At 47.8% G+C, this 57,671-nt stretch carries 44 protein-coding genes (1 of these 44 running past the window's edge); 11 read left to right on the forward strand and 33 right to left on the reverse strand.

What is annotated here, in order from left to right:
* Positions 1 to 195 precede the first annotated feature (195 nt).
* Positions 196 to 1,047 (forward strand): hypothetical protein, encoded by an 852-nt coding sequence (locus BGX12_RS01145; protein WP_109734266.1) that lies wholly within the window; start codon positions 196 to 198, stop codon positions 1,045 to 1,047.
* Between the two features lie 189 nt (positions 1,048 to 1,236).
* Here BGX12_RS01145 and BGX12_RS15415 read toward each other — a convergent pair whose 3' ends face one another.
* Positions 1,237 to 1,470 carry a hypothetical protein gene (locus BGX12_RS15415; protein WP_158278130.1) on the reverse strand — a complete coding sequence of 78 codons (234 nt, stop codon included), beginning with the start codon at positions 1,468 to 1,470 and terminating at the stop codon, positions 1,237 to 1,239.
* Between the two features lie 36 nt (positions 1,471 to 1,506).
* Here BGX12_RS15415 and BGX12_RS01150 point away from each other — a divergent pair, with 36 nt between their 5' ends.
* Genes BGX12_RS01150 through BGX12_RS01160 form a run of 3 tightly spaced genes read left to right on the forward strand, consistent with a single transcriptional unit; the run spans position 1,507 to position 3,391 of the window.
* The gene (locus BGX12_RS01150; protein ID WP_158278131.1) at positions 1,507 to 2,163 is read left to right on the forward strand and encodes an energy transducer TonB; all 657 of its coding nucleotides are present in this window, start codon (positions 1,507 to 1,509) and stop codon (positions 2,161 to 2,163) included.
* Positions 2,164 to 2,177: 14 nt separating this feature from the next.
* Positions 2,178 to 2,738 (forward strand): flavodoxin family protein, encoded by a 561-nt coding sequence (locus tag BGX12_RS01155; protein ID WP_109734268.1) that lies wholly within the window; start codon positions 2,178 to 2,180, stop codon positions 2,736 to 2,738.
* Between the two features lie 2 nt (positions 2,739 to 2,740).
* Positions 2,741 to 3,391: an HAD-IA family hydrolase gene (locus BGX12_RS01160; protein WP_109734269.1), complete on the forward strand. Its 651-nt coding sequence runs from the start codon at positions 2,741 to 2,743 to the stop codon at positions 3,389 to 3,391.
* Between the two features lie 17 nt (positions 3,392 to 3,408).
* On the opposite strand, the gene BGX12_RS01165 is transcribed toward BGX12_RS01160, so the two are convergent.
* Entirely contained in the window at positions 3,409 to 4,068 is a 660-nt protein-coding gene (locus BGX12_RS01165; RefSeq protein ID WP_109734270.1) for a hypothetical protein, read from the reverse strand.
* A gap of 59 nt (positions 4,069 to 4,127) precedes the next feature.
* On the opposite strand from BGX12_RS01165, the gene BGX12_RS01170 reads away from it, so the two are divergent.
* The gene (locus BGX12_RS01170) at positions 4,128 to 4,523 is read left to right on the forward strand and encodes a hypothetical protein (protein WP_109734271.1); all 396 of its coding nucleotides are present in this window, start codon (positions 4,128 to 4,130) and stop codon (positions 4,521 to 4,523) included.
* Between the two features lie 121 nt (positions 4,524 to 4,644).
* On the opposite strand, the gene guaB is transcribed toward BGX12_RS01170, so the two are convergent.
* From guaB to htpG, 5 genes are all read right to left on the reverse strand, one after another.
* A complete protein-coding gene (gene guaB / locus BGX12_RS01175) occupies positions 4,645 to 6,099 on the reverse strand; it encodes an IMP dehydrogenase (protein ID WP_109734272.1) in 1,455 nt (484 codons plus the stop codon).
* Positions 6,100 to 6,140: 41 nt separating this feature from the next.
* The gene (gene pth, locus BGX12_RS01180; protein WP_109734273.1) at positions 6,141 to 6,692 is read right to left on the reverse strand and encodes an aminoacyl-tRNA hydrolase; all 552 of its coding nucleotides are present in this window, start codon (positions 6,690 to 6,692) and stop codon (positions 6,141 to 6,143) included.
* A gap of 28 nt (positions 6,693 to 6,720) precedes the next feature.
* Positions 6,721 to 7,266, reverse strand: coding sequence for a redoxin domain-containing protein (locus BGX12_RS01185; RefSeq protein ID WP_109734274.1), 546 nt, complete (start codon positions 7,264 to 7,266; stop codon positions 6,721 to 6,723).
* Positions 7,263 to 8,285, reverse strand: coding sequence for an LPP20 family lipoprotein (locus BGX12_RS01190; protein ID WP_109734275.1), 1,023 nt, complete (start codon positions 8,283 to 8,285; stop codon positions 7,263 to 7,265). The genes BGX12_RS01185 and BGX12_RS01190 overlap by 4 nt, the downstream gene beginning before the upstream one ends.
* Positions 8,286 to 8,508: 223 nt before the next feature.
* Positions 8,509 to 10,392, reverse strand: coding sequence for a molecular chaperone HtpG (gene htpG, locus BGX12_RS01195; protein ID WP_109734276.1), 1,884 nt, complete (start codon positions 10,390 to 10,392; stop codon positions 8,509 to 8,511).
* A gap of 513 nt (positions 10,393 to 10,905) precedes the next feature.
* Between htpG and BGX12_RS01200 the strand changes: the two genes are divergently transcribed.
* Both BGX12_RS01200 and BGX12_RS01205 read left to right on the forward strand, forming a co-directional pair.
* The gene (locus BGX12_RS01200; protein ID WP_109734277.1) at positions 10,906 to 11,736 is read left to right on the forward strand and encodes a TIGR02147 family protein; all 831 of its coding nucleotides are present in this window, start codon (positions 10,906 to 10,908) and stop codon (positions 11,734 to 11,736) included.
* On the forward strand, positions 11,736 to 13,277 hold the full coding sequence (locus tag BGX12_RS01205; RefSeq protein ID WP_109734278.1) for a carboxypeptidase-like regulatory domain-containing protein: 1,542 nt from the start codon (positions 11,736 to 11,738) through the stop codon (positions 13,275 to 13,277). Before BGX12_RS01200 ends, BGX12_RS01205 begins: the two co-directional genes overlap by 1 nt.
* Before the next feature lie 37 nt (positions 13,278 to 13,314).
* On the opposite strand, the gene BGX12_RS01210 is transcribed toward BGX12_RS01205, so the two are convergent.
* Positions 13,315 to 14,166 carry an undecaprenyl-diphosphate phosphatase gene (locus BGX12_RS01210; protein WP_109734279.1) on the reverse strand — a complete coding sequence of 284 codons (852 nt, stop codon included), beginning with the start codon at positions 14,164 to 14,166 and terminating at the stop codon, positions 13,315 to 13,317.
* A 34-nt stretch (positions 14,167 to 14,200) separates the two neighbouring features.
* Here BGX12_RS01210 and BGX12_RS01215 point away from each other — a divergent pair, with 34 nt between their 5' ends.
* The gene (locus BGX12_RS01215; protein ID WP_109734280.1) at positions 14,201 to 14,929 is read left to right on the forward strand and encodes a DUF2334 domain-containing protein; all 729 of its coding nucleotides are present in this window, start codon (positions 14,201 to 14,203) and stop codon (positions 14,927 to 14,929) included.
* An 84-nt stretch (positions 14,930 to 15,013) separates the two neighbouring features.
* Here the strand turns inward: BGX12_RS01215 and BGX12_RS01220 are convergent, their stop codons facing one another.
* The 8 genes from BGX12_RS01220 to BGX12_RS01255 all read right to left on the reverse strand — a co-directional run bounded on the left by BGX12_RS01220 (position 15,014) and on the right by BGX12_RS01255 (position 29,065).
* On the reverse strand, positions 15,014 to 16,594 hold the full coding sequence (locus BGX12_RS01220) for a glycoside hydrolase family 11 protein (RefSeq protein ID WP_109734281.1): 1,581 nt from the start codon (positions 16,592 to 16,594) through the stop codon (positions 15,014 to 15,016).
* A gap of 295 nt (positions 16,595 to 16,889) precedes the next feature.
* Entirely contained in the window at positions 16,890 to 18,641 is a 1,752-nt protein-coding gene (locus BGX12_RS01225) for a glycoside hydrolase family 11 protein (protein WP_109734282.1), read from the reverse strand.
* 314 nt (positions 18,642 to 18,955) lie between these two features.
* Positions 18,956 to 21,661 (reverse strand): DNA gyrase subunit A, encoded by a 2,706-nt coding sequence (gene gyrA / locus BGX12_RS01230; RefSeq protein WP_109734283.1) that lies wholly within the window; start codon positions 21,659 to 21,661, stop codon positions 18,956 to 18,958.
* Between the two features lie 60 nt (positions 21,662 to 21,721).
* The gene (gene surE, locus BGX12_RS01235) at positions 21,722 to 22,609 is read right to left on the reverse strand and encodes a 5'/3'-nucleotidase SurE (protein ID WP_109734284.1); all 888 of its coding nucleotides are present in this window, start codon (positions 22,607 to 22,609) and stop codon (positions 21,722 to 21,724) included.
* Between the two features lie 269 nt (positions 22,610 to 22,878).
* Positions 22,879 to 25,005 (reverse strand): FISUMP domain-containing protein, encoded by a 2,127-nt coding sequence (locus BGX12_RS01240; RefSeq protein ID WP_109734285.1) that lies wholly within the window; start codon positions 25,003 to 25,005, stop codon positions 22,879 to 22,881.
* Between the two features lie 31 nt (positions 25,006 to 25,036).
* Positions 25,037 to 26,593 (reverse strand): FISUMP domain-containing protein, encoded by a 1,557-nt coding sequence (locus BGX12_RS01245; protein ID WP_109734286.1) that lies wholly within the window; start codon positions 26,591 to 26,593, stop codon positions 25,037 to 25,039.
* A 195-nt stretch (positions 26,594 to 26,788) separates the two neighbouring features.
* Positions 26,789 to 27,544 carry a TrmH family RNA methyltransferase gene (locus BGX12_RS01250; RefSeq protein WP_109734287.1) on the reverse strand — a complete coding sequence of 252 codons (756 nt, stop codon included), beginning with the start codon at positions 27,542 to 27,544 and terminating at the stop codon, positions 26,789 to 26,791.
* A gap of 249 nt (positions 27,545 to 27,793) precedes the next feature.
* Positions 27,794 to 29,065 (reverse strand): PD40 domain-containing protein, encoded by a 1,272-nt coding sequence (locus BGX12_RS01255; RefSeq protein WP_109734288.1) that lies wholly within the window; start codon positions 29,063 to 29,065, stop codon positions 27,794 to 27,796.
* Between the two features lie 211 nt (positions 29,066 to 29,276).
* Here BGX12_RS01255 and BGX12_RS01260 point away from each other — a divergent pair, with 211 nt between their 5' ends.
* Complete coding sequence (locus BGX12_RS01260; protein ID WP_158278132.1) at positions 29,277 to 30,683, forward strand: glycoside hydrolase family 5 protein; 1,407 nt, start codon at positions 29,277 to 29,279, stop codon at positions 30,681 to 30,683.
* On the opposite strand, the gene BGX12_RS01265 is transcribed toward BGX12_RS01260, so the two are convergent.
* The 11 genes from BGX12_RS01265 to BGX12_RS01315 form a co-directional block, all read right to left on the reverse strand.
* Positions 30,643 to 32,022 (reverse strand): glycosyl hydrolase family 8, encoded by a 1,380-nt coding sequence (locus BGX12_RS01265; RefSeq protein ID WP_109734290.1) that lies wholly within the window; start codon positions 32,020 to 32,022, stop codon positions 30,643 to 30,645. The two genes, BGX12_RS01260 and BGX12_RS01265, sit on opposite strands and share 41 nt — an antisense overlap.
* 147 nt (positions 32,023 to 32,169) lie before the next feature.
* Positions 32,170 to 33,726 carry a hypothetical protein gene (locus BGX12_RS01270; protein ID WP_199220718.1) on the reverse strand — a complete coding sequence of 519 codons (1,557 nt, stop codon included), beginning with the start codon at positions 33,724 to 33,726 and terminating at the stop codon, positions 32,170 to 32,172.
* A gap of 4 nt (positions 33,727 to 33,730) precedes the next feature.
* Positions 33,731 to 36,388 (reverse strand): TIGR02171 family protein, encoded by a 2,658-nt coding sequence (locus BGX12_RS01275; RefSeq protein ID WP_109734291.1) that lies wholly within the window; start codon positions 36,386 to 36,388, stop codon positions 33,731 to 33,733.
* Between the two features lie 2 nt (positions 36,389 to 36,390).
* Positions 36,391 to 39,162, reverse strand: coding sequence for a TIGR02171 family protein (locus BGX12_RS01280; RefSeq protein ID WP_146196212.1), 2,772 nt, complete (start codon positions 39,160 to 39,162; stop codon positions 36,391 to 36,393).
* Complete coding sequence (locus tag BGX12_RS01285) at positions 39,162 to 41,945, reverse strand: TIGR02171 family protein (protein WP_109734293.1); 2,784 nt, start codon at positions 41,943 to 41,945, stop codon at positions 39,162 to 39,164. Before BGX12_RS01285 ends, BGX12_RS01280 begins: the two co-directional genes overlap by 1 nt.
* Positions 41,942 to 44,710, reverse strand: a complete 2,769-nt coding sequence (locus tag BGX12_RS01290; protein WP_109734294.1) for a TIGR02171 family protein — start codon at positions 44,708 to 44,710, stop codon at positions 41,942 to 41,944. The genes BGX12_RS01285 and BGX12_RS01290 overlap by 4 nt, the downstream gene beginning before the upstream one ends.
* Positions 44,711 to 44,729: 19 nt before the next feature.
* Positions 44,730 to 45,455 carry a transglutaminase family protein gene (locus BGX12_RS01295; protein ID WP_109734295.1) on the reverse strand — a complete coding sequence of 242 codons (726 nt, stop codon included), beginning with the start codon at positions 45,453 to 45,455 and terminating at the stop codon, positions 44,730 to 44,732.
* Positions 45,456 to 45,463: 8 nt separating this feature from the next.
* Positions 45,464 to 47,482, reverse strand: coding sequence for a hypothetical protein (locus BGX12_RS01300; protein WP_233246202.1), 2,019 nt, complete (start codon positions 47,480 to 47,482; stop codon positions 45,464 to 45,466).
* 36 nt (positions 47,483 to 47,518) lie between these two features.
* Positions 47,519 to 48,340, reverse strand: coding sequence for a hypothetical protein (locus tag BGX12_RS01305; protein ID WP_146196213.1), 822 nt, complete (start codon positions 48,338 to 48,340; stop codon positions 47,519 to 47,521).
* Between the two features lie 16 nt (positions 48,341 to 48,356).
* Complete coding sequence (locus tag BGX12_RS01310) at positions 48,357 to 49,151, reverse strand: hypothetical protein (protein WP_109734297.1); 795 nt, start codon at positions 49,149 to 49,151, stop codon at positions 48,357 to 48,359.
* Positions 49,135 to 49,980 carry a TIGR02147 family protein gene (locus BGX12_RS01315; RefSeq protein WP_370245159.1) on the reverse strand — a complete coding sequence of 282 codons (846 nt, stop codon included), beginning with the start codon at positions 49,978 to 49,980 and terminating at the stop codon, positions 49,135 to 49,137. Before BGX12_RS01315 ends, BGX12_RS01310 begins: the two co-directional genes overlap by 17 nt.
* A gap of 217 nt (positions 49,981 to 50,197) precedes the next feature.
* On the opposite strand from BGX12_RS01315, the gene BGX12_RS01320 reads away from it, so the two are divergent.
* Together BGX12_RS01320 and rdgB are read left to right on the forward strand one after the other, a co-directional pair.
* Positions 50,198 to 50,389 (forward strand): TM2 domain-containing protein, encoded by a 192-nt coding sequence (locus tag BGX12_RS01320; protein ID WP_109734298.1) that lies wholly within the window; start codon positions 50,198 to 50,200, stop codon positions 50,387 to 50,389.
* Between the two features lie 13 nt (positions 50,390 to 50,402).
* Positions 50,403 to 51,035: an RdgB/HAM1 family non-canonical purine NTP pyrophosphatase gene (rdgB, locus tag BGX12_RS01325; protein ID WP_109734299.1), complete on the forward strand. Its 633-nt coding sequence runs from the start codon at positions 50,403 to 50,405 to the stop codon at positions 51,033 to 51,035.
* A gap of 170 nt (positions 51,036 to 51,205) precedes the next feature.
* On the opposite strand, the gene BGX12_RS01330 is transcribed toward rdgB, so the two are convergent.
* The 6 genes from BGX12_RS01330 to BGX12_RS01355 form a co-directional block, all read right to left on the reverse strand.
* A complete protein-coding gene (locus tag BGX12_RS01330) occupies positions 51,206 to 53,662 on the reverse strand; it encodes a putative LPS assembly protein LptD (protein WP_233246203.1) in 2,457 nt (818 codons plus the stop codon).
* A gap of 138 nt (positions 53,663 to 53,800) precedes the next feature.
* Positions 53,801 to 54,604, reverse strand: a complete 804-nt coding sequence (locus BGX12_RS01335) for a PDZ domain-containing protein (protein WP_109734300.1) — start codon at positions 54,602 to 54,604, stop codon at positions 53,801 to 53,803.
* Between the two features lie 86 nt (positions 54,605 to 54,690).
* On the reverse strand, positions 54,691 to 55,803 hold the full coding sequence (locus tag BGX12_RS01340; protein WP_233246204.1) for a hypothetical protein: 1,113 nt from the start codon (positions 55,801 to 55,803) through the stop codon (positions 54,691 to 54,693).
* Positions 55,804 to 55,878: 75 nt separating this feature from the next.
* Positions 55,879 to 56,688, reverse strand: coding sequence for a metal ABC transporter permease (locus BGX12_RS01345; protein ID WP_109734301.1), 810 nt, complete (start codon positions 56,686 to 56,688; stop codon positions 55,879 to 55,881).
* 16 nt (positions 56,689 to 56,704) lie between these two features.
* A complete protein-coding gene (locus tag BGX12_RS01350; protein WP_109734302.1) occupies positions 56,705 to 57,385 on the reverse strand; it encodes a pyrimidine 5'-nucleotidase in 681 nt (226 codons plus the stop codon).
* Between the two features lie 7 nt (positions 57,386 to 57,392).
* Positions 57,393 to 57,671 carry the end of a deoxyguanosinetriphosphate triphosphohydrolase gene (locus BGX12_RS01355; RefSeq protein ID WP_109734303.1) on the reverse strand. Its footprint extends 1,029 nt past the window's final position, so 279 of the gene's 1,308 nt are visible here — the last part of the coding sequence; its start codon lies beyond the right edge, outside the window; the stop codon is at positions 57,393 to 57,395.

Genomic DNA, 57,671 nt, shown 5'->3' on the forward strand with positions numbered 1-57,671 from the left:
ATTAAATTTTAGAAAATAGCCCATTTTTTGTTTAATTTAGGCGAAAGTCAACAAAAAAGGGTGGCGAAGCCACCCACACATGTTGATGAAGAGCCTTTTTTTATGGGTAATTAGATCAGGCCCCTGAAAAACAGAACCAAAAAACACCACCAATTTACCCATAACAACATTCAAAACATTTGATTTATAGGTAAAATGCAACACCCTTACGCCATTATGTTCAATATCAAAGAAAATTTAGACGCAATCAACAAGCAAATCACCAAACTTTTGCAGCACCTTCCCAAAGTAAAACCCACGTCCGGGACATTGAGAGTAGCCCACAACAAAGGTTGCCCGCAGTTTTACCACATGATCCAGAAAGGAGACACCAACGGGACATACATTCCAAAATCAGATGCGGAACTCATTACGTCCTTAGCGCAAAAAGACTATAACGAAAAGTGTCAGCGCATCCTCAAAAAAATGCAGAAGCAAATCAATGCATTTTTAAGGAAATTTCATCCAGAGGAATTCTCTGCGCTACATACGAAACTTGGGGTTCGTCGCGATTTCATTACCCCGCTGATTTTAACAGACGACGAATTCGCAGCGCAATGGCAGGCCATCCCTTACACAGGAAAATCTATTTCAAGCGATGTGCCGCAACTCATCACCTCACGGGGAGAACATGTGCGATCAAAATCCGAATGTATCATTGCAGATACGCTAACTCGCCTAGGCATTCCTTATCGCTACGAGGCTCCGCTCAAAATCGCCATCAGCGATAATCCAGATTCCAAAAGCAAGCGCAGCTCACTAAAACACGCCGTCACTTTCCATCCGGACTTCACCTGCCTAAACAAGCGCACCCGCCAGGAATACGTCTGGGAACATTTCGGCATGATGGACAAACCAGACTACGCCCACAATGCGGTGGAAAAAGAACGTATATATGCAAGTGCGGGTTTTATCCCAGGCATAAATTTCATCGCCACCACCGAGACAACGGAACTTCCGTTGAACAGCAAACATGTTGAGCAACTAGCAAAAAAGCTTCTTCTATAAGGAGTCTCTCTCCTATTCAAGCGAACCTTTCAAATCTTCAAATCATAAAGTTCAATAAAATGTTTATTTCTAATTTTGTATATATACCTTATGCGCCGTTTGATTTTCACAATTTTTTTTGCATTTGCAGTAGCGCTCTACGCCCAGAAGGACAAAAGCCAAGCTGTTCTAAATGACAATTTAAATTGTCTACTGTTTGAAGACTGCAAAAACGCCAGTTCCGATTTGCAAGAAGCGCATAAACGCAAAGCCTTCTGCAAAGAAAATACGGTCCGCCTCAACATGCTTATTCTTGACGACTACTTCGTTGTAAGCCAGCAGGAAAATGGCAAACTCTATCCCGACACCATCGTAACGAAAATCTATTCCGCAGACGCCATCCGCGAACTTCCCCAGTGGGTCCGAGTTTACGGCGTAAAGCAAGCCTCTCCCGATTCGATTCTTAGCATTCTGAAAGGTATGTACCAGCAAAACAAAGGCAAATCGGATCGGGAAGAACTTCTTATCTCCTACCCGCTTCAGGACAAAAGCATCTACGAATACAAAAATTTTATCAGCGCCATTAAGAAAATCGGTTACACCAAAATTCGCCTTGTAGGATTCAACAATGAATTTGATGCAGAAGTCTATAAAAAGCTTCAACTTCAAAAGTATAGCGAAAAGCAAATTGAATCCTGGGAAAGTTCAAGAAATGAATGCAACAAAGATTGGCTGAGGATTGTCGAAAACAAACTCATGTATGGAAAGCGATTAAACTATCAAACCATTAGCGATCCCATCATAGAACCAGGTCATAGATCATTTGCAGGAGTCAAAGACATTCTTGTCAAACAGCAAAGAAAGCTCGTCGCAATTCAAAAGAAATTCAAGAATAAACTATCCCAACTTAAGGATGTGAAAACTCCAGAACATCCCGATGCAGATGCGCAAATAAAAGTCACCCTTAAATTTATCATCGCTCCCGAAGGAAACATTTCCAAGATGGAGATTATTTCTTCAAATTCCCAGAACGAAGAATTTGACCAGTGTGTTTTCGACGAAGTTTCTAAATGGATTTTTGAAAAAGCGGAGCACCCCACAACATTGACTGTTCCCTTCAAATTTGACAAGGACTAAAGAGGGCTTAAGCAATGAGCAAAGTTTTAATTCTCGTAGGTAGTCCTCGCGTTCACGGCAACACGGAACTTCTGGCAAATGCTTTTGCGGAAGGAGTCCATCAGCAGCTTGATGAAGCAGGCAGGCCCCGTCACGAAGTGGAAATTCTAAATGTGGCGCGTATGAATATCGCCCACTGCACCGGTTGCAACACCTGCTTTACCCGTGAAGGCAACGCCTGCGCTCGCCGCGACGACATGGACAAAGTATATGCAGCCCTTGCCCAGGCAGAAGTTCTTGTGATTGCCTCGCCGGTTTATTTCTACGGAATCAGTTCCCAGATGGCAGCCTGTATCGACCGCCTGCACACGCCTCTGCGAAACACATTCCACATCCACAAGGCCTGCCTGCTGTTGTGCGGAGCGGCGGGACTTCCCAACATTTTTGACGCCATCACCACCCAGTACGAAATGGCCCTGAAATTTTTTAATATTCAGGACTGCGGTCGCGTCCTGGTGCGAAACGTCAAGGACAAGGGAGACATTCTGAATACAGATGCACTTGAGTCCGCAAGAAAACTAGGCGCAAGTATTTAAATATGAAGTTCACGAATTACATCTTTGACTTAGGCGGTGTCATTCTAGACATCAACATGCAGAATGCGCTGGATGGTTTTAAAAATCTTGGAGTTCCCGAAGAGGAACTGCGGTTCGACGAAGGTCCCACAGCAAAGATAATGCAGGAATACCAGCTGGGGCGCCTGACCACCGAGGATTTCTGCGACGCCATTATTGCAAGAAGCATTGCCTCGACGAAACCAACCCGCCAGCAGATTGTCGACTCCTGGAATTCCATTTGTCTGAACATACCCCAGCGAAAGATTGATGCCCTACGTGTTTTAAAAACACAAGCTAATGTATTCCTGCTGAGTAATACCAACGAACTTCACTGGAAATATTGTCTGGATCATTGGTTTAATGTTGGCAAGGGAGTCTACGGTCCCAATAACTTGAACGACTGTTTCCATCACGTTTTCCTCAGTCAGGAAATGCACCTGGAAAAGCCCGATCCGGAAATTTTCATTCGTACATTCCAGAAAATATTTACCTTAACGACCAGCGACCTTCCTAATGCGGAAAACACCGTTTTTCTAGACGACAACAAGGCGAATATTTACGCAGCAGCATCCTGCGGTATCAGCACAATCCACGTCACCCCCGAGTACAACTGGGTCACAAATTTAATCTAGACATTCCCGATTTATTTTTACCACCGGACAACTGGGGTGAAGGCAACAATATCACCAATCAAAGCACGAGTTGCATAATCCCAGTCGCTACCAGTTACCTCAATCGATCTCAGGGAGGCCTTACCTTCCTTTACACCATAAGCAAGAATCTTCCCGGTCTTTGCATCATAGAATGCATACCTGGCTTTAGCCTTAAAGAAATTATATGCAGAGACACCACTATACGGAGTAGTCTGCATAGCCATAGAAGCCTGATTGCCCTGAACAGTCATGTATTCCTCTGATTCACAACCAAACCAGATATTACTCAGCACAAGATAAACATCGGCTCCATTCATACTTGCATAAGCGGGAGCTTCAAAATCCTTTTCCCCCAGCTTTACAATCTGAACGGACAAAGCGCTTGCATCCACAAGTTCTATGGATGTCTTGACTTTTTTTCTAGACTCCTCATCCATCTTTTCGGTTACAACATTTTCAAACCACTTGCCGAGATTATCCTTATATTCAGGCAAGCCATCCGTCAATTGTTGTGGATTACTGATTGTTGGATTCACATACACAACCTTCACACTTGTAGGTTGTTCAGTCCAGGAAGAATCCTTGAAATAAGTGGGAGCAGCACAGCCCCAGAGCAATAAAGAAATTGCAATTACAGAAATAATTGACTTAAGCATTCTAACCTCCCAAATGTAATGCGATTCCAAATCTAACAATAAAAGACTAAATTTGCCTTGTGAAATTCGAGAAAGACTCTCTCTACATCTGGGTAGGCGGCAGTTGCGACTACGGCCATAAGGAGCGTGCCGGCGGTGGAGCCTACATCGCTCAGCAATACGATACCGAATCAAAAAATAGTGACGACGGTAAAATCGTGGACACCTTTACCTGTGCAGAATTCAACACTACAGAATTCAAGATGATCTTTACCGCCATGGATCATGCGGTCCAGAAATTCTCAAATCAAAGAATCGTCTTTCTGTCCAACGTCCAGTACATTATGAACTATGAAAAACGAGACCTTGTGGACTTGAAGGTTCTCCCCTACCACAGGTTCGAACAACAAAAAGAAGTTCACGACATGGCAAGCAACGCCATGCGGGAACTGCGCAACAAAAAGCAACAACAATAATTTCAAAAAAAATCCCGCGGCAGCGATTACTGCAGCGGGATTTTTCATAAAGCGGAGCCTCTCACATCCCTACGTTTGGGAAAGGAGGATCTTAAGGGGGGCGGAGCCTCCCTTTGTCTCATTACTCAGAACGGTAGTTCGGAGCTTCCTTGGTGATGGTCACATCGTGAGGATGAGATTCGCGGAGACCTGCACCAGTGATGCGGACGAAGGTAGCCTTGTCGTAGAGTTCCTTCAGGTTTGCAGCACCTGCGTAACCCATGGCAGAGTGGATACCACCGATGATCTGGTAAATGGTGTCGCGGAGCGGTCCCTTGTAAGGAACGCGGCCTTCGATGCCTTCCGGAACGAACTTGCGGGGTTCCTTGATGCCACCCTGGAAGTAACGATCTGCAGAACCTGCAGCCATGGCGCCCAGAGAGCCCATACCGCGATAGCTCTTGAAGGTACGGCCATCAGCCAGGATGACTTCGCCCGGAGCTTCTTCGGTACCAGCGAACATGGAACCGATCATCACAGCGTGACCGCCAGCAGCCAAAGCCTTGACGATGTCGCCAGAGAACTTGAGACCACCGTCAGCGATAATCTTGACGCCAGCCTTGCGAGCAGCCTTGCCGCATTCAACAACTGCGGAGAACTGCGGATAGCCAACACCAGCAACGATACGAGTGGTGCAGATAGAGCCAGGACCAATACCTACCTTGACGATGTTAGCACCGCACTTGGCGAGCTCAGTAACAGCTTCCGGAGTGCAAACGTTACCACCGCAGATGGTGAGCTTCGGATACTTCTTACGAACAGTCTTCACCATGTTGCGAACACCGATGTGGTGACCGTGAGCGGTGTCGATGACCAACAGGTCAACGCCTGCCTCAACGAGGGCAGCGACGCGTTCCAAGGTATTGGCAGAGGTACCAACAGCAGCACCCACCAGCAACTGGCCATTCTTGTCCAGGCTTGCGGAGGGATTGTTTTCGCGCTTCAAAATGTCGGTCATGGTAACGAGGCCCTTCAGGTTGCCAGCATTGTCCACGAGAGGAAGCTTTTCAATACGATTTTCAGCCAGGATTTCCTTAGCCTTGGCAAGACTGATCTTGGGAGAAGCGGTGACCGGGTTCTTGGTCATCACCTTTTCAATCTTCACATTGAAGTCAGAGATGGTGCGGAGGTCGCGGCTAGTGAGCATGCCCACCAGCTTGCCATTCTTAAGAATGGGGAATCCGCTAATCTTGTGCATAGCACGCATTTCAAATGCAGCGGAAACCGGCTGGTCTGCTTCCAGGGTAACCGGATTGCTAACGATACCGGACTGCCAGCGCTTGACCTTGCGAACTTCTTCAGCCTGTTCTTCGACGGACATATTCTTGTGGATAATGCCGAGACCGCCCTGAAGTGCAATGGAGATAGCGAGAGGAGCTGTGGTAACGGTATCCATAGCAGCGCTGATCACCGGAATGTTGAGCTTAATGTTCGGGGCAAGCTGAGTGCTCACGTCTGTCTGAGACGGCAAAACGGAGGATGCTGCGGGAACGAGTAGAACGTCGTCAAACGTTAAAGCTTCAGGCAAAATTTTCATAAATGAACCTCATTCTATTTTGCAAAGGAAATATAGAAAATTTATTTTCCGTTGTATCGTTCCATGCATTTTTCCATACCGAACTTAAAGTAGCATTCCACCAGGGGTTTTACCTTTTCAAGAGCTTCGTCAAAAGCAGGGCGGTCTTCTGGAGGGAACTTAGCCAACACCCAGTTGGAAAGGTCAAACTTGGGCGGGCACTTGCCCACCCCGAAACGAATTCTCGGGAACTTGTCGCCAATCTTTTCGATAATGTTACGGAGACCGTTCTGACCGCCATGGCTACCATTGGCTCGACAACGGATACGGCCCACGTCAAGATTAATATCATCGCTAAAAACAAGAATTTGTTCGGGCTTGATCTTGTACCAGGTCATGAGAGCCTGGACTGATTCACCAGACAAATTCATATAGGTCTGTGGTTTGGCAAGCAGACATTCCTGACCACCAATGACGACTTTCTGGGTCAAGGCCTTGTGTTCTGATTTCCAGTCATCGGAATTAGCCAGTTTTTCTACAGCCATGAAACCAGCATTATGATGCGTATTGGAATACTGTGTTCCGGGATTACCAAGACCGACAATCAAATACATATAAACCTTCTTTTAAAAATCCTTATAATCATTGCCACAGGACGTCCGGCCAATCGGACCCTTCCTGTCCCAAAAGTTTCAGAGGTTTCATTTTTTCGTCCACCACCAGCGTCTTAGGAAGTGCAATTTCACCAGACTTTTCCACAAGTCCAAATCCTTCTGTCATTACCTTGAACGGATCGATAACCAACTTAAACGTTCCTGCGTCAATGCTATTTATCCAGGAGCGAATTTTTCTCTCTTCAAGTTCACGGACTCCGACATTCACTAGGATTACGTTAACGTTATGCTCCTTCAGTTTCGCCTTGGATTGGGCAAGTCGTTTAATCCCGATCTTACAGGGATTACACCAAGTAGCAAAAAACACAAGGGCCGTTCGTTCCGCCTTCGCCGCCTCCCTGGCAAGGAAAACCTTGGTAAAGGGAGAACTCATATCGTTGATCTCACGGACTGCAAACCACGGTAATGAATCCGCAATGGCACTAGGCAGTTTCAGTTCAACAGAGGGAACATCCTCCGCTCCAAAGGAAAATGCGGCAAAAGCCAGGGTCAAAATACAAAACAGTTTTCTCATTTAACGTCCCACTGGTCAAGGACCTTTGCCCACAAAACAAACCATTCACCATCAGCAATGTTCTGAACAAGACGACCAACAGCCTCATCCTTACCATACTTACCGGTCCCCTTAACCATCGTTTTCTGGACAAAATAACCCTCACCAGAGCAGGAAGTTCCAGTCAGAGTAAGCATTGTAGAACAAGTTGTTCCGAAACTTCCATCCTTGCAATCAGGTTCAGTCGTATTTACAGAAAGAAGAACTCCTCCCTGACATACACCGGCAACCACATGATACTTCTGGGAAATACGGGCAAACACCGACACAGCCTTTTCATCCTGACTGGAGGCATTGTAATAGAAGGCATAGCGGGACTTGAACTGACGATACCTTTCCATCAAGGAGGCGTAAGCTTCTTCCCCACGATTTTCATGAGGATAGCTAAAACTTTCCAGGACATTCTTATTTCCCTGCAGGCGGGTATACACATCCTGAGTGTTCTTAAACGCCTCCATCTTTTTCAAGGGATGTTCCGTTCCATCATATTCAGCAACCTTTAAAAGGACAGAATCCTGAAGCAAATTGAATCTCTGGACGAAAGGGCTCATAGCATCTTCTATGGACATACAAGTCACTACGCCAACCTCGCCTTCGCTTTCCTGAAATCCAACCACCCGAGCATCCTGGGCATTCTCTAATCGGGAAAACACCTTGGAATCAATTACGTAACTGGAGCTGACAGACTCCGTTCCATTTCCGTCTTCCGTTTGAACACGCTTTAGATTGGAACTGGACTCCACTGTAGACTGAATGCGATTTGCAATCTGTCTCTGTGCGGACAGCAAGGCCTCGTCACGAGAAGGTCCAAAACCTTCCCCGCGAATGTATCCCCGATCATCGGGACAGACGAAACTATTTAAGGAAATTTTCTTTACAGGCGATTGAGCAACTGCAGGTTCGACATCCGAATTACTCCCTGCGCAAGCGGAGAGCATGACCATCGTAGATAGCAGAAAGAATTCCTTAACAAAATTCATGTATCAAAAACCTTTTTTACAGAGCATCTGAAACAAAAATAGAACTTTTAAACGAAAGCATATATTTTTTTGGTTCAAAATCACAGCACTTGTAAAATTCTTCAAGTAACAAGCGCTTGTATTAAAAACAAAAATCCTGCGAGTTCATCGCAGAATTTTTGCATAAGGAAGTTTCGTCACAGGATCCTTCGAAGCCATTCGGCTTCTCAGGATGACGTCCAACTTACTTGGCAGCGGCAGTCAGCAGTTTTGTAATGGCGCTGACGTATTCTGCCGGGTTGGGCAGCGGACTACCTTCGGCAAGCAGAGCCTGACCGTAGAGAGCCTTGGGCCAATCACCCAGATCTTCCTTGGCTTCAGCCTTAGCCTTCAGCATTTCGCAGATGGGGTGCGTGGGGTTGATTTCCAGGATACGCTTGGACTTGGGCACGTTGGCCTGGCCCATGGCCTTCATCATGCGTTCCATCTGGGCGCTCATGGCATCGTCGCTGGTGACGAGGCAGCAGGGGCTGTCCTTCAGACGGCTAGACACGCGGACTTCCTTGATGTCTTCGTCCAGAACCTTCTGGAGGTTTTCGCAAAGACCCTTGAAGAGACCCTTGTTTTCTTCTTCAGCCTTCTTTTCTTCGACCGTCTTTTCGAAGTCAACGTCACCGCGGGAGATGTCGTGGAACTTCTTGTCGCCGAATTCGGTGAGAGAAGACATCATGAATTCGTCGATGCCGTCGCTCATGAGAAGCACCTCGTAGCCCTTGGCCTTGAAGGCTTCCAACATGGGGTTGGACTTCACGGCGTTCTTGTCGCCAATGAGGTAGTAGATTTCCTTCTGGCCTTCGGGCATGCGGTCCACGTATTCCTGGAGGCTAACAAGCTTGCCTTCTTCAGTCTTGGTGCTTTCGAAGCGGATCAGCTTCTTCAATTCATCAAGATGTTCCCAGTTCATGTAGAAACCTTCCTTGAGAACCATGCCCAGTTCCTTCCACCAGGCATTGTACTTGTCCACGTCCTTGGACATGTTCTGCAAGGCTTCCAAAGTCTTCTTGATGACATGCTTACGGATGTTGGTCACGATCTTGTTGGACTGCAGAATTTCGCGGCTTACGTTCAGCGGCAAGTCTTCAGATTCCACCACACCGCGGACAAAGCGGAGCCAAGGCGGAAGCAGGTCCTTGCAGTCGTCCATGATGAAGGTCTTCTTCACATAGAGCTTCAGGCCGTGCAATGCGTCGTTCTGCCAAATGTTGTAGGGTGCCTTGGAAGGAATGTACACCAGATTCCAGAATTCCAGGGAACCTTCGGCGTGGCTGTGGCTCCAGCAAGCAGGTTCGCCACCGTCGTGGCAAATGACGTTGTAGAATTCCTTGTATTCTTCTTCCTTCACGTCCTTTTCGGACTGGCGCCAGAGAGCGGTCTTGTCGTTCAGTTTTTCTTCGTCCTTGACTTCCAATTCGCCCTTGTCGTTCTTGGTGGGCTCCGGATGGAAGTAAATACCGTAGTTTACGAAACCGCTGTACTTCTTGATGATATCCTTGATGCGCCATTCGCTGGTGAAGTCTTCGGCATCTTCGTCGTCCTTCAGGTACAGGGTAATCTTGGTACCCACTTCGTTGCGGGGGCATTCGGAAATTTCGAATTCGCCGGTGCCTTCGGAAGCCCACAGGTAGCCCTGGGTTTCGCCAGCCTTGAGGGTCAGGACTTCAACCTTCTTTGCCACCATGAAGATGGAGTAGAAACCCACACCGAACTGACCGATAAGATCGACACTAGCCTTGTCAGCATCCTTCAGGTTCTTGATGAAATTCTTGGTGCCGGAACGGGCGATGGTACCCAGGCAGTTGATCAAGTCTTCCTTGTTCATGCCGATACCGTTATCGGTAATGGTCAGCTTCTTCTGATCCTTGTTCACATCGATGTCGATGCGGAGCTGGGTGCCCTGGGGCAGCAAATCTGCGTTAGAGAGAGAAAGGAAACGACGCTTGTCCAATGCGTCAGCAGCATTGGAAACCAATTCGCGGAGGAAGATTTCCTTGTTGCTATAAAGAGAGTTGATCATGAGGTTCAGCATGTCGCGAACTTCGGTCTGGAACTCCATTTTTTCTGTTGCCATTTTTTATCTCCTGTTAGGTCGCGCTTCGCGCTTTCAGCACGCTTCGCTTTGAGGTATGAGGTCGTTCCCCCTACGGGGTCACTTTGAGGAGTGAGGCAAGAGGAACGCCTTTCTGTTCATTTTTATACAATTTCGCGGTCGTTAACGTTTCACTTTGAAACAAACAACAGCCTTTCTTTTGTTTTCGTTGGTATAAATGCAAGAACCGTGCCAATTAGGGGTAAAATTAAAGAAGAAGGTCATTTGCAAATTGCTAATGATAAATGCACCGCCCCTCCTTTTTCAGGCTTCGATTCCGAAATATATTTCACATAGGAAGGAAGACAAATCTTTACAGGGGCAAAGGGAACGTTTGGGTGCGATGTAGAGAATACTCCTGTTTGCAAGTTCCCATATCTGTAAAGAAGTCGGGTCCGGAGTGTACCCGGCTACATTGGGTGGCTAATTTTGCCCTTTAGCCACCCAATTTCTTTTTAAAGAGATATATTATCCGAGAGTCTATTTGGTGAAACTATGAATTCGATATTTGAATTTTCGGACTACCGTGATTACCTGAAGCTCTATTACGAGGAAAAGAAAAAAGAACATCCTTTTTTCTCTTATCAGATGTTCGGCAAGAAACTGGATATCTCGCCAAGTTCCCTTTTTTGCGTTCTAGAAAAGAAATTGCACCTTCCCGTAAGGTGCGCCCCTGCGGCCAAAAAATGCCTAGGCCTTACAGGACGGGCATCCCAGTATTTCGACCTACTGCTGGCAGCCTCCCGAACCAAAAGAATAAAGGAAAAAGAGCGGCTCATGGCCGAAGCCTTCCAGCTTAAGGACATCCAGCGTCGAACTCTGGAAAACGACGAACTTTCCTATTTAAGGCAATGGTGGACAGTAGTCATCCGTTCCTTCCTGCAAATCAACCAGGGAAAAGTGGACGCCGAAAACATCGCCAAACACCTCCGGCCCCAAGTATCCACTGATCAAGTAAAGGACAGCCTCACCTTACTTAAGAACCTCGGTTTCATCCGCAAGGCTGCCCACGGCCGCGTCAAGCTGGCAGACGCTCACTTGACCGTTAGTGCAGGAACCGAAAAAACAAAGGCCATTCGCGAATTCCAGGCGCAAGTGATGAGTCTAGCGAAGGCATCCCTTGAAGAAGTTCCACCCAAGGAAAGAGATATTTCTACATTGACCATGGCCATCGATGAAGATTGCATCGAGGACATCAAAGGCATGCTTCAAGAATTTCGCAGACAGATCCAAATACGTATTGACGAATGTCCCACGCCCACCCGCGTGGTTCAGTTGAACATGGCTATGTTCCCTGTCACCCAGGAATTTAAGGGGGAAGACTAATGAAACATCTCTATGCATTATGCCTTTTCCTGTCCGTTGCATTCTGGGGGTGTTCCAACCAAGACACCGCCGGAGGAAACTCCACGGAAACAGAGAATGCCATTGCCTTCCTGGTGAAAGATGTCAAGGGTATCTCCTTAGGCCAGGTCGCCTATAAGGTTCTACCTAGCGAATTTAGGGCAGACACCCTACAGAGACTTTCTGCAAAGGATTATCTGTATTCCGGCGAAAGCGACTCCATGGGCAATATCTTCCTTGAAAACCACCAAGCCGGAGATTTCATCATCGAGATCCAGAAGGATTCTCTACTAAGCGCATTTGCCTATGACATCCAGAATTCTGAAGAACGTCTCGAAAGTGATATCGCTAACGAAATCATCCTGCAAAAACCAGGCCGCGTAACAGGTCACGTAACCTTGCCTAAGGACGTTTCCCATGCCTGGGTGTTCATTGAAGGTACAGACCGAGTTGTCAAAACAGATTCCACGGGACGTTTCTTTATGGAAAATGTTCCCTCCGGAGAAAACCTGGAATTCCAGGCACTCACCTCAGGAACAATGCAACATCTGGGAAGTCTCGCTTCTCGGGTAAGACCTGGCGATACAACCATCGTGAACGTAACAACCATCGATTCCCAAACCGTGATGGAACTGAAGTTGAAAGACTACATTTCCTTCTGGATGCGTCCCCTACAAAGTCCAATGGTATTGACCCTCCGACTGGATTCCAGCGATCTGGATTTCGCACAAGTCAAGAACAACGGCAGGAACCTGATCTTGACAGAAGACGAAATCAGCTCCGTCACCCCCATGCAGGTCACCTATTGGGATTCCACCAACGGACGAGGCATCCTGCAGGTTAGAGTCTCAACCTTAGCCGACACCTCAAAAATTTTAAAACTCATTGAAGTAGAAAACAATCCATCTCAGGTTTCCACTGACGTATGGGAAGACGTTTCCGATTCCCTATACTACGCCCTGAACACGCTTACCTTGGGGACCTTTGAATACGACACACGTCAAAACGCCTTGCCCAGCCCGATCCCGGTAAATTTCTGGTACCAGGCCGCCAGCATCGGCGGCACCATATCCCCCGCCACGGACGACATCCTGGCCTACCCCATTGAACAGGCTGATAGCGGCCGCCCAGGAAGAGCAGCACACTTCAGCTACACAGGAAACGATCCCGAATACGCCGTCATCGGAACTACCCTTTCCAACGGCACCAGAAGCCTAGCCCAATTAGACTCCCTGGAAATATGGATTCGAGGTGACGGGGATTACTCCATAGCTCTAGAAGACCTTTCTGATTCTGCATCCGTCGGAATCAAGGCCCTGTATAAAGGAACCTGCACATCCAACTGGTCTAGGATCGCTATTCGCCCCCAGGATTTCCTGCCTGCAGATTCCACCTTTGGAAACTATGGCTGGGACTTCGTGAAGTACAGAATTTCCACTTTCTCCGTCTTTGCGAGAAACGGTCACGACATCTGGATCGACGACATCCGTCTCTATGGAGTCAACAGAGACGACTTGAAATAAAACACATTAAAAAAAGACCGCCGAGGCGGTCTTTTTTTTACTTAATAAAAATCAGTCCCAGAATACCTGCAACCCACAGGTAGTAGCTGAAGTAATGGAACTTGCCCTTCTGAACAAAGGCCATGAGCCACTTCAGGGCGATAATGCCGAAGATGAAGGCGACGACCATGCCCACCAGAAGTTCAGGAGTAAAGCCCGAAGCGTCGGCACAGGCCAATGCCTTTTCGGGCTTTTCGATGGCGTAGCGAGCAACGGTTTCGGGGTCCTGGCACTTGATCCACTTGATGCAATCCAGGAGGGCGGCGCCACCTACGGCGGGAATACTCATGAGGAAGCTGAATTCGCCGGCGTACTTGCGGTTCACACCCAGGAAAATCATGCCGCTGATGGTAGAACCGCTACGGCTGATACCCGGGATGCAGGCGATACCCTGCACGACGCCTGTGACCAGAGCGCGCCACCAGTTCATCTTGACGCCTTCGTTATCCGGATGCTTGCTGCCGGTCTTGCCCCACTGGGAGACGAACAGCAAGGTGGCGGTAAAGAGCATGGCGCAGCAAACGGCCTTGGGATTTTCGAAGAGGCTTTCCAGCGGCTTCTTGAAACCGATGCCGATAATAGCCGTAGGGATGGAGGCCAGCACGATGTAGCCCGCTTCTTTCAGCTGGACGGGATCGCGACGGATGCAGCCCACAATCATGTCCACCAATTTCTTGCGGAACACGACGAAGATGGAAAGGAGAGTTCCTGCGTGAAGCATGATGTCAAAGAACATGCCCGCTTCCTTCATGTTCAGAAGCTTTTCGCCCAGAACGAGATGGCCGGAACTGGAAATGGGGAGAAATTCTGCCAGGCCCTGCAACAGGCCTAAAATGATAGATTCAATCATGTCCTTAAATATAGAATTTTTTATCTTAACTTGTATGAGCCACAAGTACCTACTCTGCTTTCATGATTATAGCATCTGGAACTATAAGGAAGTCACTCCTATTCTTCACGAGCTGAAAGATATAGCGGGTGCACCTTTCAGCATCCTTGTCATTCCCGATGTTCGTGGAGCCTCCGAATCCCAAATCCAGGATTTTCGTAAAGTACTTCTGGATTTGCATCAGGAAGGCTTTGAACTGGCTCTCCACGGTTTCCTGCACAAGGCCGATATGAGCCTCGCCCGTAGCTATCTCGGTCATTTTCAGCTGAAGATGACCAACAACGAAGCGGAATTCGCAGGTTTAAACAAAACTACATCCCGCAGCCTTCTCAACAAGAGCGTAAAAGCCTGGAACGATCTGATCAACCAAGGCGAATTCCTTGGGAAACGAATTCATCCAGCAGCATTCGTGCCGCCCACCTGGTACGGAAACCCCTATCTCTCCGGACAGGCCCGTAAATCCAACCTTCAGTTCGAATCCCGTTTTACACTGGAACCGATCATCGGTAACACCATCGCGTCTCCCGTAGTAAGCTTCGCAGGCATTCCTCGTTCCATGGAAAAGTGGGCAATTCTATTCGGCAAGTTCATGCTGAAACAGCCTTTTGGACGTCCCCGCATCGCGCTCCACCCCTGCGATTTCCCTAGACTCAAGGATGAAATCGTCCAGTTGATCCAGCAGGCAAGACTATCCAGCAAAATATCCTACTACCGCGATCTTTAATCGTTACGTGATTATAAAAAAATCCTGCAGCCGATTGACTGCAGGATTCTTCTTGATGTTTTTAGGAGTTGTTATTCAAGAAAATTACTTGACTACAGAAACCTTCTGGAAGCGGTTGCCCTGACGGATCATGTAGACACCAGCCTTCTGGAACTTAGCCATGAGAGCGTCCTGGAGAGAAGCGCCGTTCACGACATCCACACGGCCCATGAACTTGCCCTGCATATCGAACACCTGGAAGGTCTTACCGGAGGTAGCGAACTGAACGTTAGAGATCAGAGCATCCTTGCTGTCGGAAGAAGCTACAGGCTGAGACGCGGAGGAGTTCGGCTGCGGCTGAACACTTGCGGAAGATTCCGGTGCCGGAGTTGCACCCTGCTTGGAGAACTTTACAAAGTCAACGTTGGTGTTGTCGTTGTTGATGGTGATGCGAACAGTCTGCTTGCCTGCAGCAAGAGTAATCTTGCCAGTAGCATCTTCATAGGCATCCCAGTCATCTGTAGTACCATTGAAGCTAAGCTTTGCAGAGGCAGAGCCGACCTTCACAGTAATAGAACCCTTGCCAGAACCGTTGGACACAGAAGCAGTAACATCGTATTCACCAGCTTCCTTAACGTCAACGGTGTATTCCAGCCATTCTTCAGCAGCGGTATAACCGATTACACGACCAGTGCCACTCTTCACAACGTCAACAGAGGAATAATCTTCACCGCGGTAGTCATGGTCGCCATTTTCACCAGAAGCGCCCTGGACGCCGGAGTATGTTACGCCATAGTTACCGTTATCAAAGTCTTCTGCTTCGATGGTGCCCGGAATGGACATTGCCTTGAATGCAGAACGTTCAATTTCCTTAGGCGGTTCAGACGGCTGACCGTTATCGCTCATGTCGAAGTAGGTGTAGTTCACGGAACCAGTTGCGTTACCACCAGCTTCGTTCATCAGCATCACTTCGGTAACCTTACCGAACTTCAGAGTAGTGCTTCCACCGCCCTTGGAACCGCTAAGCTGAGCAGTCTGACCCTTGAAAAGTTCGTCCCACTTGTTGAAGTGAGCGGAAATATCAATGTGACCGCACTGACGAGGAGACTGACGAACGCTAAAGATCTGCAGGAAGGTAGAGGTACCGGTCTTGGAAGGTTCCTGCTGACGAAGGTAAGCATGGATGGTATAGGTAGCGCCATCCACAGTGATTTCACCACGCTTTGCGCCGATATACTGTTCGCTGGGCTTGCTATACCAGTCATCAACGATGTAGTATTCCACCTGGGGATTTACGGTCCAGCCGTAAACACCAATGTAGCCATACTGAGCGGAACCACTCTTGGTGTACTTATAGTCAACAGTATAGTGCTTAGTAGTATGATCAACACCCGGGCCGTTATCACCATAGCGGTAACCCACGCGAGCCAGGTAGTCCTGGTTGTTGGACCAGGTAGCTTCGAAAGTACCGTTATCGTAGTACTTCATGGAGTTGGAGCCACCACCAGACCACTGTTCGAAACCCCACGGGGTGCCAGAAATAGAACCAGTCTGATTGCCGTTCACGTTGTGGGCATTGCCCCTGGGCTTTGCCATTTCATCCTTACAAGCATCTGCTGCAAAGGATGTTGCAGCCATGCCGAATGCAAGCACAATACTTGCCTTAGCGAGAGAGGAAAAACTCATATCACTACTCCTTGAATATTCCTTTTTTGTTTATCCCTTTTCCTACATCAAAAATTAAGTTCAGCCATTCCAAACCGGAATATCCAAGAAGGACAAAGCGTTGTTACACATTACAACGCATAAAAGTTTACAATCCCCCTTGTCTCATTCAAAAGTGCAAACAAGCAATTTTCCAACCAACATTTTGGCATCAAGAAATTTGTTTGTACAAAAAAATTGCATCTGTATATAAAAAAAACGCCCCGCTTTTATGCGAGGCGTTTTCCATCGATAGAAAATTCAAACCAGTCGATTTTTACTTGACGCGAGCGGAGAACATGCGACCGTTTTCCTGCTTCAGCATATAGACGCCAGCCTTGTTGAACTGAGCCTTAAGAGCATCGTTCAAGGAAGTACCGTTGGCAAGTTCAATTGCGCCAAGGAAGCGGCCCTGCATATCGAACACCTGGAAAGTCTTACCGTAGTTGAAGAACTGAACATTGGAGATCAGAGCATCAGTGCTTTCGGAAGAATTCGGCTGGCTTGCAGAAGAATTCGGAGTAATTTCGGAACCCGGTTCAGCAGTGGTGAAGACCAGCTTGACGTCACTAATCTTGACTGCACCTGTAGCCTGTCCCAAATTGAAGGCAAACTGAGCGGCATCATCAGAAGCTTCTTCCATAGCAAAGATATATGTGTATTCCTTTTCCGTGGTGGTGATGTCAAACACCTTAGTGGCGTATGCACCCCAGGGGTCTACGGATTGCTGGAAAGAAACTTCGATCTCGCGAGCTACGTCAGCGCTAGCCTTAAAGGACAACTTGTACTTCATGCCCTTATCAAGAGCCACATTGTACTGAACAAGCTGCGGCATATAAGTTTCTTTACCAATAGTGGTAACGTCAACCGTAGCCGTGCCGCCAGCAACAGAAGTCTTTGCTGCAGAGCCACCCCAGTTTGTACCCTGCCCCAGGAACCAAGAAGATGCACCGTTACTTGTAGAAATCACACTGCTGCTAGGGAAATTACCATCCTTGAGAAGGTTCACTGTGGTTTCGCCAACCAATTCAAACTTGGCAACTACAGACTTTTCCTTGTCCATGGTTACAGTAATGGTTTCGTCAGAGCCGGTTGCACCACCTTCCCAACCCACAAACTTCCAGCCTTCGTTGGCTTTGGCGGTGAGCTGTACAGTTGATTTGGGAGCGTAATAATTTGCGCTAGGGCTCTTTGTCACAGTACCTGCAGCAGCCGGAGATGCAGTTACATTGAGGGCAAGTTCATCGGCACTGCCACCGATTTTCAGCAGGTTCTTCTTAACTTTAGCATAACCCTTTGCAGTACCCGTATTTCCAGTGTAGGATTCAATTTTCATGGAAGCAACTTCATACAGCTTACCCATCTTCATACCAGCTTTAGCCCATTCGCTGAAGTGCTTGGAAATAGAAATGGTACCCTTGGTACGATGCTGGCTCGTATTCGACGGGATGGACCAATACTGCTTAAAGGTGCTGGTACCCGAAAGAGAAGGCTGATTAATACGGTCGGTAGTATAGAAATCGTAGCTAATACCATCGATAACGGCAGAACCCCACTTTTTACCGCCCTGGGTAGGATTGTAGCTTCCGCGATCCTGGACAATGTAGTATTCAATTTCATTGCTGAAGCCACTGGGTTCGTCCCCTCTGTCGTAATAGCCCCAGCCATAGACACTGACATACTTCACGTTGTCGGTGGAGCTCCATTCCACATCAAATTCGGAGGTAATATTACCCACATTCTGTACGGTAACAGAGGAGTTAGATCCCCAACGTTTTCCGGTACGGGCTAACATGTTGATAGTACCCTGCCATTCAACTTCGAAAGCACCACCATTTTCAGCGCTTACGTTAAGCTTCATTGTTGCGGAACCGGCACCATTCTGGCTCCAGAGTTCGTAATCATAGCCACCGGCGCTACCCATTTTCTGGGATGTGCCATTGGAGCAGGTAACGGTCTGTCCCCAGGAAATGGAAGACGAAATTGCGGCCATGGCAAAGGCTGTTGTTAAAACTTTTTTGATACTCATGCTTATCCTTCTGAGTGGGGGGGGTTATTTGTTCTTTCTTCTAATTTATACTATTCTACATGGGTTGTTAAGCACGACTGAATCAATTCCGTTGTCGCTCTTTACAACACATACAACGGTCTGCACCCCCGTAAAATGGAGAAAAAAACGCAAGTCTGTATATACTTGTTAACGTTCTTCACCAAAATCGGCCCATGTTAACCAATTATTTTACAAAAAAAATATATCGCATAAAAAATCCGCCCTCGTTTTTTACGAGAGCGGATCTTAATTCGTTCCGTATTCTAGACACGATTTAGAACAAACTATTCAGCCTATTCGTTGTCGCCACCTTCGGAAGAAAGACCAATCTGCTGTTCTGTTTCGCTGGACTTTTCAACAGAATCGTCATCCACTTCAACGCCTTCCACATGATCGAAGGTTTCCTTGGCTTCAGCGGAATCGTGTTCGATGTCTTCGACACTAGGCAGTGCAGTTGCATCCTGGACAGTGTCGCCATCGTTCAGGCGGATGCACTTCACGCCAATGGCGCTGCGGTTGGTCAAGCGGATGGTTTCAGCTTCGATACGGATGACCTGACCTTCCTTACTGGTAATGATCAAGTCGTAGTCGTCAGCAACGCTTTCCACGAATACTGCCGGACCAGTCTTTTCCATACCGTCGGCGCTGAGGTTACGGACACCCTTGCTGCCACGCTTGGTCACGCGGTAGGAACTGGGCAGAGAACGCTTACCAAAACCCTTTTCGGTAATGGTCACGATCTTGTTGCCTTCCTTCAGCCAAATGAGGGAGATGACTTCGTCACCTTCGGCCAAGGTAATGCCCTTCACGCCGTGAGTGCCGCGGCCCATGCTACGCATGCAGCTAATGGGGAACGTTACTGCCTGACCCATCTTGGTGGCAATCATCAAGAGGTCCTTGGCGATAGGCTGATCGGCAGTTTCGTCGGAATCTTCAGATTCTGCGGCAGTCTGAGATTCAGCAGCCTGGACTTCTGCAGATTCGTCATTTTCATCGCCGGCCTGAGAAGCATTGAATTCTTCAGCAGACATGCCCACCAGCTGGACCTTCACCAATTCATCGTCTTCGTCCAGGCTGATTGCGTTGACACCAGCCTTACGGGGGCGGCTAAACAGAGTAAGGTCCATCTTGTTCACGATACCCTTCTTGGTGGCGAACACCAGGCAGAAGTAACCGCCGAACTTACGGACGGGAACGATAGCCTGAACCTTTTCACCTTCGGTAAGGCCAATGAAGTTGATGATGGGGCGACCCTTGCTATTGCGGTTGCCTTCGGGCAGGCGGTAAACCTTGGTCCAGTAGGCACGGCCCTTGTTGGTGAATACCAGCAGGTAGCTGTGGGTACTTGCGGTAAAGATCTGATCCACATCATCGTCGTCCTTGAGGCCGGTGCCCACAACACCCTTACCACCGCGGGTCTGAGCCTTGAAGGTATCGATGGGAAGACGCTTGATGTAGCCTTCCTTACTCAAGGTAATGACCTGTTCTTCTTCAGCAATCAGGTCTTCGTAATCATAATCGTCTACAGCATCTTCAATGGAAGTACGGCGTTCGTCACCGAACTTTGCAACCACTGCATCCAGCTTTTCAAGGACAATTGCCAGACGGCGTTCGCGCTTTGCCAGGATGTCCTTCAAGTCGGCAACGAGTGCAACCAGTTCGTTGTATTCGTTTTCCAACTTTTCCAAGTTCAGACCAGTGAGCTGTGCAAGGCGCATGTCCACGATAGCCTGGGACTGAATTTCATCCAGGTTAAAGCGTTCCTGCAAGCCCTTCTTAGCCAGTTCCGTAGTAGCGCTAGACTTGATGATCTGCACCACTTCATCGATATTCTGGGTTGCAATGCGCAAACCCTCGATGATGTGGAGACGAGCTTCAGCCTTGTTCAAGTCGAACTGGGTAGCACGGGTGATCACATCCAGACGGTGATCAATGTAAATCTGGATCAGGTCCTTCAGAGTGAGAACCTTGGGCAGGCCATTGACCAGTGCCAGGTTGTAAATGCTGAAGGTAGTCTGCATCTGGGTGTTCTTGAACAGGTTGTTCAGCACCACTTCTGCAACGGCATCCTTACGCAGTTCAATAACCACGCGGATACCTTCACGGTTAGATTCGTCGCGAATGTCGGTAATGCCGTCGATACGCTTTTCACGAACCAGTTCGCCAATCTTTTTACAAAGTTCGGCCTTGTTCACCATGTAGGGAATTTCGGACACGATGATACGGGGCTTACCGCGGCCATCCACATCAATTTCCGTACGGGCACGAACACGGGCACGGCCATGACCAGTCAGATAAGCATCGCGGATACCAGCACGGCCACAGATTACGCCACCAGTGGGGAAATCCGGACCAGAAACATAACCCAGCAAGTCTTCGCCGGAAATATCCGGATTTTCAGCCACAGCGTGGATTGCGTTTGCAATTTCACGAAGGTTATGGGGAGCCATGGAGGTCGCCATACCCACAGCAATACCAGTGGTACCATTCACCAGCATGTTGGGAATGGCGGAGGGCAACACCTTCGGTTCTTCCAAGGATTCGTCATAGTTGGGGCCCATGTCCACGGTATCTTTTTCAAGATCTTCCAGCATGAGCATGCCAAGGTTGTTCATCTTGGCTTCAGTATAACGCATTGCAGCAGCGCCATCACCATCGATAGAGCCGAAGTTACCCTGACCGAAAACCAGCGGATAGCGCAGGGAGAATTCCTGGGCCATACGGACCAAGGTTTCGTATACGGCGGAGTCACCATGGGGATGATACTTACCGATGACATCACCCACGATACGGGCGGACTTCACGGTGGGCTTATTGGGAACCACACCCAGCTTGTGCATACTGTACATCACGCGACGATGCACCGGCTTGAAGCCATCACGGGCATCGGGCAATGCACGAGCAACAATCACGCTCATGGAGTAGCGAAGGTAGCAATCCTGCATGTCCTTTTCGATCAGGGACTTGAACTGCTTGCCTGGGAGCATTTCTTCTGACATTACTTATCCTTTTTTAGTAGGAAGTAGGAAGTAGGAAGTAGACAGTTTATAATCAATTGTCTACAGGCCACCTCCCACTAACTTTTCATTTATCATCTCTTTTATTTTTTTCAAACTTTCATCATCGGTCTGGTCGATGTGATGGGGGGTGATGGTGGCGTAACCCTGGTTCAACAGATAGTCGTCACTATCCACAGGGGATTCATTCCATAATTTATCGCCATCCAACAGCCACAGCTTGTCGCCGCTACCGTCATCTGCATCTACGAGGCTATAGTGATCCGTAAACATCTCGTGAGCCATCTTCGTAGACTTGTAGCCCTTGAACTTGTCCTCGGAAACCTTGGGGAAGTTCACATTCCAGAAGGTGGCAGGAGCAATACGTTCAAAAAGGCGATCCTTGACCACACGTACCGCAAAGTCCACGGCAGTCTGGAGCAGGTCTCCCCCACAACCGCGGAGGGAAAGAGCAATGCCAGGGACGCCCCACAAGGCCGCCTCACGAGCTCCAGCTACAGTGCCCGAATACAGGGAGGACACGCCGGCATTTTCGCCCACATTGACGCCCGAGAAACAGACGTCAAACTCCCCTGCCGCAGAACTTACACCGGCACAGCCCTCAGGTTCGCTTTCAAGGCCGAACTTGGCAAAATGACCCAGCCCGAACTTGGCGCAATCTGCAGGAGTGCCGGACACGGAATAGAATTCATAAGGCCAGGCTTTTGTACCGTCGGTAGCCACGGGGGTGGTTTCATCCACGGGCACCTGTTTAACGCACAAACCTCGGCGCACGGTAAAGGCCTGAGAAACCCCGCTCTGCTCCGTTTCGGGGGCAAAAACGAACACATCAGCCACCTTGGACAAGGCAGCCGCAAGAGCGCGCAGATTGCCGCTCTTAAACCCATCGTCGTTTACGATGAGAACTCGTGTTCTAGGGGTATTTTGCATGCTTTTACAAAGATAGAAAAAAGCGGTTCTGCCACTTCAAAAAATGGTAAAAAAAGCGCCCCATTTCGGGGTGTTTTTAGGGGTAAAATCATCAATAAATTTCCTGTTATTCTTTGCGGCAAGGCATGTTGTGTTAGTTTTGTGCAACGGGTTTGCACCAGCGTGTAATTTAGGACCAGTCAAATGACAAAAGATGACATTTAAAGAAAATAGTGTAAAAAAGCCCAGGTTCTTGAACCTGGGCTTTTCTCTTTATTGTTTCAACACAATCAGCGATTCTTTACGCAGCGGACAGATCGCTTATATTTTTTTCCACTTGTGTATTTTGCAATTGATTTGTTGTTGTATACAATTTCGTAATAGGCACCAACGGTATCGTTGACTTCTTCGGCTAGCCAGAATTGAGCAGAGGTGCCGACGTCATCGTACGAATTTCCGTATGAATAGCCTGCAGGGAGGGCCGAGAAGCCGTAGGGATTTTTGGGGAAGTAGATATCCTTCCACAAGTTGCTTGCTTTCAGTTTTTCGCCAATGGTAAAGGCATCGTTGACGGTTTGGATGAGTGCGTTCCAGTCGTCTTTGGTGGAAACATGCCATCCATCGGGGCAAATTCCCTGTTCGGTTCCTTTCAGTGTGGCGACGTCCCATTCATAAAGTAGACCATAGATTTCGCAATTGCTGTCAACGTCATTGGGGCAAACGGAGCCGAAGTAACTTGCTTCGTTGGCATGAGGTTTATAGTTCAAGTTGTCGGCCATCCAGGTATCTTCGCCAATCTTTGTTGTTCGATAGACCTGCTTATCGCGAGTATCGGTAAAGGTTCCGAAGTCATTGAATTCGATAGGATCCACAGGTTCATCCATAAGGCAGCGCACCTGAAGGTAGGCCTGTTTTCTTGCGTAACTATGAATAGCCGCAGTTTTACTGCTACTGAAGTATACGACATTGCCAACGCTGTCGCGATTGTCTGCAGTCCACAGGTTTGCATCATAGCCCACACTGCGGAATTCACAGTCCGTGTAGGAATCGTAAGCTTTCATGTTGAATCCATATCTGTCGGTGTTCTTGCCACCACGCCATGTGACGGAGTCCTTGAGGACCGTGCCTGCATTCTCGATGCCGCCTACGTATTTGAACAGGGTGTCGTATTCCGCATCGGTAGGGATATGCCAGCCAGAAGGGCAGATTCCCCTGTGGGGAGCTTTCGTCTTGTATTTATAGAGAGAATAGGCCGTATCCATGGCGGCAGCCCATGTATAGTAGCGGCCCACGAAGCAGCTGTCCTTGGTTCGGCACTTGCTGTGGACATCGGCATCGGCGAAACCACCCTTGCTAACGTAGCGCAAGTTTTCGGCCATCCAGACTCGGTCACCGATTTGTGTGGTTTTGTAGACTTCGTTATCGCGAAGGTCCGTAAGGGTGTGGGCCTTGCTATCATATTTGGAGCCAGCATCCGGCGTGTGTTGAGCCAGGCTGTCGATATCGTAGTTTTCGAGGCAGCGGACAAAGTTTCCAATGTCATCAAAGAACCAGTACATTCCCATCCTGCCGGGTTCAATACTGATGGTGAGAGCATAACGGCTACTGAAGAAACCGCCGTGCTCCGAAGTCCATAAGCCAGTTTCATGTTGGCCCTGGTTATTGGTAGTAACGTATGTGTATCCGTTATAGGATCCGTATCCGCCGAAAACAATGGAAAATCCAAAGTCATCTGTTCCCGTATCATCGGGCCAGGAGCCTTCTACTTTTGAACGGAAGGCGGTTGCAAGGTTTGTGATACCGCGATCCTTGGCGTAGTTGAAGAGCATTCCCCAATCGGAGGGTGTGGGAATGTGCCAGCCATCAGGGCAGATTCCCTGGGGGTTCATGGCGTCGTTTTCGTTACAGTCTGCCACGGCGCCGAAGTTGGCCCCCCGCCAGGTGTACATGCGGCCGCATTCAAAGTGGGAATCGCGGGTTGTGGAATCTTTGGGATTGTCGTAATTCAGATTCTGCGCCATCCAGTTCTGGATGCCGATGCGTACAGTCTTGTAAACCTGACCATCGCGAGGGTCGGTCATGGAGCCGTATTTGATATCCGGATTCAGGTACTTGTCGGTGCTGACGCCTGCCTGAGCGCTGCTGCGGGGCGCTGCGCTAGAGCTGGACCCGTTGCTGCTGGAACTTTTCCCGGAACTGCTGCTGGAGTTTTCGCTGCCGCCCTTCACAGAGGAACTGTACCTGGAATCGGCGCTGCTCTTTGAATCTTTATCGCCCTTGGAGGAACTGCTGTAATCACCGTCAATTTCGGAACGATTTACGTCGCTGTCCGGTTCAGACGTGTTGGAAGCACTGCAGCCAAAAAATGCAATGGCGGCAAAAGGAATAATTTTCTTTAGGTTCTTCATGAAAATCATAATGCACCCCCTTTATAAACAGAGAATAACTTTATTTCGCCTCAGGTTTGAAGGCTCCGTTCATGCCACTTTCACGGAAGGACCATTCTCTATCCTTCGCACAACGAAGTGGAAAGGCTCGATTATTCTTACGTTCCAAAAAATGCACTTTGAACTCGTCACTAAAGATTTCAAGAGCATACGTTGTGGATTCATCATTCTCTGTAGACAACCAGTAGCCGTAGTCTCGCCTCAACCAGGCGGCATCACCTAATGCGTAATAATAATCGAAATAATCCAGGCCATGTGTACCAACCTTCGCATAACGGAGACTCTTGTAGCCATGCTGATACCCGGAAAACACTTTTGACCAATACCAAACTTCACTAGCATCCTCTTGGGAAATAATATGCCAGCCATCTGGACAAATCCCTTTTTTCTCCCCACAGAGGACTCCGTTTCCGCAGCCTGTATTCAAGGAATCCATGGCGCCAGCGTAACCATAAGCAATAAGATCTTCATGCCCGGCCACGGAATCAAATGTGTAAACATTGCCCTTAAGACTGGGAGTCGCAATACTGTCCATGTAACGCAAAGACTCGTTCATCCAAGTTTGTTGACCGATGGTTACAGTCTTGTAGACTTCCCCATCTCGAGCATCCAACAATTCTCCATAAGAGCAGGTATCAAAATCATCACCTCGGCAAGGAAGGATCTTTTCTGGATTTTCTACACAACGAACATGCATGCCATAGCAAGAACGATATCCACTGCAAGAAACAGGAGACGGATTTGTTCCATGGACAGAGAAGGAGGCGTTGTGCCCTGCCCAATAGTAGAATCCACCTAAAGAACTATTGTGGGCATCCATTCTGATAGCTTCATTGGTAAAACCTAGTCCCAATTTATCAGGCCCTGTATGAGACATATTAGGCCATTCCTTGATGCCCATAACATCGCTATAATATATACTAAGAGCAATCCAGTCCTCTGGACTAGCCACATGCCAGCCCTTAGGACAAATATCATCAGCCATAACCTCCTCTGGATAGAAGCCTTGTCCCGAAGAATCACAGCTATTGTTCACGATGCTCAAATTCACAACCATCCAATTCTGGTAGCCAACCCTAAGCGTGGGGAATACTACGTTGGTTCTTTCATCCAAAGCTTCACCATAGTAGCCCTGTTCCAACATTTCCTCGTTCAGGTGTTCCGTGGGGCAGCAACGATGCTGTTTGCAGCTGTAAGTGCCGCGGGGCATGATCTTTGCCACGGCGATTTCTTTTTTTGCATCGGAAGAAGAGGTTACTTTTGAAGAGGAAGAGTCATCGGAGGAATCGCTATCTGATGAACTACCCGCAGAATTACCGGATGAAGAACTTCCGTCTTTCTTGGAACTGCTAGAATTATTTGAATCGGAATCCGCACTTGAAGAGCCGCTCTGGGACTTGCCTGAAGAACTGGACACAGACTGCGTGGACGAACAGGATTTTTCCTTGGAATCAGAATCGTAATCGTCACTATCCGAGATACCGGAGCCTCCGCCACTGCAGGCGAACAGCACGAAAATCAAATGGACAAGCAGAATACCAAAAAATGATTTACGCATGTTAACCCCAACGTAATTTTTTAACTTCCTAACAAAGGGAAATATAAAAAAAGTTAACCATTCCTTCGCAGTCCTAATGTTGATTTCGCAATTGTTAGAAAGGGAAGTGACATTCCGCTCAACATAGGTTGAAATGTAATTCTGGTAAAAGAAGAAACAACTTCTTTTTCAAATAAAAACTGTCGCAGGTTCTTATTATGCAGATTTGTCCGAGCGGATCTTAAACGCCATGATGGCGAATGCTCCAGCCACGTTCATGCTGGCCTTGCGACCTGCCATGGGAATGGTCACCTTCATGGTGGTGGCGGCCATGATTTCGGGAGCGATACCCAGTTCTTCGTTTCCCAAGATAATCAAGCCTTTTTCCGGCCACGTTACTTTGTTTATATCGGGAATGTCTTCGCCGGTTTCAAGGGCGATAATCTCGTAGCCGTTTTCCTTGTGCCAGTTGATGCAGTCAAAGGGATCTTCCCAGCGCTTGATGGGAATCCATTCCTGGCAGCCGCGGGCGGCACTCTTCACCGTTACATGATCGGGACTGCAACTGTAGCCACTAAGGTGAACGCCTTCCAGGCCGAAGCAGTCGGTACTACGGATAATGGAACCCACGTTAAAGGCACTGCGAAGGTTGTGAACCAGCACGGCGAACTGGATAGGCTTTTCGTTTGCAACCTCGCGGTCACCCGGTTCCTGTTCCAGGTAAACATCACGTTCAAAGCCAAGGCCTGCGCGGGTGCGGAAAGTCTTGTACAGGTCAATCATCTGAGCCTGATTCTTGCCCACCAAAGTTTCTTCTGCAGGAAGCTTCATCCACTCAGCGTAGGTCTCGAACTCACGACGAGCGCGAGGAACGTCATCGCCCAACTGCAAAATGATGACACGCAGAAGTTCCGCCAAGCGCTTGTACTTGGAGGTTTCCTTTGTAGCAAGAAATTTCTTTTCGGAAAACATTTTAAGAATCGAGGGTTAGGACGTTTAGGGGCTAGAGACTAGGTTCTAGGGGGTAGGGCATTTTTAGGGGCTAGAGACTAGGTTCTAGGGGCTAGGGCCGCGGGATGCAAATACAAGCTATTTAAAGAGAGTTTCATCTTTATATCCCTAATCTCTAGTTTCTAATCTCTAGTTTCTAATTTCTAGTCTCTTTTGGAATTAGGGGCTAGATCCTTCACTTCGTTCAGGATGACACGCGGGAGGAGAACATTACTTGGCCTCGGCGACGCCTGCGGGAATATGTTCAGCACCCTCTGCACCCATGTTCTTGTCCATCTGGGTGCGGGTCAGTGCGTTTACCGCATCAGTCAGGCGGTCAATAGCCTTGATTAGTTCGTCCATCTTGGCATCGCTTGCACCACCTGCAACAGCGGCAGAAGCAGCGTTGGCGGCGGCAGCCTGAGCTTCAGCGGCAGGAGCAGCCTTAACAGGAACTTTGCCCAGCCAGATATCCGGCCAGCGGTCGTTACCGGAATGATAAGTAATGCGGGCAGCGGTTTCTACCGGTTCGCCAATCTTCCACATGTACAGTTCATAGTCGAACATATCGTGATCGTGGCCCTTGTCGGTTGCACCCCAAACAAGCCACTTGCCATCAGGAGAAAGACGAGGGAAATATTCATGACTGCGACGACCCGGCAAATCCATCAGGCGGACGTTCTTGGGAATACCGAAGAAGCCCACCTTTTCCACCTGCTTGCCATCCTTGGCAGAGAACCACAGGATTTCGCTAGGAGCGGCAGTACCACCATTACCAGTGGGATTTACGCGATAGAGTTTGGAGCCATCAAAATTCCAGTCAATCTGGCAACCGTCACCAGACTTAGTCCAGGTCTTCTTTTCCAGATCCCAGACGCCAGTTTCACGCATGGAACCGCGAAGCGTAATGGCCAAGTGCTTGCCATCCGGACTCATATTCGGTTCCTGAAGAATCACATCCTTCTTATTGAAAGCGACTTCACCATCCAGAATCATAGATTCTGCCTTGCTGGAAAGGTCCATTGCGAAAACCTTGCCTGCACGGCTAAAGACAATAGTCTTACCATCGGGACGCCAGGTACCCCAGGTAGCGTTGTCTACAACCTTAGTCTGGTTGGAGCCATCGATATCCATGGTCCAGAGTTCCCACTTTTCCGGATAGTTCGCGTCATTTTCAGGAACCCAACCGCCCTTACTGCGGTTAAAGAGTACCTTGGCACCATCGGGGGAAATACGGGGGAACCAGTCCACATTATCGCTATTGGTCAATGCATGGGCGTTGGAGCCGTCGGCATTCATGAGCCAGATATCATGATGGGAATTTGCACGGCTGGTAGACCAGGCAATCACACCTTCTACCTTTCCCTTCAGAGCATCAAGTGTTTTCTGTTCATCGGCTGTAGGATCTACAGCAGCACCCTTAGGAGCCCCCTGCTGGGCAAAAACAGAAGAACAGGCCAAAGCTGCAATCAAGGAAGCCCTTGCAAACTTCATCATTTTCATAAAAACCTCTAAAAAGGGAGGCGAACTGCCTTCCTACGCACTCTAAAAGATAGTAACAAAGTACTAAAAATTAGGACAAATCGTACCATTTCAGTCAAAACTATGTTGATAAGGAACACACTTGTTTCTTTCTGTAAACAACAAAAACCTTACATTCCGAACACTTTACCTTATAACGATATAATTTAAAGAAAAAAATATGAGGATGTTTATGAAGATTCTTTCCATTCCCGCCCTTGCCTGCGCCATGACTTTAGGTTTTGGATTGGCATCCGCACAGACCATTACTCCTACCCGCGTAGGTCCTGTGAGCCAGTATGGCCAGCTCATGACCGGCAAGAATTCCGCCGGCGAAGGCCGCATTTACGGTTCCTGCGAAGGCGTCAAGGACGGCGCAGAAGTCCAGGTTCGTGGCATGAGTCTTTACTGGAGCCTTCAGCCCCAGGCAGTGGAATACTGGAGCGATGAGGGCGTTTCTACCATGGTCAAGGACATGAACATCCAGATTGTCCGCGCCGCCATGGCTACCGGCAACGAAGACTGGTGGGGCGAATGGAACGGACAGCGCCTCAAGGGTTATGCTTCCGCACCCGACCAGCAGAAAGGCTTCATGAAGGCAGTCGTGGAAGCAGCCATCAAGAACGACATCTACGTGATTATCGACTGGCATAGCCACGAAGCTACCAGCCAGGTCAATTCCGCAAAGGGTTTCTTCGAAGAAATGGCCAAGACTTACGGCCAGTACGACAACGTCATCTTTGAACTGTTCAACGAACCCACAGACATTTCCTGGGATAACATCAAGAACTATGCCAACCAGATTATTCCCACAATCCGTCAGTATTCCGACAACTTGATTCTCGTGGGAACCCGCGCCTGGGACCAGCACCCGGAAGAAGTCATCGGCAAGGAAGTTACCGACAGCAAGAAGAACACTGCCTACACCCTGCACTACTACGCCAACAGCCACTGCGTCAGCGGCAACTATGACTGGGGTGGAAGCTGCGAAGGCGCCAACGGCGAAAAAGCAATCAAGGCAGGCCTTTCCGTATTCGTCTCCGAATGGGGTACCGGTAACGCCAACGGTGATGGCACACCCGACCAAAACAAGAATACCCAGTGGCAGACTTTCATCAACAAGTACAAGCTTTCCTGGGCAAACTGGTCCGCATCCCACATTAGCGAAGGCACCGCCGCATTCGGCAGCGGTTCCAACAAGACAAGCCTCAACTACACCACCTCTGGCAACCTTGTAAAGGGCTATCTGGCCACCAACCCCACCAATTACACCAAGTGTGCTGCAGGTTCCCAGGGTGGACAGCAGAAAGGTTCCACTACCGATCCTTCCCAGGGTGGTCAGCAAGGCGGACAGACTCCGAACCCGGAAGCAATCATCGGCATCAAGGCACCCAACGGTCTGAGTGTCGCATTCCTGGACAAGTCCCTTGAAATTTCCGGCGTGAAGGCCGCAAATGTCGAGCTGTTTGACCTGAAGGGCAATAAGCTCATGATGATTGACGGTGTTAGCGGCAACCTTTCCCTGGCAGCAGTTCCCGCAGGCCAATACCTGGTAAAGGTCACTGCAGGTTCCGCAAGGAAACTTCTACCGTATTCTTAGCATCACTATTCCACAGGTGCTTAACCACAGAACCAGAAATAGAAATCAGATCCACGGAAGCCTTACCGTTAACGGTCATCTGTAGAGTACGACCATCCAGCTTCAAGCCGAAAACGGCAGGGAGAGCCGAGGCTGCGATAGACAAGCCTGGATCAGCCGGATCGGTAGGATCGGTGGGATTGGAAGGATCAACCTTCTGACCACCTGCAGCAAGATTCGGCATGTTACCGGAAACAAGCAAACCATTCAACAACTTCAAGGACTGATTGAAGTAATTTTCGCGACCTAAGTTAACAGCTTCCTTCCAGTATTCGTCCAGTTTAGTCTGGTAGGACGGATCAGAAATCAAGGAAGTCATCAAGGAAGTAACGAAAGTACTGTTATGGTCATTACCCAAGTCACCAGACTCACGACGTACCGGGCCGCTCATTTTGGAAGCAGGGATGGTAGACACGAATGCACCCATCTTCTTATCCAGGGCGAGGGCACGCTGGTCCGCATGCCAACAAACGGCCTTTGCATTACGCCAGGGAGCACGAGAAGCGTCATAAGAATAGTAGTCATCTTCACTCTTACCATTCTTGTCCGTCCAGTCGTCAATAAGACCGGTCTTTACTTCATCGGAACTGGATTCATAAAGTTTCATGTTGGCGTCATATGCAGTAGTCTTCCAGAATTCTGCATTTTCCGTATCCACTTCTGCAAAGAGTGGCATGTAAGCCGGATCAAAATAACCCGGGTTCTTACGATTATAAGCGGCATCGCCCCAAGCGTCACCCGGCATATGCAGGCCATTAGATTCAAATTCATACTTCTTCATGGATTGAATCAAAGTTCTTGCATCGGTTAGGTACTTTTCATCACCGAACTGATGGTAAGCCATCACAAGAGCTGCGGCAGCATCAATATCCCCATCAAGGGCTGCACCATTGCCTGCATCCCAGGATTCAGAAAGATTACCAATCTTCCAGATCATAAGACCGTTCTTGTTCATGAACTTCTTGTAGAAATTCCAGATCTTATCGAATTGCGGCTGGTAACTCGTTTCGTTATCACTGAAATAGACCATGAGCAGCATGCCATAGCCCACACCTTCAGAGAAATAGCAGTCAGAACCGGGATCAGAACGGATGCCCGCAAGGTCACCCTTTTCGTTATACATATCTGCCATCCAGTCCTGGAACTGTTTCTTTAAATCGGCAGAGGCAGCAGCCTTGTCACTGAGCAAAGTCGCATTTCCACCGTAATCGGACATCTGGGGGAACGGGTAGTTAACGGCTGCCTGGGAGAGTCCAAAGGACATCAGCCCTACCAAGCTCAACTTGGTAAAGAAATTCATATATGCTCCTTTTATACCGCTTTTAGGGCGGACCAAACACATTTCTCCAAAAATAATGCATTTTGGTCCAAATGCAAACTTTTAAAAAGCCTACTAAGCCCAAGAAATGAATTAAATCACTAAATGCAGAGAATTTTCAGTAGGGAGTCAAGGATTCTGCCACTTTAATTCCCACTTTTTTGCAGGAACACTACGATGGCAATGAATAAAAGGTCTATCGAACACCACAAAGTATTCGTCTTGATAGACTCGGTTCCAAGCCTGTTTTCTTGAGTCCAAATCCGCAATCAGCTTATTCCAACGCGCATAATAACGTGTCGGAAGAATCACTCGGCCGATTTGATTCTGCACAGCATATTCGACAAAGGTTTCTGGATTTTCAGCAAAGCCGAGATACTGTTCAAAGAAATCAGCTGTCTTTAAAATAAAGCGACCATCAATATACGTGGAATCGGAAGGATTCACGAAAGCCAGGTAACCACCCGCACGATCGTCATTAAAAAGTCGCCCATCATGAGGATTGGCCTTCATCCATACCGCAGCGGCCACAGGAACTCGCTGATAAGAAACCATCGTATGATCATAGACCTGAAGCGAGCGGATCCAGAGCCCGAATATAAAGGCAATGAGGATGATAAATGCTGAACGCAGGATGCGAGAAGCTGATTCCGGCTCGGAGGCCGGAATGACGTTTGCGAAGGAGGCTACCTTAGGAGTAGTCAAAAGAACCACAAGGAGAACTGGCAAAAATAGGACTAAATTTCTTTCAGCCATTAGGGAAAGAACTGCGGCTACCAGCAGCGTTATATGAAGGATCATACTGCGGGAGTTGTCCTGAAGAACTTGCTTGCGAAGGAACAGTACTCGCAGGATTTCGTGTCCGATGGAAATAACAGCGAGGAACACCATCCCGAAAGAAACCAAGGTGTTTTCGCCAGATTGCAACAACGTGACAGGAGAGCGGTTCTCCGCGATTTCGCTTGCGAAGATGGTTGCAGACTGAGAAAGTCCAAGCAGTCTATCCAGAAGTCCAAAGGGATACAGGAAAAGGGAAAGTCCTTCCCTATGGAGGAACGGCATACAGAACATTGCCAGCGGGAATAAACCCCAGGGAAGCATTTTTCTGCGAGTATCCTCCGCCTTGAAAAATTCCACCAGAAATACACCTGCAGCCAATATCGGGCCAAGAACGAATAAGCCCTGAGTCTTACACCAGAACCACTGAATCACAAGCAGAACTAAACAGGCCGCCCATTTTTTTAAAGCCGTTTTCGTCTGAAATATAAAAGGCAAAATATTCCAGTAGATTCCCAGGAATAGAAGGCTAAAGACTACCGGACGCATTTCCATCTGATAGCGGAACAGGAACAGCAATACGATTCCGACGCAAGCGCCCAAAAAAGAAACTTTCCCCTCCCGATTCAAGAACGGTTTCATAAAGAGGGCAAAAACGATTCCCCACAAGATTGCCTTAAAAAATACAAGCGCCTGTGCGCCCCCTATTCCATAAACAAATGCAACAACTTGCTGGAAATAATAATGCACATTGACAACAGGTTCACGCACAGGAGTCCATGTGGTCACCCATTCACGAGCGCAGGCCAAATGCCACCATATGTCCGTATCCGTCAGGGGAAATACGGCAAAGGCCGCTGCCACGACGAACAGCAAAATCAAGAGCATTTTTCCATGCAATCGTTCCACAGACTTACTCAAGAGTTGCAATCAGGGAATCCAGACGAGTGGAGAATCGCTTGGCTCCACCGGCGCAAAGATGATCATAGTAGGACGCCATCGAAGATGTATAATCATGATCACCCATCTTATTTTCATCGAACAGAATGAAATTCTTGGACTGGTATTCCTTAATGCGTTCAACCATTTTTGCAGCAAGGCTACGGCGCATTCCATGACGGCCAAAAGCACCTGTATTCTTATAGGCTGGAGACTGCGGGAAAATTGCACCAATCACGATTACATCCTTCTTTGCAGCTATTTCCACAAGTTCCTGCAGAGCAAGGAAACTGTCTTCCAACATCAGGGAATCCGTAGAAGTCGTCGTATCTGTAGCAATAGGCGGATTATCCTCCCCCCAATCAGAACATACTGCCGAAATAAATCCGTTTTCGCTCATATAGGTTTTCGGGCCGTTGTCTACACCAGGAGCATTAGAGGTCAGTTCGTAAAGTCCTTTGGGATATCCGCCCTGCCAGTAGTCATGATTTTTATCATAGACAAAACCAGGAAAAATCTTGTAGGTTCCCTTGAAGAAATTATACACATCCACATCCGATTTCCACCAGAAATCAAGATCCAAAGAAACAACAAGATACTTCAACTTTTTGAAATGAGGCAGAATATAATTCCGTACAAGATCTCTCGAAGTAAAAATGGAATTAGGAGTTTGAGCCAAATTTGCAACAACGGTAGGAGTATTCATCAGCTTGGGACGAATACCGTTGAACGGTCTCGAAGATCCCACAACCACAACGTCAGCAGTATCCTTCAATTTCCATAACAGTTCCATTTTGTAACGCCAGAATACATCTTCCTGCAAGAAGTTATCGCTCACGTACAAGCCGGCACTATCCACACTCAGAGTCTCATCAAGCTCTACATTCTTGAGATTTTCATCCACCCATAAGCAGGGATGGAATAAATCCGTACCCGCCACTAGCTCCGTAAAGGAACTATCAGACAAGTCCACCAGAACAATCCTTTCGTGATTTCCAGAAGTTCCTGTAAGAGTAGCCACAACAAAACCTGTTTTTCCCACCCATTCCGTATGGTCAAAGGCATAATTTTCAGGAGCGGAAACCATCTGAATCAACCTACCCGTACTATCCGCAATAAGCAGCTGCTCATGGACACCATATTTATGTCCGACAAACTCAGCCCCTTTTCCATTGTTGCTACCAAAATCAAGGAACAACGTACGTTTGGTCCCATCCTGGGAAAGGGAGGCATTACAAGCCTGTTCCTGATTATACCACAGGGTATCAAGAGCTTGAGATTCAAAGACCGTTCCATTTTCGCCTTGAGCAATTCGGGCACGAAGTTTCCTAGCACCAGTCACCGCAAGCCTTTGATCCTGACTTATCCCTCCATGATAGGCCCCGTCAAAAAGCTTTTCGGGAGTTCCAAAAACACCTTTTGCAAATGAAACCTGCCAGGTACTGCGAGAAAAGAAATCTCCATCGTCAGCATTATTGCCACTATCGGTAACATAGACTAGCACGGTGTCGCCTTCCGGAGAAATTCTCCATCGGGGGATAGAAGCATTGTCCACCTTCAGCAAAACAGGAAAGCTATTTTCAGACAGCTTACGAGCATATACATTTGATTTCCCAGTGATACCTTCCGAGCCCGTAGAGAAAGCAACCCACTGTCCATCAGGGGAAATATCTGGATGGAACATTTCCAGCGAATCCGTAATATCTACAAGACGAGGCCTTCCATTGTTAAAATCAACAAAGGCAAGATTTCCATTCAAATTGTTTCGGAATGCAAGTTTTATCCGATAGGATTTCAATTTTCTGAAAACATCCTGAGAGGTAGCCTGTAAAGATACGGTTCCGTCAACAGTTGTTCCCTGATTGGTTAGCCATTGTGCCCCTGGAATTTTTCCATAGGCTAGACGAAAACCTACGTAATAAATACGGGTGGATGAGGAAACCGTATAGATATCTCCTCGATTATACGAATTCACATTAAACTGATCAGAACTATAATCACCCCCCTTCAGAACATGTTCATCAAGGGAGCCTCCGTTAACAGCACCTACAAAATCAGTAATGGTCGTATCCTTCAAACGTCCAAGCCAGTCATTTACCCATTCTTTCACATGAACAGAATTTTCAATTTCATTAAAGGCATATACCCACTCCGCCTCCGTAGGGATGCGGAAGCCCTCCACCTCGCTATTAAATTTCAACCCCACAAGATTAATGCAGCTTCCCTTATTATCTCGCTGAACCTTGGAATAAGAATAAACCGTATCCATTTTTTCAGCCTTGCTTCGGGCATTGGCATAAAGGACTGCGTCGTAATAGGTAATATATGTTACGGCGCCACTGGCATCGCACATATGATCGACAGGCATATCCTGATACTTGGAAAATTCATCACAGGAAATTTCATCACTGCTGATATAGAAATCATAATCCAAGACCACATTCATCTGTGGTGCATCCATCGTCTTAGCGTTTTCCATATTCGTCCCAAGAATCACAGGATTCTTAGGAGCCTTCAGATGGACAAATCCCTCCAGGTCTTTTTCCTTACCAGCTGCAGACGATGCGGAAGAATCCGTATCACTACACGCTGCATACATCAGCAGGAAAAAGGCCAGAAGAAACTTCATCATGATTACTCATCCAAAACTTTCATCAACAAGGTATCAAGGCGTCCAGCCACCTTCACCGCTCCCTTCAAGCCCAAATGATCTTCGTTAGAGAAGTCTTCGTATTCGTAGTCGTTAACGCCATCCTTATATTCATCAAAAATAAGGAAGTTATCATACTTTTCCTGCAGGGACTTCATATCATTCTGAATTTCCTTGGCATCATCCATGGTCAAGCCATAACGTCCCCATACTCCCTTCTTCACATAATAAGGAGACTGGGGGAAGACAGCGCCAATAACAAGAATACCCTTCGCCTTTGCCGAGTCTAAAATTCCGACCAGTTTTTCACGATTAAATGCATAGGCATCAGGATACTTGGAATACCATTTTACATCCCAGGATACTTCCGGATTTTCATCCACCCAACCCTCAGATTCAGAATGGTACACACCATTGTTGTAACCAAAGGTATAAGACTCTTCGTCATCCGGAGTCATGGCGCTACGAGTCAAATTCAACATGCTCTTGGGCACCCCATCCTTCCAGAAAGAATGATTTTCATCATAACGATAACCAGGAATATTCCCAAACCATTCCTTCCAATTATCATCCTTCACAAACCAGCGGTCATAATCCAAAGTGATGACAACAGCCTTCAACTTGGGCATCAGAGGAATGATATAGTTATTCACGAAGAAATTCGTTGCAGTAAGATCTTCTGCGGAATAGGCAAGATTAATGGTAAAATGAGATGTTACCGCAGTAGGATCTAAGCCCGCAAAGGAACGAGACGAACCAATGACTGCAACTTCTGTAATCTCACGATATTGCCAGAAATACTCCATCTTGATTTTCATGATTCGAGTAGTAATATCCGAGGTCGCTGTCATATAAACGCCAGCACTGTCCAGATTCAGGAATTTTTCCTCTTCCGGAAGATTGACGTTCAAGACGCGAAGACACGGATCCCACAGTTCGTCTCCCTTCACCAAGTCCGTTACGGAACTATCCTGAAGATCGATGAGCACCAGCTTATTATGGCTACCGTTAAAATCATAAACGGAGGCAACTGCAAGATTTTTACCGTTGACCCATTCCGTATGGTCAAAAGACATATTGTTGGGAGCAGCAACACTCTGAATCAGATTGCCAGCACTGTCTGCTATAAACATACGTTCATGAACACCGTATTCCTTACCGACGAATTCACGACCCGGACCATCCTTCTTTGCAAAGTCCAGGAACAGGGTACGCTTGCTGCCATCTTGAGATAGAGAGACATTACAAGCCTGAGCACTATCAAACCACACGGTATCTACGGGGGATGATTCTCTTTCGAAATGAGCCCTCAGGAGACGGGCACCAGTAACAGCAAGGCGACCATCAGGAGTTACGCCCCCATGGTAATTTCCGTCGAACAACTTTTTAGGAGTTCCAAACTGTCCATTGGAGAAGGGCACTTGCCAAGTACTTGTTTCCGTAAAAATGGAATTTTCCGTATTGATATCAGCGGATGTCACATAAACAATTACGGTATCCCCAGCGTCCGTCACGGAGAAACGGGGAATTGCAGCAGATTCCACATCCAGCTTTACCAGGTTGGTACCAGCCAAATTGAGGCGACGCACATACAGTTCGGATTTGCCAGGAAGCCCTTCCCCACCTGTACAGAAGGCAACCCACTCCCCGTCAGGGGAAATATCCGGATGCCTTACCTTAAGGGTGGAATCCTTGATTTCCTTTACAGAGAAAGAACTTTCATTGAAGTTCATGTAAACCAGGTTGTTTGTCAGCCGGTTCACAAAAGCAAGCTTTGCACGAAGGGTACCCAGCTTATTCTTGAGGGTAGAAGACTTTACCAGCGGTTTCAGGAAAGCGGAAGAAGTAGAGCCATCGGCAGCCATCCACACAGGCTTTTCAATTTTACCGAAGGCAATACGACCGCCTACATAATTTGCCTTGCTTTTCGAAATGATGGTATAAGTATCCAGACGGGAATGAAGTGTGGTTCGAGCCTCACTATGCTTAAAGCTACCGCCCTTTAAAACACGTTCACCAAGGGATCCTCCATCAGGAGCGCCTACAAAATTCGTAACGGTCGTATCCTTGAAATAGCCGAGCCAATCACTCACCCATTCCGCAAGATTTCCAGCCATATCGCAAAGGCCCAAGCCATTTCTAGCTTTAGAGCAGACTTCATGAGCATTGTCCCCGGAATTGGTCTGGTTCCAGCCATCGCTCACATTCCAGCCATGAGATGCAGCAAAGATCCATTCCGCTTCCGTTGGCAAACGATATCCTTCTACATCAGGATTGAACTGGAAATTTTCAAATCCATTGACATGGTGGACACTATCATAATCTACGTAGGTGTAGGTATAGACCGTATCATAACCTTCAAGTTTGGAACGGTTATTCACATACAAGACCATGTCACCAAAAGTCGTATTGGCAATAGGAAGGTTTTCAGAACCAGGGGCAGGTTCCCCGCCCATGACTTTGGCATATTCCGCCTGAGTGACTTCGTGTTCCCCAATAGAGAAGTCATAATCAAACTTCACCTTCATTGCAGGAGATTCTTTCTTGTTAGCATTTGCATTATTGGTGCCAACATAGGTGAAGTGCCCTTTTGCGTGAATTCGAATCAATCCCTCATGAGTGGAATCTTTACCATACTCAACCTCGGTATCATCGTATTCCGTCTGACACACGGGATTCGCATCATGATGCGAACAAGACGCAACCAGGGCTATTAGCCCTAATGTGCCCATGAGATTCGTAAATTTTCCAGCCACTATTTTCCTCCCAACTGATTGAGAACCGAGTCAATCCTAGAAGTAATCTGATAAGCACCATCGCCATTCAAATGATCATAGTCGTACGCGAGACTATCCGAATAATCATGATCACCCATCAGATTTTCGTCAATCAAACGGAAGTTGGAGAAATCCTTTTCCATATCGTGAAGAGTTTCAATCAACTTAATTGCATGGGATCTGCGCATTCCATGACGCCCAAAAGAACCCGTCTTCTTGTAATAGGGGCTTTGAGGGAAAATAACACCCACCACAATAACATCCTTTTCCTTTGCCTTCTCAATAATATCAGTCAGCTGGGAAATGCCATTTTTCAGGAGATCCGTATAGTCACTCCAGGTAGAGTCTGCAACCAAGGCGATGCCATTCGTCCAGGAACGTTCACCCGAATATTCCAACCAGCCGTTTCTCTGGCTAATGAATTTCAGGTGGCTACTTTCCTGAATATATCGGTTGCTCAGTTTCTTGAGAAGATCATAGCCTTGATCAACCCAGAAATCATGATTGGCATCATAAAACAATCCAGGAACACTTCCCAGATTTTGGCTCAAATTGACGCCAGGAGCCTCGCCCCACAAATCAAAATCCACCCCCACCACAAGGAACTTCAATTTCTTACAATGATTCAGGGCGTAGTTCACCGCAATATAGCGTGACACCTCCATATCAGAAGGGATGGTCGCCATATTGAATGAAGCTCCATAGGAAATGCGATTCGATATAAAACCTAAACTCATACGGGAGGAACCAAGAGCCACCACTTTTAAGTAGTTGCACTTATTCCAGAAAACATTCATTTTCGAAGCAATCAGCTTAGAATCCACGCCCTCATAATAAATGGCCGCGCTATCTCGATCAAGTTCGTTAATTTTTTCATCATCAATGAGGGAGGCCTTTTCAACCCAGAAGGTTGGGTGCCAGATTTCCGTACCTTCAATCAATTCTGTAATGGAATGATCCATCAAGTTCACTAGGACTATCTTTTCATGGGCACCGTCGTTAGTCGTAAGGCTAGCGACAATAAACGGCTGGTATCTGGACAAGGTTGTCATATAACCACCCAGAGCCCATTCCGTATGATCAAAAGTGTATCCGCTGGGTGCGGCTACAGAATCAATCAACTTGCCCGTACTGTCTGCGATAAGGATGTATTCATGCCTTGCATAGGAATGTCCAATGAATTCCTCGCCAGTCTTACTGGCAAAATCAAGGAACAACGTGCGCTTGCTACTATCCTTAGCCAAGGATGCATTACAAGCCTGCTCCTCATTGTACCAAATTGTATCTAAGGAAGAATCATCCATCACAACGCCTGCTGAATCCGCGATTCTTGCACGCAGGCGCCTTGCTCCAGTAACGGCAAGACGATTATCGTAGCTAACACCTCCATGATAAGCGCCGTCAAACATTTTTTTCGGAGTTCCAAAATGATAATTACTAAAAGGGACCTGCCAGGTGCTTGTACTCTTAAAGGTTCCGTCGCTCGTATTATCTCCAGCGTTGGACACATACACAATGACCGTATCCCCATCTTCCGTCACACGCCAGCGGGGAATAGCAGCGTTTTTCACGTCAAGTTTAACAAGGCTGTCACCGTTTACAGTCAGCTGCCTTACATAAATGGACGAAGGACCGTCAATACCTTCAGTCCCAGTGGAAAACGCTACCAGGCTTCCATCTGGAGAAATATCAGGATGGAAACAATTCAGGGTATCCTTGATTTCAATAGCCATCTGGGGAGCATAAGAATAATCCACAAAGGCAAGATTATGCGTCAGCTCATTACGGAACACTAGCTTGGAACGGGCTGTTCCCACCAGGGTACGCAAGGCACGAACGCTAATCTTAGGAATCAGGCGATCTTCTACGGAGATTCCATCGTTACTCAGCCACATGGCATTGGGAATACGACCGAAAGCAATTCGAAAGCCAACATATACCGTATGGGAGTTGGAAACCACATCGTAGGTATCCCCCCTACTTGTAAAACTGGTGAATTCCTTGGGAGTCGTAAAGCCCCCACCCTTCACAATACGAGTTCCGGAGAGCGCACCATCAGGAGCACCGGCATAATCGTAAACTACAGTGTCCTTGTAAATCCCTAACCAGTCGTTCATCCATTCCATGGCATTGCCGGCCATGTCGCAAAATCCTTCACGATTTTCCCCCTTGGAACAGACATTATGGACCCGACTCATACCATTTTCCTGCGTCCAGGCTTTTTCCACATCCCAATCCTGACTTGCCACCAGCATCCATTCCGCTTCAGTTGGCAGGCGATATGCATCCACATCCGGAGAGAACTTCAAAGCTTCCATTCCAGAACATCTTCCATCCACGTTGATTAAGGCGGAAGAGTAGGTATAGGCGGTATCATAACCTTCAGCCTTGCTTCGGGCATTGGCATAAAGGATCGCATCATAATAAGTCAAATCCGTAACAGGCAAGCTATCAGAAGACTTGACAAAAAATCCCCAGTCATCCGTAGTATACTTGCTAAATTCAGCACGCGTAACTTCGTGCTTGCCTAAGGAAAAATCGTAATCAAACCGAACCCCCATCTTGGGTTTTTCGTTGAAAAGCGCCTTTGTGCGATTGGTTCCCAGGACAACAAAGCCATCCTTGGAATGAACATAGATTAGCCCTTCATGGGACTCATCATTATCCATCTCCACATTGGTGGATCGCAGTGCATAGTCATCGGACGTTGTACACGCACACAGACAAATCACCCCAAAAAGCAAAATTATCCACTGCTTCATTTGCTATCCCTCCGTTTTTCTAACCCCAGAAGAATCGAGTTCAGCCTTTCCGTAATTTGCGGAATGCCTTCGGCACAAAGGTGATCGAAGTCCACGGCCATCTCGTTCCCATAATCGTGATTACCCATCTTATTTTCATCCATCAGGACAAAATTCGTATAAGTTTTCGAAAAACCATCTATTTTTTCAATCAGACTCTTCGCCACACTGCGACGAAGACCGTATCGGCCAAAGGCTCCTGACTTCGCATAAGCAGGACTTTGCGGGAAAATCACACCCACGACAGAGATGTTCCGTTCTTCGCATTTCTTAATGATATCTTCCAGGACTTCCAGGGAATTTTTCAGATATCCCCCGTCATCCATGTAAGTGCTATCGATTTCAATTTCAGGAACAGTCCCCCAGGATCCACAGGCAGAAGGAGTATGGCGGCCTCGGTCATACGTGTACAGGATTGCATCTTCCGTTCCAAGGGCCTTTTCCGTTGCCTGTAACAGACCTGGAGGTACGCCGTCTTTCCAATAGTCATGATGTTCATCATAGACATAACCCGGATAGCGTTTCACATCCTTATAGAAGAAATTATCGCCACCATCGCCATCGATTTTCCACCAGAAATCAATGTCCAGGGAAATCACCACATGTTTTAGATTTTTCAGATGGTTGAGGATGTACTTGTCCAGGAAATCCCTGGTTGCATAGATGGAATTCGGAGTATGCGCAAAATTGATTGCAAAGAATTCATTGCTTAAAAGGTCCGGACTTAGGGAATACAACGGACGGGAAGATCCAAGAATAGCCACATTTGCAGAATCTGCATAACGCCATAACAATTCCATCTTATAGCGCATAATCACGGATGCCCAGCTATCATTTTCCTTCAGGTATACGCCAGCACTATCCATATCCAGGCCTGAATCCTGAAAATCATCGACACCATCCACCCACATGGCAGGATGCCACAACTCCTCCCCTCTTGCCAAAGCCAGGACAGAATCTGTAGACATGTCTACCAAGGCAATCTTTTCATGAACACCATTATAGTTGGTCAAGGACACAATCGCATTATTTCCAAAAGTCCACTCGCTATGATCAAAAGCATAATCATCGGGAGCAGATACATATTGAATCAGTTTGCCGGTGCTGTCCATCACCTGGATTCGTTCATGAACGCCATAACCCTCGATGTTGTTTTCCTTATCCGTCTTGCGGCCAAAATCCAGGAACAGCGTGCGCTTGCTATCATCCTTTGAAAGACTTACATTGCAAGCCTGTTCGCCATTATACCAGACGGAATCCACCACACCTTCGTCAGACTCCGTACGAGAGCGTAGCAGTCGAGACCCAGTTACGGCCAAACGGTCATCACGAGAAACACCTCCATGGAAGGCTCCATCGAAAAGCTTTTGAGGTTTCCCGAATTTTCCATTGGAGAACGGGACCTGCCAAGTGCTACGTCCCATGAACAAATTCTTGTCGGAATTATCCCCCGCGTTGGTCGCATAGACAATCACCGTATCGCCACCCGAAGTAACCCTCCAGCGGGGGATAGCAGCTCTTTCTACATTCAGCTTTACCAAATCAGAACTAATCGGGCTGAGAGTACGGACATATATTTCGGATTTTCCATCTACACTTTCGATACCCGTGCAGAAGGCAACCCACTTTCCATCAGGAGAAATGTCCGGATGGAAAACAGATACATCATCTTCAATTTCAAAGACTTTAGAACCTAAGGAATAATCAATGAATTCCAAATTTCCGGTAATATGGTTACGGAACGCAACCTTGACCTGCATCGTACCAAAGCGTTTCTTCATTTCAGTAGAACTGACCAAGGAAACCGTATTGGACGAAGAACCTGAGCCTCCATTCATCCAGGCCGGATCAGGAATCGCACCATAAGCAAGACGGAACCCCACATAGTCCGCATGAGTTGCAGAAGTCACTACATAGTCATCCCCACGGCGATAGGCATTTGCATATTCCTTACTATGCTTGAAACTACCGCCTTTCAAAACTCTTTGACCCAAGCCATCTGCCTGAGGAGAGCCCATAAAATTCGCAACCGTGGTATCCGAGAATTTTCCCAGCCAGTCGTATACGAATTCCTTCACGTTTCCTTCCATGTCGCAGAAGTGCACAGAATCCGAAACAAAATGACACACAGAGTGGGGACGGTAATCGGAATTTTCCGAATTCCAGCTACTATCCGGTTTCCAGCGAATACGAGCAGCTGCCATCCATTCCGCTTCAGTGGGTAAACGGAAAGCATCTACAGTGTTACGCAAGGTAAGTCCCGTAAGACCACTACAATGTCCTTCCCCATCAATGGTTACTGACTGGTAGGAGTAAGCCGTATCAAAACCATCCGCAATGCTTTTAGCATTTGCAAAAAGGATAATGTCATAATAGGAGACATTTGTGGCAGGAAGGTCATCTTCATCACAGGCGACCTTGGTAATCATGCCTTCGGGAAGATCAGCCTTCCCCATAATTTTATTGAATTCACCGCAAGTTACCTCGCTCTGTCCAAGAGAAAAATCATAGTCAAACATCACCCTCATTTGGGGACGTTCATTTTCCTTGGCCGTAGAATCCTTCGTACCGACAACAACGGTTTTGCCGGTTGCTTTTAGCAGAATGTATCCCGGGATTTCGGAGGTACGAGCAGAAACCACGCCTGCCCTGGAGGAAGACGAATCATCAGAGCAGCTACTGAGCAAAGCTGCCAACAACGCGACAAACAGCGCAACGCACTTCATCTGCTCAAAAAATAGAAAATTAGCGTTCTTTAGCTATATTCTGGTTAACGGAAATCCCTGGATATTCAGGAAAAAACTCTTCTGCCAGGCGGTACCATTTAAGGGCTCTGGGAGCATCATCTTTCAAGTAAAGATTTCCCACATCGAAAGTGGCCAATCCCACCAACTGCCGAGCTAAAAGAGGTTTGAATTCAAGCCCTGTCCAGGGACCTGCCTTATACTTTTCACGGTACTCCTCATCGGTATAGGCATACCCCCTACGATTCGGTTCCAAATTGACAGAAGTTTGTCCCTGAATTCCATACCGCAAGAAAACATGTCCCGGAAGAAGGATCGGCTGCAAGTCAATTTGCCGATCTTCGGCCACCATCATGGCAAGCCAGGCAAGACCGACGCAACCCGATTTCTTATTTTGCAAAACCTGAAGCGGGAATACCACCTCCTGAGAGGATGAAGCATTCTCCGCGCCCGCAAATTGAATATTCCAATAGCTCCAGAGAAGACTCTTTAATGACTGCAAAGTATCCCCGGTTACAGACAAAGTAGAATCATAGAATCGAAGTCCATCATTCCACTCCGGCAGGGAATCCACGCAATCTATTGACTTTCCCTCCATGGAACAGGCCATCTCCAGATAACTCAAGTCACCCCCACGACCGCCCCACAGAAGAACACCTCCTGCCATACCCAGCAGGAGGAATACAGCCACCACAACGTAGTTCACAACTGTATTAGACTTTTTCATTTATTCCATTAACGAAGTGCATCCCATTCCATGGGAGATTGCCAGAGGTCTCTAGCCGTCATCATGTAAATGACCAGTCTCTTACTCTGCATATCCTTCTTCATCTTCATCATGCGGCTACGGACACCAGGACCGCCGCCCCAACTGGTAAGGACCTGTACATCCAAACCTGTTGCATAAGCCAGCAAGGAACCCGGGCCACCGCTCTTCTGGTCCACACTTTCAAAGACGCCAGTAAAGGAATCGCCCATCAGGAGAATCGGAGAATTCTTCCCGCCCTTGTAGGTTTCCGTGCCCTTGTAAACCTTCATCACATTCAGATTATCCGCAGGATACTTGGACTTTTCCGCATCCGGCAAATGAGCTACCAGGTCACCTTCACGGAGGGTCTGCGTTTCCTGCAAGTTCAAGCTACCAGGTTGAGCGCCAGATTCCGCATACCAGCTGTACTGAGTTACACGACCTGCCAGAAGTTCCATGGCAGCAAGTTCACCAGGCAAAGCCCAATGGGTATCGTAACGCTGGAAACTGTAATGAGGCGGTTCATCCCCAGCCTTTGCAGCCATAAGCGCAGGATAAATATCCAGCACGTCGATGCCGGCTTCAAGAAGTTCCTGGGTAAAGGCGCGACCTTCAAGGTTGACACACAGGTCGGCAGCGGTACCCGGCACCAGCTTCTCGCCGTAGATTTCTTCCTTCACGGGAACAGGAACCACCAGCAGCTGGATTCCCAGCGAATCCAGATAGTTCTTTAATTCAATCATTCGCGGTAGCGGGTTATGAAGGCTATCCTGACCGCTAATCTTGTCCGCCAGCAGGTAGTTTGCGTTACGACGGAACCAGAGGAAACCGCCCTCCACCTTGTTACCATTTACATCCACTTCAGCCCAGGCGTTCTGCTCCTTGGGAAGTTTCGCCATCTGTTCCGCCAGGGACTTGCGGAAAGCCGCAGTAGCTTCGTTGGCAGGACACGTTCCCTTTATTGCATTTAAGGTTTCCAAGCGGAAAGTAGAACTGGTATCCAGGTGACGATCTACGGGAATCACTTCACCATGAGCCATCAGGGAATCCGCCACCTGCTTTGCACGAATCACCTCGTCCGTCATACGGAAAGCGGGAGCCTCAAAGCCAATCCACATGGGAGATCCCATAGGATTGCCGCGCATCACCGCAAAAGGCCTTCCGTTTTCCCAGGGAGCGCCAGCCGTATGAGGTTCTAAGTCCGTATTCAAAGTGGGATACCAGTAGGAAGAGAGAGTCCGAGCCCAGTTCAAGGCATCGTCGGAATTCATTTCTCCCGTCAAGTAGTAGTTGAGAATTTCCGCAACTTCACCTATAGAAGTCAGCTTCAGCTTACCGTAGAAAACATTGCGTCCAGTCCACAGTGCAGGAAGAACTTCCACCCACCAGTCAATGGCATTAGAACCTGCATTGGCATTGGAGGAAGGAACGCCCCACAAGCGGGTCACACTCTGGAACGCCCTGAAAACCTCCGGTTCATTCCACTTCACCGCTTCCACACCATTCAGCAGAACGGACAGGGAATCTGAACCCGTCTGGGAGTATAAAAGTTTTGCGAAGGGTTCCCAGGCGATAGGTTCCACCCCCGTCACCGCATTGGGTTCATAGCTAGAAAGGGAATCCAGCATAGGGAACGGATAATCAGCCAATTTTGCACCGGCCATAACGCCCTGGTAATTTTCAGGCTTTTCTTCCTTACCGGCCAGGCGAATAGGGTTGTTGAAATAGGCTGCAAAATCAAGAGCCGCCAACGTGGGCTTATCCACCACACGGATCTGCTTGTCTCCGGAAACAATTTTCATTTCAAAAACGGTCACCGCCTTGGGAGCCACATAGCGAGGCATATTGGCTGGGGCAGAATTTCCCCCACGAATTTCCGCTACCGCAGGAGGAACAGAACCCGATTCTACATTACTATTTCCGGCACAGGCCATCAATCCAAAAGAAAGAGCCGATGCAGCAAGTGCCGCACCGACCTTCAAATAATTTGCTTTAAAATTTTTCATATTCACTTAATGAATATATAAAATTTCAAGCAGTTCCTAATCTAAGCCACCTCGACAGTTTATTGCAGAACAGCCTATACCCCGTTCCCCGTCATTCGATTCGTAGCGGCAATAGAAATTCATGGCCTCCACGGCATACATATCGCACCATTCACTACAAGCTCTTTCGGGATCAGCCTGAAACAATTCAGACTTTTTCGGATTTGCAAGACAGCTGGAAACGCATTGGTCGCGAGCCGCCAGCAAATCCTGACGGATCCAAGTTTCGCCATTTTCCACCTGATTAAAGGACGAACAATTATCAGGCCCACAGATTGCATTTTTTACCACAATAGGAGCGTTCAAATCCAATGTTCCATCACAAGTTTCCACTGCAAAGAATTCCTGGATTTCATCATCCAGCAAGGGGGTATCCATATTTTCGTTTGGAGCAGCCATCGTAATGACAATGGAATCCTGACCTACATGGTCTAAATTGTAGTAAGCATTATTTCTACTGTGCTCCCACGCCACCAGATAGTAATGACAGTTCTCAGTTCCACCGCGCTGATCCAGGCGATGCTTTAAAACAGGCATCAGACGATGGAAAGTCCATTCATTCACGGGAATCAATGTCGGTTCACTAGGTAAGTTGCACATTGCCGAATATTGGGTATTCCTATACCCCAGCAAATAGATACTGGGATTAAAAAACACCATGGAATCCCCAGGAACTTCATCCGCTACGGACGCAGATTCTTTATCATTTTTAAGCGAAACGGGATTCCTTTCCGAATTCGCCTGAGTCGAAGCATTTTCCGAACATGCCGCAAAAGCAAGAATTGCAGAACATGCCAACATCGTTTTTAGAAAGTCCATCCTAACCTCCCTTTGTTTACTTGATTTCATTTTCCCAGCGGTCACAGTCATTCTTAAACTGTTCCGCCTTTTGTGTAAGTTTTTCCTGAATACCTTCCGGCAAATAGTACTCGTACCAGCTGCGATTTACGGTTCCATTATCGCAGCCATTGCGATCCCAGTGACCATAGACACCACTAATACCAAGAATTTCCAACGAATCTGCATGAGGAACCACGTAAGATTCAAATTCATCCAGCAAGTCCTTGCACAAGTCCCAACGATTTTCAGTTAGATGCGTTGCCATTGTTTTTACATACTCATTATCCATTTCGGGATCTTCGTAATATAGGATTGATTCCGACATCTCAATGAATTCCGCACCGGCAGTGAATTGCACTCCCACCCTATAACTCGTATCACTATCCACAACCTTTACAAGGCAGTGGGCAGACTCGTAGAACACATCTCCTTCCCCATCCAACAATTTACCCGGGCAAATGTTTTCGCCAAGGTCATTCTGGCAGGAATCAATCCTGGACGCGGTATCCAAAGGAGTATGCGGAACATCCATAGGATAAACAGACGGAACGGTATCAGGAAACACAACAGAACTTGATGACACCTCAATGACAATATCATGTTCTGGAGGAAGTTGACCAGAAGGAGATTCGCTAGCAGACGAATTTATGGCAATAGTATTCTTATCCTGATCCACATTGGCATTGGGATCCGTTACGGTTCCATTAGCCACACCATTGTCACTGCAGGCAATCAGCAACGAACAACTAGCAATAAACCCACCCATAAAGATTTTAAGAATCTTGTCCATCACTAACCTCCATCTTTTTTGCAGTCAGCGGAAAGAGCTGCAAATTCAAACGATAAACTCGTTCAGCATCATCTGCCGCTGAAACCACATCCACAATTTGGCGTCTGCAATCCTCTAGAATTTTAAGCACACGACCATAAGTTTCGGCTCCTAACCCCATTGTAATCCCCGTAATACTACGTTCATTCACCCCAAAATCATCTACAGCACCTTCTGCAAACCTTGCCATGTCCCGATGCATGGTGCGGATGGCCACAGGCAACGCCTCGGCAGAACCTTCCAAGGATCTTTCCGCCTGTTCATAAACGTCCTCGCCAGTCTTTTTTAAAAGACCCATGGCTACCAAGTCATGAAGGACCTCCCGAACCTCCATGGCGGTAATTTCCTGATGGCACATCTTGGCAAGCGTCAGAGGCTTTGCCCCCGGCATGATGGAAGCCAGTTCACGAAGCACGGGATATTTCCAGGATTCGTAGAACTTGAAAGTTTCACCATCAAGGATGCGGACCTTGTGCGCCTTGGCGATTTCCCGCATTTCGGCATAAGCCTTCTTTTTATCTTCGTCCTGCTTGGCCTGCCCAAACAGAACTAAGGCGCGGAAATACACCAGCTCAAAACCAACGAGACCCATGGCAGCCGCAGTCCGTTCCACCCCAATCTGGCTCAGACCGCTTTTGCCTTCGCACACCAATTTCAAGTAAGTGGGCGAAGAAAATCCGGCCTGCTTCGCAAATTCCCGCCAAGAAAATACGGAAGTTCTCTTACGGTTGTCGTAAAAGTCCTGCATATAGGCGCGGTAATTGTCGTATTCTATCACGGATTTCATCATACCCTAAATATACCATCTCGCATCGTACTCGTCAATACTTTATGATACATTTTCTTTTGTTTTTGAAATATTTAAAGAATTATTACACATTTTTACAAAAATACAAATATCTATGATACGCTCCGTATCATAAAAGTCACGGTAACACATCCAAGAAGCAAGAGTGTTACAGAGACTGTACAGTTTCTATATTTATGTACAGAAAAAGGATTTTCTTATGACCGCAAAAGGTGAACACAATAAATGGATAGCCCTAGCCCTCTGCATTCTGCTGGGCTACCTTGGACTCCATCGTTTTTATGAAGGCAAGATTGCCACAGGCATTCTTTGGCTATGCACCGGCGGTCTCTGCGGCGTAGGCATCGTGATCGACGCCATCCTTATTGTATTGAAACCCGAAAAATATTAAAGCTCGTATTTTTATGAAATCTCTGTTCGTTATCGCCACAGGAAGCGCAGGAAAGATTCGCGACTTCGCCCATATTCTCGGAACTGAAAACAAGGAATTCAAGACTCTGAAGGACATCGGCTTCGACGGCGATATCGTAGAAGACGGAGATTCTTTCGCTGCTAACGCCAAGATAAAATCCAACGTTACCGCCCAATGGCTTGCCGCCCGCGGTATCGAAGCCACAGTTCTTGCAGACGATTCCGGACTTGAAGTTTTCGCCCTCAATGGGGAACCGGGAATTTACAGCGCCCGCTATGCAGGTGGCCACGGCGACGATGATGCCAACAACACCAAGCTCATGGCAAAGCTGGAAGGTATCGAGGATCGCAGCGCCCGCTATTTCTGCGCACTTTCCTACCAGCAGGTTATTCCTGATGCCGACGGCAAGCTTACCGTTACCGAACCAAAAATTTTCGAAGGAGAATGCCGCGGTAACATCAACTACGCTCCCGTCGGTGACATGGGTTTCGGTTACGATCCGCTTTTTGTTCCCAATGGGGAAACCCGCACTTTCGCCCAGATGGAACTGGAAGAGAAGAAAGTCATTAGCCATAGAGGAAACGCAATCCGCGCACTGAAGGCTGCTCTTTCTAGGGGTTTTTAGGGGTTAGGGTCTAGGGGCTAGGGGCTAGGGCGTCAAGATGTAAATGTTTTTGATTTCAGGATAATTACACCCTTATATTTCATACGGAGTATTCCCGAAATCACTAACCACTAATCACTAACCACTAGCCACTAATCACTACCCTAGGAAATGGGGCAGCCCCTTGCATCTTACTTAGTTTCAGTGCTACCGGCGTTCAGCTTGATGTCAGGTAGATCGCGAACGTAAATGGAGAAGCTCCATCCTGCAGCAGGCCCCGTAGGAGTCCAGGTAAAATCCAGCTGCCAGCAATGCAATGCACGATTGAAGGTAAACTCGTGTGAAACGAAACGACCTTCATTGTAGTTATAGCGGGTACTATAGGTCATTTCCCAGTTGCGGGTCGGCTGCAGACTAGCAGAAATTCCCGTAGAATGAGTCACACGATCCTGGAACAAATCACGAGCGACACGATTACTGCTAAAGCTATAACTATAGTCCAGACCGAAGGACCACTTCAAAGTTTCATACTTTCCCATCTGGGATGGAAGCCCGCCATTAAATTCGCCACTCCAGCTAAAGCGTTTGGAGAAGTCATATCCCCAATAAGTCAATTCCGGAATCTGGACCTTATTGGGATCTTCCGTATACTTATGGTAGAAACTATGGCGAGTGTTAATGGTAAAGAGATAATCCGGCAAAATCTGGAAACCGAAAGACGAACTAATATCGGAGAATCTCAGGGAATCCGCAGCAAAGTTATAGGACAGGTTATGCCTTGTAGTAAGCAGACGGCGGTTTCCGTACTGTTCTTCTACAGCCTTGGCAGTATCTCCCTTCGTCGTATCCGGCTTATAACCTGCCACCTTCAGGTACTTGATATCAAAGTCATTATTCAAGCCGAATCCAACCGTCTTCTGTTTCGTCTGGTAAGGATTCTGGCCCAACAGCGGATGAGGAGCAAACTTTTTCACCGTATCGATTTCAGGAGCGTATGTATACGAGATCTTGGGAGAAAGTACATGACGGACACCGGTGAATCGTCCAATTTCTGGAACCCAGATACCATACAGTTTCGTGTCGGCCGTAATGCTATAGTTATGGTTGTAAGCCACCTGGCCATAATCATCATGCTCAGGATCCAGCAAATAGCGCTTGCGATATTTCAGGGAATCATTGGGGTTCACCCAGCCCGTTCCCGTCCAATAGCCCGCAAAAGAAGCCCTAGGAGTAATGTTGATGACATCAAACAGGGAGCCCGAATAATCCAAGGAGAAATTACCCGTATACCCCACATACTGTGCAGTAGTATCCACGTCGTTAATGGTATCTCGTGCACGAACGGTATTATAGTTGAAGCGGTTGCTAAAGCTATAGTTCAGTTTTTCCAAATAACTCAAGAAGGAACCATCTTCTGCAGCCACGTCATCTTCATCTATTTCAAAATCAAAAAGAGGACCGCTCATATTATACTGAACGTCCGGCAGCTGACGTTCCAGGCGATCTGTCACCAGGTTATGGTCCTGGCTGGCTTTTACCGTAAGACTCTTGTTATTCCCGAATCGGCCTGAATAAGTCAAGGATGCCTTGGCCTGCTGGTCAAGAATCGTCTCCGCATCCAAGGCATTATCCTTACGGACATGCTGGCTACTAACGAAAGAACCGTTGCCACTTAAGGTATGCTTGCCATCCGGAGTAAGATTCTGCTTATGGTTGAAGCGGATGTCGTAGCCACTATTGCCCAAGTCGAATTCTTCCAGGTAAGCCGTGTAAGAAATGTTTCCATCCAGTAGATAGCGTTTCTTGTACCGCACTTCACCCGTTACCGTTGAGCGTTCAAATCGGGCTTCCTCGCCTTCGATAATATCGCCCTTCAAGGTGGCATCCCAGTAATCGTTAGCGGCATAATAGAAACCCAAGTTACTCATGTAGTAGCCTTGTTTCTGGTCGCCACCAAACTTAGGTGTCAAAAGACCGGACTTACGGCCGCTCTTCAGGGGAGCTACCACCATAGGCAGCACAGCCACAGGCACATCCGCAATATTCAGCACCACAGGCCTAGCCGTAATCGTTTCCTTCGGCTTCACCACCATACGACGGCCATAGAAATAAAAATGCTGATGGGTAGAATCATTACAAGTACTAAAATCGCCTCGGGCAATCTGGATACGCTGATCCGGCAGACGACGAACTTCCATACCGTTCAACTGCTGGTTATCCTGATATGTGGTGGCATAATAGATTTCACCAATCTTGCTCTTCATATTGTACTTGAGACGCATTCCCGACAAGGACGGGTTCTTGGTTTCCCTCAGAATAGGATCACCAGCGGCCGCCAGCACGCTATTCTTCTGGTCAAACCAAATGGTGTCCGCATCCAATGTGGCCGTACGATACTTCAGCTGAGCAGTATTATTCAAATTGAAAGTGGAATTTTCCACGTCATATTCCAGGTCCACCGCACGATATTCCACCGTGTCCGTACCCGTAGTGTCACTCATCCAGTCTACTTCGGTAGTATCCTCTTCCACGTCTTCTTGCACTTCCAGCTCAAAGCGGGTCATCTCCTGACCGAACAGGTCAGGAGTCAAGGCCAATACAAACACAAAAACGGCCCAAAGACATCTATGGGTTCTGGATAAAATCACGTTGGGCCAAAAATAGCTAAAACAAGTACGCCAGATTACAGGCACCAAACTAAAACAGCGTATTTTACCATAAAAAAAATGACCTGCAGGATAACCTGCAGATCACTCAAAATTACTTTATACTAAATACCAGTCGAATTACTTCAGCACAGCATTCTTACCGCTGATGGAACCGTTATGTTCGATAGTGACCATATAGCGGCCGCTAGGAACATTTTCTGCATTCCAGCGGAGAGTGTTGTAACCGGCTTGAGCGTTATCCGCACGGAGAGTTGCAACCTGTTCGCCATCAGCATTCATGATGGTAACGATTGCGGTACCAGCGGACTTCAATTCAAAGCTTACAGCCTTACGGTTAAAGCCCTTGAGAGAAGCGGAGGACGGCTTTGCGGCAGTAGGAGATGCCTTGGGAGCAAATTCGTCGGCCTTTTCAACGTAGATGCCATTCAGGCCTGCTGCATTGACTGTCCCTTCGGGAACGCGATAGCCGTGCTTCAGCACAGCAACCAGCTGCTTTTCGCTCTTGGAGCTTGCATAGGTTTCCAGTTCCTGGGCGTTAAATTCGGTCTTGTCACCATACCAGGCTTCTACACCTTCGCTTTCCAGGTCCTTCACGGTGATCTGAGCACGGCGAATGACGGTAGACAAGGTGTCGGCACCGCTCACGAAGGTAATTTCCAGGGGCTTGTTCACCTGGCCACGGAGCTGTTCCTTGGAAAATTCAATGTTCTGGCCCTTCAGACTCACACCATCCACAGAGATAATCACATCACCGGCCTGGATCTTGGTATCAGCAGCAGGGGTTCCAGGAATCACTTCGGCAACCTTGACACCGTCGCGAAGCTGATAGATGGTAACACCGATGCCGCCGAAAGCTTCGTCAGCCATTGCAGGAGCAGCAACCATAGCTGCAAGCAGAGATGCCTTAATCAAGTTCTTCATAGGAGTTCTCCTTACTAAATTCTTCTACAGGAAATATACATCTATTTTGGAATAAGCGTTACAGTCAAATAGGGTATAAAAGCCTTCTATTCGAACATTACGCCCTCTTCTTCCCCGTCATCATAATCTTCCATAGTTTTTTCTCCCGGAACTATGACCAGACCCAAGGTCACCGGTTCCCCCTTGGCATTCAAATAGGCCTCTAGGTACAGGGAGGAGGACAAGCGAAGAAGACGCAAATCCAGCATGGTTCCGCCCTTATGGATGCTCTTGGGGTTCAAATTGAAGAACAGGAACTTTTTATTGATATATTCAAATCGATCCTGCTCGTAATTGATGGACCATTTGGAATCCCCATCGTTTTCCTGACGGTAGAGGCATTCATCATGGTCAATATCGCACTCAAAACTGGCACTTTCCTGATATTTCTTATTCCATTCACGACTAAAGGAACAGGACTGAATACGGCCACCGCCATTACGATGTTTATTCAGCTGGTCGTTGATGACAACGTAATCCATCTTCATGTTCTTCACCTGTTCGTAAACACTCATCAGAATGATATAGGCCTCAATATCCTTCGGGCACTTGCCGGAAAGGTTCACATCCTCATGAGCCTTCAGCAAGGTCTGCTGGAGTTCCACGTCAATGGCATCGGGAATTTCACTTTCGGCGATCTTATCCAGAACTTTCTTAGGGGGAATGAACACCACCTTGTCACCCTTCTTCACAGCAAAGCCCAGCTGGTCGCGGATGTAGTCCAGGCACTGCTGGACGTGAATATGAACTGTATTGGAGGCGGCAGACACGAAGTCCACGCCAATACGGACGTTCCATTCACCAGCGGTACTACCATTCTTGTCCAAGTCGCAGAACGGTTCTTCACGAATACCATCCACAAAAATCACCTTGGCGTTCAGCTTGGTCACCAGGGATTCATCCTTCTTCATGACACCACCCAGGCTCCAGAAGTTGGGATTCATGCGAAGGACTTCTTCAAAGGCCTTGTCACCATCCAATGCCGGAAGCAAGGAATCATTACGAGCATTCTTTTCCTGCATCAGCTCAGAATACTCCGTGGTAACGGTCATGTTGCTAAAGCCATTACGGGCAGCAGGTTCCGGATAGGCAAACACAACCGAAACAAGCAACAACAGATGAAGAGCGAAAAGGGATAGGAGTAAGCGAGAAATTTTCATATCGTTTTTTTTTAATCCTCTATAGCCGATTCTGAAACAAGTTCAGAATGACTGTGTTCACATAATCTAGAATGACTATGTCCGTTTACCTAATCTCTTAACAGCGAAGTGGAGAGCATAGGCCAGCACTCCGCATGCAATAATCGTGGGGCCAACCACCAGGTTCAACTGGCAAGCCAGCAACAATCCAGAAATTACCAAAATCAAGGATACGATGACCGAGATGATCATCATCTGGGCAAGACTTTTGGCGAAACATTCCGCTATGTAGGCAGGAATGGTAAGCAGGGCAATCACAAGGATCATCCCCACCGCCTGAACCGCAATCACCACCGTAAGAGCAATGAGAGCGATCAAAGCCATATAGTAGGCAAGCACAGGCATCCCCTGCACGCGGGCAAATTCCGGATCGTAGGAAATAGCGAGGAACTTGCGGAACTTGGCAAAAACAGCAACCAGGATGACAACCAGAAGAGCGCCCATCCAGTAGAGCAAATCCGTAGGGACAGTCAGCAAGCTACCAAAAAGGAAACTCATCATCTCCCCGTTGTAACCGGGAGTCATATCCGTAAGGATAACACCCAGAGCCATACCGCCCGCCCAGATTACGCCAATAAAGGTATCGGACTTCTTGCGGTCACGCCAGGTCAAAATTCCCATAAGCATGGCACAGGCAACCGCAAAGCCAAGGGAACCGAGCATCGGGGAAAAGCCCAGCAAAGCAGCAAGCCCCACCCCACCGAAAGAAGCATGGGCAACACCGCCAGACAAGGAGGTAAGGCGGTTCACCACCACAAAGGTTCCCATGACACCACAGGCGATAGCCACCAGCACGGAGGCCACCAGGGCATTCTGCATAAATTCCATGGACAGCAGTTCAAGCATAAGTCAGAATCCAGGATTAACGGGGCTTTACCAGTTCGGGCAAAATCGTTGTCAGATGAAGCAGACTCGGAACATAGAAGTTCACCCAGCTAGGCACATCGGGAATAGGATTCACGAGAACCGTTGTCCAGCCACGACGATGGGCCGGTTCCAGATTGCGGACGGAATCTTCCAGCAAAACAATGTTTGAAGGATTTGCAGGCATGCCGTTGCTGAAGAACATATCGGGGACGCGCCTGGCAAGGAATGCTTCCATCTTGTCGTAAGCGCTTTCGTGAGGTTTTCCTACCCAGTCCATCTGCTTCAGGTCGAAGACATCTTCGAAGCAATCACGGACGCCCATATGTTCCATGCCCGCTTCGCTCCAGTCCCTACGTCCATTGGTAAAGATAAAACGACGGCCAGGCAGCCCCATAATCAGGTTGCGTTTCACAGGTGACTTCTTGGGATACTGCAGAAATTCCGGCTGATGGATAAAATCAAAAAAGTCATCCGGCTTTACACCATGCATAGCCTGCAGGCCAGCCAAGGTCGTCCCAAAGCGTTGCAGATAATCCTTACGAATCTGATGGGCTGTCTCGGAATCAACACCCGTGGCGTTCTGGACGGACTTAGAAATACGTTCGTCCAAGGAATCCAGGACGTTACGTTCATCGGCACCGTACAAAGTCAAGTCGTAATCAAAAAGCCAAATCATAAAAGTCCTAATATCCCATAGCAAGGCCGCCAATCTGGCGGGCAAGATAAGTGGCGTAATTATCCGTCATGCCGCTCACAAAATCAAGCACTTGATGGTAAGCCTCGGCAGCAGTCACACTCTGGCCAATCTTTGCCTGGCCAATAAGACGGACAATACGGTCTGCACGATAGGAATTCTTGCCATTCTTACGGAAGTCATAGACACCGTTGATGAAGGCATCCAGAACCGTACTCAATGTGGTATAGCTGCCCACTTCCAGTTCCGTCTTGCGGCGGTCCGGATA

It is taken from the genome of Fibrobacter sp. UWR4, assembly GCF_003149045.1.
In the GTDB taxonomy this organism is placed as follows: domain Bacteria; phylum Fibrobacterota; class Fibrobacteria; order Fibrobacterales; family Fibrobacteraceae; genus Fibrobacter.

What these genes read in the sequence shown, in the direction of transcription:
- BGX12_RS01215 (WP_109734280.1), top strand. Translation starts at nt 14,201, where the DNA reads ATGAGCCACAAGTACCTACTCTGCTTTCATGATTATAGCATCTGGAAC.
- BGX12_RS01285 (WP_109734293.1), bottom strand. Translation starts at nt 41,945, where the DNA reads ATGAAGCAGTGGATAATTTTGCTTTTTGGGGTGATTTGTCTGTGTGCG.
- BGX12_RS01225 (WP_109734282.1), bottom strand. Translation starts at nt 18,641, where the DNA reads ATGAGTATCAAAAAAGTTTTAACAACAGCCTTTGCCATGGCCGCAATT.
- BGX12_RS01255 (WP_109734288.1), bottom strand. Translation starts at nt 29,065, where the DNA reads ATGAAAATGATGAAGTTTGCAAGGGCTTCCTTGATTGCAGCTTTGGCC.
- BGX12_RS01340 (WP_233246204.1), bottom strand. Translation starts at nt 55,803, where the DNA reads ATGAAAATTTCTCGCTTACTCCTATCCCTTTTCGCTCTTCATCTGTTG.
- BGX12_RS01265 (WP_109734290.1), bottom strand. Translation starts at nt 32,022, where the DNA reads ATGAATTTCTTTACCAAGTTGAGCTTGGTAGGGCTGATGTCCTTTGGA.
- pth (WP_109734273.1), bottom strand. Translation starts at nt 6,692, where the DNA reads ATGTATTTGATTGTCGGTCTTGGTAATCCCGGAACACAGTATTCCAAT.
- BGX12_RS01200 (WP_109734277.1), top strand. Translation starts at nt 10,906, where the DNA reads ATGAATTCGATATTTGAATTTTCGGACTACCGTGATTACCTGAAGCTC.
- BGX12_RS01185 (WP_109734274.1), bottom strand. Translation starts at nt 7,266, where the DNA reads ATGAGAAAACTGTTTTGTATTTTGACCCTGGCTTTTGCCGCATTTTCC.
- guaB (WP_109734272.1), bottom strand. Translation starts at nt 6,099, where the DNA reads ATGAAAATTTTGCCTGAAGCTTTAACGTTTGACGACGTTCTACTCGTT.
- BGX12_RS01205 (WP_109734278.1), top strand. Translation starts at nt 11,736, where the DNA reads ATGAAACATCTCTATGCATTATGCCTTTTCCTGTCCGTTGCATTCTGG.
- BGX12_RS01240 (WP_109734285.1), bottom strand. Translation starts at nt 25,005, where the DNA reads ATGATTTTCATGAAGAACCTAAAGAAAATTATTCCTTTTGCCGCCATT.
- BGX12_RS01260 (WP_158278132.1), top strand. Translation starts at nt 29,277, where the DNA reads ATGAAGATTCTTTCCATTCCCGCCCTTGCCTGCGCCATGACTTTAGGT.
- BGX12_RS01350 (WP_109734302.1), bottom strand. Translation starts at nt 57,385, where the DNA reads ATGATTTGGCTTTTTGATTACGACTTGACTTTGTACGGTGCCGATGAA.
- BGX12_RS01245 (WP_109734286.1), bottom strand. Translation starts at nt 26,593, where the DNA reads ATGCGTAAATCATTTTTTGGTATTCTGCTTGTCCATTTGATTTTCGTG.
- BGX12_RS01190 (WP_109734275.1), bottom strand. Translation starts at nt 8,285, where the DNA reads ATGAATTTTGTTAAGGAATTCTTTCTGCTATCTACGATGGTCATGCTC.
- BGX12_RS01290 (WP_109734294.1), bottom strand. Translation starts at nt 44,710, where the DNA reads ATGAAGTGCGTTGCGCTGTTTGTCGCGTTGTTGGCAGCTTTGCTCAGT.
- gyrA (WP_109734283.1), bottom strand. Translation starts at nt 21,661, where the DNA reads ATGTCAGAAGAAATGCTCCCAGGCAAGCAGTTCAAGTCCCTGATCGAA.
- BGX12_RS01145 (WP_109734266.1), top strand. Translation starts at nt 196, where the DNA reads ATGCAACACCCTTACGCCATTATGTTCAATATCAAAGAAAATTTAGAC.
- BGX12_RS01250 (WP_109734287.1), bottom strand. Translation starts at nt 27,544, where the DNA reads ATGTTTTCCGAAAAGAAATTTCTTGCTACAAAGGAAACCTCCAAGTAC.
- BGX12_RS01210 (WP_109734279.1), bottom strand. Translation starts at nt 14,166, where the DNA reads ATGATTGAATCTATCATTTTAGGCCTGTTGCAGGGCCTGGCAGAATTT.
- BGX12_RS01300 (WP_233246202.1), bottom strand. Translation starts at nt 47,482, where the DNA reads ATGAAAAATTTTAAAGCAAATTATTTGAAGGTCGGTGCGGCACTTGCT.
- BGX12_RS01165 (WP_109734270.1), bottom strand. Translation starts at nt 4,068, where the DNA reads ATGCTTAAGTCAATTATTTCTGTAATTGCAATTTCTTTATTGCTCTGG.
- BGX12_RS01295 (WP_109734295.1), bottom strand. Translation starts at nt 45,455, where the DNA reads ATGAAAAAGTCTAATACAGTTGTGAACTACGTTGTGGTGGCTGTATTC.
- BGX12_RS01155 (WP_109734268.1), top strand. Translation starts at nt 2,178, where the DNA reads ATGAGCAAAGTTTTAATTCTCGTAGGTAGTCCTCGCGTTCACGGCAAC.
- BGX12_RS01150 (WP_158278131.1), top strand. Translation starts at nt 1,507, where the DNA reads ATGTACCAGCAAAACAAAGGCAAATCGGATCGGGAAGAACTTCTTATC.
- BGX12_RS01275 (WP_109734291.1), bottom strand. Translation starts at nt 36,388, where the DNA reads ATGATGAAGTTTCTTCTGGCCTTTTTCCTGCTGATGTATGCAGCGTGT.
- BGX12_RS01345 (WP_109734301.1), bottom strand. Translation starts at nt 56,688, where the DNA reads ATGCTTGAACTGCTGTCCATGGAATTTATGCAGAATGCCCTGGTGGCC.
- BGX12_RS01220 (WP_109734281.1), bottom strand. Translation starts at nt 16,594, where the DNA reads ATGAGTTTTTCCTCTCTCGCTAAGGCAAGTATTGTGCTTGCATTCGGC.
- surE (WP_109734284.1), bottom strand. Translation starts at nt 22,609, where the DNA reads ATGCAAAATACCCCTAGAACACGAGTTCTCATCGTAAACGACGATGGG.
- htpG (WP_109734276.1), bottom strand. Translation starts at nt 10,392, where the DNA reads ATGGCAACAGAAAAAATGGAGTTCCAGACCGAAGTTCGCGACATGCTG.
- BGX12_RS01305 (WP_146196213.1), bottom strand. Translation starts at nt 48,340, where the DNA reads ATGGACTTTCTAAAAACGATGTTGGCATGTTCTGCAATTCTTGCTTTT.
- BGX12_RS01320 (WP_109734298.1), top strand. Translation starts at nt 50,198, where the DNA reads ATGACCGCAAAAGGTGAACACAATAAATGGATAGCCCTAGCCCTCTGC.
- BGX12_RS01335 (WP_109734300.1), bottom strand. Translation starts at nt 54,604, where the DNA reads ATGAAGAACTTGATTAAGGCATCTCTGCTTGCAGCTATGGTTGCTGCT.
- BGX12_RS01315 (WP_370245159.1), bottom strand. Translation starts at nt 49,980, where the DNA reads ATGATGAAATCCGTGATAGAATACGACAATTACCGCGCCTATATGCAG.
- BGX12_RS01310 (WP_109734297.1), bottom strand. Translation starts at nt 49,151, where the DNA reads ATGGACAAGATTCTTAAAATCTTTATGGGTGGGTTTATTGCTAGTTGT.
- rdgB (WP_109734299.1), top strand. Translation starts at nt 50,403, where the DNA reads ATGAAATCTCTGTTCGTTATCGCCACAGGAAGCGCAGGAAAGATTCGC.
- BGX12_RS01160 (WP_109734269.1), top strand. Translation starts at nt 2,741, where the DNA reads ATGAAGTTCACGAATTACATCTTTGACTTAGGCGGTGTCATTCTAGAC.